Source organism: Acidovorax sp. Q11, assembly GCF_054950075.1.
In genome coordinates, this window is the sequence record NZ_JBUDZG010000027.1 from 1 (window position 1) to 55,629 (window position 55,629).

Sequence of the window (55,629 nt, forward strand, 5' to 3'; positions counted from 1 at the left end):
AACCACCAGTTGCCGCAGTCAGCGCTCAAGAGCAAGACGCCAATGAAGGCCATGAAAGAGTGGCATCAGACGCACCCGCATCTTTTTCACAAGCGGCCATATGATCGTCCGGGATGTGACACCTATGAGTATTTGCGGGTGCCTTCCTACTGCCGGTACACCCCGCCAGAGCCCACCACGGCGATGTCCACATAGTTGGAGCCATGGTGGTTCTGCGCGCTGAACTGGTAGCCGAAGCCGCCCAGGTCCACGGTGCCCAGGCCTTCCATGGCCTGGACCAGGCTGGCCCGCGTGACGCCGGGCCCGGCGGCGCGCAGGCCCTCAATGAGCACGCGTGCGTCCATGTAGCCGGTGTAGCGGTCGTAGTCCACCGGTTTGTCGTAGCGTTTCATCGATGCTTGGAAGTCGCGCGTGAGCGCAATCGTGGGTTTGCTGGGCGAGGGGCCGGTGCGTGCCAAGGCCAGCCCGCGTGCATCGTCGCCCAATGCCTTGAGCACGGCGGTGCCTGCCCCGAGTGACAGGGTGTAGATGGGCACGCCCAGGTGGGCGCGGTTGGCACGCACATAGGCCACCACAGACGGGCCCGCTGCCACCAGTAGCACGGCCTGCGGCTTCAGCGCAGCAAGTGCCTTGGCAGCGTTGTTGGCGTCGTCACCCGAAGAGGCCAGTGCGTGGGACCCGGCCAGTGTCGCGCCCTCGGCGGCTATGGTTTTTTCGACCAAGGGCAGCAGCAGCTTGCCAAAGTCGTTGTTCTCGTAGGCCACGGCGATGCGCGAGGTCTGCACCGCCACGAGGTTGCGCACGATCTTCACAAGCTCATCGGCGTAGCTGGCGCGGGTGGTGAACAGGTAGGGGTGCTGCTGTGCGCGGATGGCGGGGCTGCCGGTGTAGACCGAGATCAGCGGGAGCTTGGCCTGGGCCAGGTAGGGCAGCAGTGCCATGACCTGCGAGGTGCCCGACACGCCGAACAGGGCCAGCACGCCGTCTTTTTCGCTCAGCTGCTTGGCGTTTTCGAGTGTGCGGCGTGGGTCGAAGCCATCGTCCAGCGTCACCAGCCGGATCTTGCGGCCGCCAATCCCGCCTTTGGCGTTGGCGTCCTCAATGGCGGCATCCTGCCCCTCGTGGATGGGAGACAGAAAGGGCGCCATGCCACCGGACAGGGCCGTGGAGCGCCCGATCAGGATATCTGCCTTGCCTGCTGTGGGCTGTGCCATGGCGGGCAGGCTGGCCAGGGCCGCACCGCCTGCCAGCACGAACATCAGGCTGCGGCGGCGTGGCTGGGTGGGGTGTTGGCCGGCGTGCAGAGCAGTGGGGGTGGTCATCGCGCAATGTCTCCTGGTGCGGGCCGCCATGGCCGCGAAGTGGGGCCACGCATCGTAGGAGGGCTGCGGGCTGCGCGCCCACCGGGTTTGTACCCGGGGCGCGTCATGTGAGGGACAAGTTCTTGCCTCCCCTGCGTGGCGGATCGCACTGGTCTGTGCCAGGCGGCGCGGTAGCATGTGCCATCCACCCGACGAGGACTGAGTCATGAATCCGATCCGCTACGCTGCCTGCATCCTGGCGCTGGGCTTTCTGGCACCGGCCTGGGGCGTCAACAAATGCACGGATGCCAACGGCAAGGTGTCGTTCCAGGACGCGCCTTGTGTGGGCGAGGGAGAGAAGATCGACGTGCGGCCTGCCATCCAGGGGGCGACCCCGGTCCGGCCTGCAACCTCTGCGGGCAAGGAGGGCGCATTCGGCGCATCGTGGCAGCGCAAGCAGTACCTGCAGACCCAGGGCATCCCGCAGGCGCGCGCGGCCCTTGCACGCAACCAGCAGGAATGCACAGCACCGCCTGCTGAGGCGACAACCCAGGCGGGCCCTTTGCGGCGCAGCACCCTGCCGTCGGGCAATCAGTTCCCGAAGGACCTTGCAGCGGCTGCCGCCAAGGACAAAGCGGCGTGTGATGCCCGCAGTAATGAGTTGCGTGAGCAGCTGAGGCAGCTGGAAGAGGAACTCAGCGCCTTGTAGGTCACCGGGGGGCAGAGGCTGTTGGTCTCCGTCCTCAGCCCTTCCAGGTGAATGGAAACTTGAACTGCTTCACAAAGCCGTTGGGCACGTAGTCGCCCAGCACGCCATAGTGCTCGGGCCAGAGTTTGGTGCTTTTGACGGCGGTGCCAAACAGGTAGTCCAGAAACGCGAAGTGCGCGGCGTAGTTCTTGTCCAGCGCCTCCTGGTCCTGGCTGTGGTGCCAGTGGTGGAAGTTGGGCGTGACCAGCACGTAGCGCAGCGGCCCCAGACGCACACTCACGTTGGCGTGGTTGAACACGGCCTGGAAGCCCACGATGACGATGTAGGCGTCGATCACTTCCTTGCTGAAGCCCAGCACGTAGACGGGGGCCAGCACCAGGGTGCGGGTGATGAGCAGCTCCAGGATGTGCTGGCGCGATCCCGCCATCCAGTCCATGCTTTTGACGCTGTGGTGCACTGCGTGCAGACGCCACAGCACGGGCACCTCGTGGTAGGCGCGGTGCGTCCAGTACTGCACCAGGTCGGCCACCAGCACGATGAGGAACAGTGCCACCCAGAAGTTCAGGCCTTGCACCCAGCCGCGAATGCCGTCGCTGGCCGCCCAGCCGAAGAACTTGTGCACGATGAGGTTGGTGGCCAGCAGCACAAAACCCACCACCATGTGATTCACGATGAAGTGGTGGAAGTCGGTCTGCCACTCGGCGCGGAAGATGGGCTGGTCCTTGCGCAGCGCAAACAGCTTCTCGATGAAGATGAAGATCAGCGAGCTGCCCAGCAGGTCGAGGATGAACCAGTCGAGACCGATGTAGGGCGTGTTGTCGGGGAAGTTCGGGTCCACCTCCACCTTGTGGCCACCCAGCAATGCCGTGATGGCCACCACAGCAAACGCAAACGTGGCCAGCCAGCGCGCGCGGTTGAACAGGATGTTGACCAGCGAGATGCCGCCCGCAATCGCCATCGCCACCAGCATGATGTTGCGGATCACCGTCACGTCATAGCTTTTGCGCAGCTGCGGCGTGGTCAGGTACTCGGGAAAGTGGAAAGCCAGCACGCCCAGGAAGCACAGGATGGCCAGCGTGAGCGCAATCACGCCCGATATCAGCCCCTTGCCGGTGCGCAGCGCGCCGTGGCTTTCGGTGAATTCGTTGAGTTTTTCTAGTTCGATCATCGGTTCCTCCTGCGCCTGGAGGGCAGGCGCTGCGCGAGTGTAGCGAAGCTGCCACCCGCAGCGGAACGGACTGCATTTGGATGTGCGGCGGTGCGATGGCCTTTTTAAAATCGGAGCATGAACATCCCATCACACCAACTGAGCATGACCGTGCTCATGTCGCCCGACATGGCCAACTTTTCGGGCAACGTGCACGGCGGCGCCATCCTCAAGCTGCTGGACCAGGTGGCGTATTCGTGCGCTAGCCGCTACTCGGGCTGCTACACCGTGACGCTGAGTGTGGACCAGGTGATGTTTTTGCAGCCCATCCATGTGGGCGAGCTGGTGACCTTTCTGGCCAGCGTGAACTACACGGGTAGCTCGTCGATGGAGGTGGGCGTGAAGGTGGTGGCCGAGGAGATTCGCTCGCAGGTGGTGCGGCATGTGAACAGCTGCTTCTTCACCATGGTGGCCGTGGACGAGTCGCGCAAACCCGTGCAGGTGCCGCCACTGTCACCCTCCACCCCCGACGAACGCCGCCGCTGGGATGCGGCCCTGCTGCGCAAATCCTTGCGCAAGGAGCTGGCAGAGCGGTTCCGGCAGGTGCGCGAAACGGCTGGTGGGTAGAGAAAAGAGCCGTGAAACAAAAAGGGCCCCTGCATGGCAGGGGCCCTTGTTCGTTGGGTGATCGTTGGTCAGCGTGCGGCGCAGAAGCCGAATTCTGCCGAGGCTCCGGGTGCAAGCGTCTGGTTCCAGCTCACACCCGACGCGCTCAGGTTGCCACCCGCCTGGGACCAGGTGGCGTTCCACAGGTTGTTGATGGTGCCGCTCACCGGGACGCTGATGGCCCAGTTGCCGGTGGCGTTGCCCATGTTGATGACCTGGACCTGCTGGCAGTAGCCCGAGCCCCAGTCGCTGTTCACCGTCTGCACCACCGAGAAATTGGCAACCGGCGTGGGGGTTGGGGTGGGAGTCGGGGTGGGCGTAGGCGTGGGGGCGGGTGTTGTGGTGCCATCGCCCCAGAGACGTTGCAGCAGTTGCACCTTGTCCGTGCGCACGGTGGTCCAGTCATCGTCCAGGATGCCGCCGGTGTCGCCGCTGTTGGGGTTCCACGACCAGTAGAAGCCGCTGCGCATGCCCTTGGCCACGAGGTAGTCCACCAGCGTGTTCTGCCACAGCACGTCGCGTGCATCGCCCCGGCCGAACTTGCCGCCGAATTCACCCAGCACCACGGCATGGCCCGCCTGCACAAACTGGCCGAAATGCTGTTCCCAGATAGCGGGCATGTTGCTGGGGAAGTCGGATGCGTTGAAGTACGACTGCACATACACGTCCGGCCCGTAGGTGTGCGGTGCCAGCAGCAGCCGGTTGGCCGGGATGTTCAGTGGCGTGCACGCCAGGGGCTCCAGGTTGCCACCCCAGAAATGGGCGCTGTTGCTGGAGCAACTGGGGTTCTCGCCAACGCCCTCCACTGCGATCAGCCAGTGGGGTGCCAGCGGCAGCAGGGCGGCGGCGGCACGCTCGGCCGCCCGGTTCCAGTCGGTGGCGTGGTTACCCGTGCCCCAGGTGGCGGCGCCATGGGGCTCGTTCTTGATGTCAATGCCGATGACGCCAGGGACGCCCGCATAGCGCTGGGCCACAAAGCTCAGATCGCTGATCCATTGCTGCTCGCTGTAGCTGGGGGTGTACCAGAGCTCGCTGATGGTCTGGCAGTCCGGAGTGTGGTGGTCCAGCAGCACGTACATGCCGCGTGCACTCAGTTCGTTGACCACCTTGTCCATGACCTGGATGGCCGAGAGGCCTTGCAGGTCGGTGTTGCGGCCATAGTCGATGCTGCTCGGCGGGGCCGACCCATGCAGTGTGGCGGGGCAAAACGGCAGGCGCACGGCGTTGAAGCCCTGGGCCTGCATCTGCGTGATCATGTCTTTCCAGTTGCGGGCCCACAGGCCATGCACCACATGCGTGTTGGTTTCAAAGCCAAACCAGTTCACGCCGCGCAGCTGGATGGGCTGGCCTGCATCGTTGACGACCTTGCCCGCCTGGATGCCGTAGCTCCAAGCTGCGCTACTGCCTATCAGCAAGCAGCTGGCGAGAGCGAGGTTTTTGCACAGGTTCGTCAGCTTCATGGTGTGTGTCTTTGTGGTCTTCAGGCCAAGGGCGAATAGTCGGTGCGTCTCGGGCCTGTGTGCCGCCAACGCGGTGCATCCCGAAGGATGTCAGAAGGGGCACACGCAGGCTCGTTTCCCGGTCACGCGAATTGTAAAAGCATGTACGCGGGTCTTTGGACAGATTGTGATGTGCAAATAGAGATTGCCTCGGCCGCGAGGGTGGCCGTCAGCCGTTGTTGCCTGCGCGGCTGCGCCCAGCCAGCGACACCGCCTGAAGCGACAGGCCGTCGATCTCGTTGGTGATGCCGGACAGCACATTGGCCACCACTGCAAATTCGCGGCCGTGCTGGCCTGCGCGGGCGGCCATCACCTGGGCGTTGAAGCTGACCACCTTGGCCTCGCGCGCCACGGTCTGGATGGAGGCCACGATGCCTGCAAGTTCCTTCATCAGCGTTTCGGACTGGGCTTTGTTCACCTGGTCAAACGCGGTGGTGGCGGTGTTGAGTGCCTCCAGCACACTGTCGGTGGACTCCACCAGCCGGGCCAGAGCCTCTTCCACGCGTGGGCTCTGGCGCTCGGTCAGGCCGAGCGCGGTGTCCACCTGCTGCGCAAACTGATCGATGGTGGCGCGCACCCCCGATGGGCCCTGGTACACCCGGCGGATGATGTCCGCGCTGGCGGCATCCAGGTGGCGCGGCGTTTCGACCAGGCGTGCCTGGCTGTCGGCAAACAGCGCCAGGGTGCTGCGTGCGGCTTTCAGGTGCAGATCGCTGCCGCGCGCGGCCAACACGGTCTGCAGCACCATGCGCTGGGACAGCATGCGCTGGCGCGCTGCGAGGTTGACCAGCGACATGCCGCTGTCGCGCGGCGCTGTTGCGGGGGCGGAGGGCAGCATGGGCATGCCGGTGGTGCGTGCGGGGGCGGGGAAGGCTGCCATGGTGTTCCTTGTGCTTGTGGCATTCAGATGCTTGCGGTCAAGCAATACCTGGGCCAATGTGGGGTTGCGCAGTGCGGGGGCGATCAGAAAAAAGGCGTGCAGAAGCCCGGCCCAGCGCTGGGTTCAGCGCTGCGTCCGATGAATAGGAGATGGAGGGAGGCGCTGTGCTCAGCCCACGCGCAAGGCCTGGGGCGCCTGCGCTGCATCCTGCGATGCCAATGCCACGCCACGCACCACATCACCCACCACAATCACCGAGGGGCTGGCGAGCCCCTCGCGTGTGATGGTGGTGTGCAGGCGGCCCAACGTGGTGACCGCATGGCGCTGGTGGGGCAGGCTGGCGTGCTGGATCACGGCCACGGGGGTGTCGGCGGGCAGGCCGGTGAGCAGTTCCTGCTCGATGGTGGCAGCGCCACTCACGCCCATGTAGATCACCAGCGTGAGCTTGGCGTCGCGGGCCGTGGCGGCCAGCTGGCGCCAGTCGGTGCCCGCGTCGCCGGGCTTGGCGTGGCCGGTGACAAACACCACGCCGTGGGCATGCTCACGGTGCGTGAGCGGCGCACCCAGCGAGGTCAGGCCCGCCAGGCCCGCCGTGATGCCGTTGATCACGGTGACGGGCACACCCGCTGCGCGCAGGTGCTCCACTTCTTCGCCCCCGCGTCCAAAGATGAACGGATCGCCCCCCTTGAGGCGCACCACGTTTTCGCCCTCGCGCACGGCCATGAGCATGAGTTTTTCGATGAAGGCCTGGGGGGTGCTTTTGCAGCCACCGCGTTTGCCCACGTACACGATGCGGGCCGAGGGGGATGCATGGGCCACGATGGCATCGCTCACCAGGTCATCCACCAGCAGCACGGTGGCCGCCTGGATGGCCTTCAAGGCCTTGATCGTCAGCAGTTCCGGGTCGCCGGGGCCTGCGCCTACCAGGGTGCAGCTGCCGCCAGTGGCCAGGGGGGATGTAGATGCGGGCTGGGTGGTGGGGGGTGTGGGGCGGCTCATGGGGATGTCTCCGAAGCAGTTTGATCAGCCAGCTGCAAGATATGTTCCACCTGCCGCTCGATGGCGGGGGGAATCGGCAGCTCGCCCGCCAGAACGCAGCGCGTGTAGGTGGCCGTAGTGGCCACGTCGATCTCGGCGGGCAGGCCGGGCACCTCGCTGGCGGTGCCGGGCTGCTGTGCGTCCAGCACCGCGTGTGCGCCGCGCACAAAACCGTCGTAGCGCGGCGTGCGGCGCGGGTCGGTGGCAACCTCGCCCTCCAGCCCGCGCGAGAGCAAGGCACTCATGCCCAGCGTGCGGAAGGTGGTTTGCAGCATTTCAAAGTATTCGGGGTGTGTGTAAGCCGTGACGACCACCGAGGCGCCCGCGCAGGGGCTCATCAGCTTGACCACGCTGTGCCCCGGGTTGCGCAGGCCCACCACCTCGCGCACGGCCAGCAGGCGCGCCAGGCCTGCGTGCAGGTGCTGGGTGTGGATGTGGCGCACGGTGCCGTTTGCTACTTTTTCAGGCGCTGTCAGCGCAGGCACATCCAGCGCCAGCAGCACATCCGAAGCCAGAATCCGCCGCGCCTCGGTGCGCATGCCATGCAGCAGCACGGGCAGACCTTCGCGCGCCAGCAGCAGCGCCAGCAGCGGGGTCAGCACCGGCAACTTGCGCGCGCCGTTGTAGCTGGGCAGCACGATGAGCGGGCGATCAGTGGCCGGCAGCAGCGCCAGGCGGCTGTGCGTGGCGTCCAGAAAACCGCACATCTCCTCGGACGTCTCGCCCTTGATGCGCATGGCCAGGCAGAACGCGCCGATCTCCAGGTCGCTCACCTGCCCGTCCAGCACCTGGCCGAACAGGTCGGTGGCCTGCTCGCGCGACAGCGGCTTGGCGCCGCGCGCGCCGCGCCCAATCTCTTTGATGTACTGACTGATGGCCATGGTTCTTGGTGGCGGGACTTGTGAAACAGGGCTTCAGCGTCGTTGTTTCGGCTTGCCGTACAGGCGTACTGTCTGCGCCGAAAGCGCCTAGTTGCAGCCCTGTTGCACAAGTCCTTGTGGGGTTTGTAGGTCTGAGGGCTATTTTCCTGCAAGCAAGAGAACTTTTGGTTATATGGCGGCCTGTGCCATGGGCTTGGACGCCAGCGGCCCCGTGGCCCGCACCATGCGTTTCAGCTCGGGCAGGCACGATCCGCAGTTGGTGCCGCAGCGCAGTTTGCCCTGCAACTGCGCCAGGCGGTCGTCGTCCGTGCCATGGCAGTGCGTCAACTCGGCGGTGATGGCCGCATCCGTCACGTTGAAGCAGGTGCACACCGACTTACCACGCGACTGCACGGCCACGGGCGCCTTGGCGCCGGGCACCAGCAGCAGGCGGCCGTAGGTCTGGGCAGGCAATTCTTCTTGCAGCAGGGTCTTGAGCCAGCCTTCGGCGCTGGTGTCGCCTGCGAGCACGATGCCTTCGAGCGTGGTGCTGTCCCCGTGGCGTGCCAGCCGCGCGGCGCGGCGCTGGCCGCGTTTTTTGTCGGCATAGCGCAGCGTGTCGGCGCCAGCCAGGCCCATCAGGGATTCAATGCGCTCCACAGTGGCGTCGGGCGGTGCCTCGTGCGCGGCGGCGCGCAGCAGCACACCCACGCGCTCACGGCCGGGTTCGCTCAGCGGTGTGTTGTTGCTGAAGGGCACACAGCTAGCAAACGGGAACTGCGCCATCAGCGCGGACAGCGCCTCGCGCGTGGCCTGGGCGCTGTCGGCGGGCAGCCAGGCCATGGCCAGCAGCGTCCAGGGCAGCTCGGCCTTGAGCACCTTGACGGCCGCGTGCTTGAGTTCGGGCTGCTTGGACGTGGGGCAATAGGCCGAGGTGGTGAGCGCGTTCACGCCTGCCAGCCGCTCGCCGGTGGAGGAACACCCGCTCAAAAATTCGCTGCCCCAGTGCATGGCCATGAAGGCCTGCGACAGGCCCACCGTGGTGTCGGCCTGCGCGGGCACCACGATGGTGCCGCGCTTGCTCGTCACATAGACCAGGTCGCCGTTTTTCAGGCCGCGCCGTTCCATGTCCTGTGGGTGCAGCTGCACGCTGGGCTCTGCCACATGGCCGAACAGGCGGCCCAAGGTGCCGGTGCGGGTCATGCCGTGCCACTGGTCGCGCAGGCGGCCCGTGGTCAGGCTGAAGGGGTAGCGCGATTCGCGCTGCTCCGCCGTGGGCTGCCATGCATGCGCGGCAAAACGCGCGCGGCCGTCGGCGGTGGGGAAGATGCCGTCTTCGTACAGGCGGGCCTTGCCGGTGGTGGCGCCCTCGGGCAGCGGCCACTGTTGTGGCCCTTGGGATTCGAGCATGTCCCATGACAGGCCGGTGATGTCCAGGTCGCGCCCGCGGGTGCTTTCGCGGTGTTCGTTCCACACGGTTTCGGCGCCCTGGTCGGCATGGTCGGTGGTGTAGGGGAACAGCGTGGGCTGGCCGGGGCGCAGGCGTGCCTCCAGCTGGTGCGCAAACTGCACCGCAATGGCCCAGTCGTGGCGCGACTCGCCTGGCGCGGGAACGGCAGGGCGCACGCGCGAGATGCGGCGCTCGCTGTTGGTCACGGTGCCGGTCTTTTCGCCCCAGGTGGTGGCGGGCAGCAGCAGGTCGGCATAGGCGCAGGTGGCGGCGGTGGCAAAGGCCTCCTGCACCACCACAAACTCGGCGCGTTGCAGTGCGCGGCGCACCGTGGCCTGGTCGGGCATGCTTTGCGCGGGGTTGGTGCAGGCAATCCACAGGGCTTTGATCTCACCATCGGCGGCGGCCTGGAACATCTCCACGGCCGTCTTGCCTGGCTTACTGGGCACATCGGCCACGCCCCACAATGCGGCCACTTCGGCGCGGTGCTGGGGGTTGGCCAGGTCGCGGTGGGCGCTGAGCAGATTGGCCAGGCCACCCACCTCGCGCCCGCCCATGGCGTTGGGCTGGCCAGTCAGGCTGAACGGTCCTGCGCCGGGCTTGCCGATTTGCGCGGTGGCCAGGTGCAGGTTGATGAGCGCTGCGTTCTTGGCCGTGCCGCTGCTGCTCTGGTTCAGGCCCTGGCAGTACAGGCTCAACGTAGCCTTGGACGTGGCAAACCACTTGGCGGCCGTGGTCAGGTCGGCCACCGAAATGCCACACACCTGGGCCACGCGGTCGGGCGTGGCTTCGCGCACCAGGGCCTTGAGTTCGTCAAAGCCCGTGGTGTGCGCGCCGATGTAGGCGGCGTCGATCCAGCCTTCCCACAGCATGATGTGCAGCATGCCGTTGAACAGCATCACGTCGCTGCCGGGCTGGATGGGCAAAAACAGGTCGGCCATGCCAGCGGTGTCGGTGCGGCGCGGGTCGGCGACGATGACCTTCATGCCGGGGTTGGCGGCGCGTGCGTCTTCGATGCGGCGGAACAGGATGGGGTGCGCCCAGGCCGCGTTGCTGCCCACAATGAACAGGCACTGCGCGTGTTTCACGTCGTCGTAGCAGGCGGGGGGCGCGTCGGCGCCCAGGGTCTGCTTGTAGCCCGCCACCGCGCTGCTCATGCACAGGCGCGAGTTGGTGTCGATGTTGTTGGTGCCGATCAGGCCCTTGGCGAGCTTGTTGAAGACGTAGTAGTCCTCGGTGAGCAGCTGGCCGCTCACGTAAAAGCCCACGGCGTCGGGGCCGTGCTGCTGGATGGTGTGAGCAAACTTCTCGGTGGCCAGGCCCAGGGCCGCGTCCCATGAGATGGCGCGTGGAGCATCGCTGCGTTGCAGACGTTGCTGCGGCTGCAGCAGCCGGGTCTGCAGCGTGATGGGGCTGCTGGCCGTGAGGTGCAGGGTCGAGCCCTTGGTGCACAGGCGGCCGAAGTTGGCAGGGTGGTTCGGGTCGCCGCGCACGCCGGTGATCTGGGGGCCGTTGCTTTCGATGATCACGCCGCAGCCTACGCCGCAGTAGGGGCAGGTGGATTTGGTTTCTTGCATGGCGAGGGGCCTGGAATTGTGATCTTTTTTTGGGGTCTTGCGCGCGGCTATCAAGCGCTGGTTGCTATATTATTTATAGCATCATGGGTTTTGGCTGCCTGCGGTGCGGCCATGGTGGCTCATGCCGTGGCTGTGCGCCGCGCAGGCCCTGCGATGGGGCGGGCGAGGTCGGTGGCCAGCGTGGCCAGTTCGTGGCTGTCCAGGTACACAGCGCCGTTCTCCACCTTCACCGCAAACTTCGGCGTGCAGCCCTCGTCGGGGGCAGATGCCTGCCCGTCGCACAGGCCGATGGTCCAGTTGTGCAGGGGGCAGGCCACCTGCGTGCCAAACACGATGCCTTGCGACAGCGGGCCGCCCTTGTGGGGGCAGCGGTCCAGCAGCGCAAACACGCCGCCCGCGTCGTTGCGGAACACCGCCACGTCCAGCCCTGCGGGGCGCGCCACGCGGCGTGCGCCCAGCACGGGGATGTCGTCCACGCTGCAGATCAGCTTCCAGTCGGGAGTGGGGTGGCTCGTTGTCATGGGGTGTCCTTGGGGATGTTGTTGTGGTGGTGTGGGGCGGACTCGATAGCCGGTTCTCAGGTGCCGAGCGCGGCATACATGCCGGTCACGCGGTCCATGCTGGCCAGCAGGTTTTCGCTGCTCACGAACACTTCGGACACCTGGCGGAAGGTGTTGCTGGCATTGCCCAGGCGCTGCAGGGCCGCGTCGAAGAACACCCACTGGCTGTCGGCCAGCAGCAGCTCCTGGCGGATGCGCACGGTGGCCTGCGGGGCGTTGCGCAGCAGCTCGGTGGCCTTGAGGAATTCGTCGCGCGCCTTGGCGATCTCGGTGGTGGCGCTGGCGGTGTCCACGCCCAGCATGGCCGACAGGCAGAACTTGGCCATGCGCTGGCTCAGCATGCGCTGGCGCCCGGCCACGTTCACCAGATGGCCCACGGGCTTGCCGAGTGCGGCTTCGTACTGCGAGGTGCCCTGGTGGGCCAGGGCTAGCACCTTGGCGTCGGCCTGCAGCAGCGCGGCCACGCCGTCGCGCGAGGGCGTGGTGCCCATCAGCGTGGCCTTGTGGTCGGCCCAGGCGCCTTCCAGCTTCACATAGGTCTCGCGGATGGCAGGCGAGGGCGCAAAGGCCTTCAACTCGCCCAGCTGGCGCTCGAACAGCGCCAGGGACTGTTCCAGCACGGCGCGTGCCGCCGGGGTGTCGGCCTTGTGGGCCAGGGCCAGCCAGGCCTTGCCCATGCGCTGGCTCAGCATGCGCTGGCGGCCGGCCTTGTTGATGGCGTCGTTCAGATCGGCCACCTCGGCCTGGGCCTTGCCCGCAGGCACCAGAAGGCCCAGGGCGCCCCAGGCCGTGGTGTAGCCTGCAGAGGTCAGAAGGGTGCGGCGTTGCATGGGGAGGCTCCTTTCCGATCAGGCGCCCAGGGGCGCAAACTGGCGCGTGTCCACGGCCGCCTTGTCAAATTCGAACCAGGGATCGGGCTCGCCGTCCAGCGCAAACTGCAGCTGCTCCCACAGCGCCTTGCGGCCCGCGTGGTCGTCGAGGATGCGCTTCTTCACGTAGTCCAGCCCCACGCGGTCCACGTAGTGCACGGTGCGCTCCAGGTACCAGCCTTCCTGGCGGTACAGCTCGCAGAACGCGCCGGTGTACTCCAGCACTTCCTCGGCGGTTTTCAGCTTGGTGAAGAAGTGTGCGACTTCGGTCTTGATGCCACCGTTGCCCGCCACATACATCTCCCAGCCGCTGTCCACGCCGATGATGCCCACGTCCTTGATGCCCGCCTCGGCGCAGTTGCGCGGGCAGCCCGACACGGCAAACTTGACCTTGTGTGGGGCGTACATGCGCCACATGGCCTTTTCCAGGTCTTTGCCCATCTGCGTGCTGTCCTGGGTGCCCATGCGGCACCACTCGCTGCCCACGCAGGTCTTCACCGTGCGCAGGGCCTTGGCGTAGGCATGGCCGCTGGGCATGCCGATGTCCTTCCAGACGTTCTGCAGGTCTTCCTTCTTCACGCCCAGCAGGTCGATGCGCTGGCCGCCCGTGACCTTGACGGTGGGGATCTTGTACTTGTCCACCACGTCGGCAATGCGGCGCAGCTCGTCGGCCGTGGTCTCTCCCCCCCACATGCGCGGGATGACGCTGTAGGTGCCGTCTTTTTGGATGTTGGCGTGGCTGCGTTCGTTGATGAAGCGGCTTTGCGGGTCGTCCTTGGCCTCTTTGGGCCAGGTGCTGATGAGGTAGTAGTTGACGGCCGGGCGGCAGGTAGCGCAGCCATTGGGCGTCTTCCATTCCATGAACTTGAACACCTCGGCAATGCTCACCAGCTTGGCTGTACGGATCGCGTCGCGCACGGCCTGGTGGCCGTGGTCGGTGCAGCCGCACATGGGCTTGGTCTTGGGCGTGGCGCTGTAGTCGCCGCCCGCCGTGAACATGATGATCTGCTCCACCAGCCCGGTGCACGAGCCGCAGCTGGCGCTGGCCTTGGTGTGCTTGCGCACCTCGTCGAGCGTGAACAGGCCTTTTTCCTTGATGGCCTTGCAGATCGCGCCTTTGGTCACGCCGTTGCAGCCGCAGACCTCGTCGCTGTCTTGCATGGCAGCCGCCTTGCTCTGGCCCTGGTGGCCGGTGTCGCCCAGGTGCGATTCGCCAAACATGAGCTTGTCGCGCAGGTCGGTCACGCTGCGGCCGTCGCGCAGCAGCTTGAAGTACCAGCTGCCGTCCACCGTGTCGCCATACAGGCAGGCGCCCACCAGCTTGTCGTCCTTGAGCACCAGCTTCTTGTACACACCACCAAAGGGGTCGCTCATCACGATCTCTTCGGTGCCCTCGCCGCCCTGGAAGTCACCGGCCGAGAACAGGTCGATGCCCGTGACCTTGAGCTTGGTGGAAGTCAGTGAGCCCTGGTAGCGGCCGATGCCGAACTCGGCCAGGTGGTTGGCCAGCACCTTGCCCTGCTCGAACAGCGGGGCCACCAGGCCGTAGGCAATGCCCCGGTGCGCCGCGCATTCGCCCACGGCGTAGATGCGGGCGTCGGTGGTGGTCTGCAGCGTGTCGCTCACCACAATGCCGCGGTTCACGTGCAGGCGCATTTTTTCGGCGAGCTGCGTGTTGGGGCGAATGCCCACGGCCATCACCACCAGGTCGGCGGGCACCTGGGTGCCGTCCTTGAACTTCACACTGGCCACGCGGCCGTCGGCGTTGCCTACCAGTTCCTGTGTCTGCGCACCCATGAGGAACTGCATGCCGCGCTCCTGCAGCGACTTCTCCAGCATCTTGCCGGCCACGTCGTCGAGCTGGCGCTCCATGAGCCAGTCGCCCACATGCACCACGGTGACCTGCATGCCGCGCTTCATGAGGCCGTTGGCGGCCTCCAGGCCCAGCAGACCGCCACCGATGACCACGGCATGTTTGTACGTGGCGGCCGCGTCGATCATGGCCTGGGTGTCGGCAATATCGCGGTAGGCCAGCACGCCCTTCAGGTCTTTGCCGGGGATCGGCAGGATGAACGGGTTGGAGCCCGTGGCCATGATCAGGCGGTCGTATTCTGCGGTGATGACGTCGCCGTCCTTGCGGGTGGCACTGACCACGCGGCGCACGCGGTCCACGTCGGTCACGGTGAAGCCGGTGTGCAGCGTGATGTGGTTGTCGGCGTACCACGACCAGTCGTTGAGGATGATCTCGTCGATGGTTTGTTCGCCTGCCAGCACCGGGGACAGCAGAATGCGGTTGTAGTTGGGGTGGGGCTCGGCACCGAACACCGTGATGTCATACAGATCGGGGGCGATCTTGAGCAGCTCTTCCAGCGTGCGCACACCGGCCATGCCGTTTCCCACCATCACCAGTTTGAGCTTTTTCATCATGACTCCATCGGTTCCATCGCCGGGGCGATGCGCAAAACAAAAAAGGCGTCCACACGATGCTGCTCCGAGGTCTCGAAACCGCATGTGGGGACGCCTTCGTCCGTACAACTCCTCCGTGCGCCTTTGCACTGCTGAATTGCGTGGGCCTGCCCGGCCCTTGCCCTTGTTAAGCAATGGCCGTGCCAGATTCCTTGCACTGATCTGGGGTGGGCCCGGGGGGTGTTCCGGGGCGGGGGCCGTCGAAGGCGCAAGTTGGTGTGGACGGCCAGGCCCCGGCGTGCACCACCTTGGGCACAAAACCTGCGTGGAGCTGGTGCATGAGCTTTGAACTGGATGTGGGCCAGGCCTCGCTGGCCGGCCGCAATGAGGTGAACGAGGACTTTGCCGCCCTGGTGGTCGGGCAGGGGCGCGACCGCGAGCGTGGCGCCATTGCCGCCATTGCCGATGGCGTGAGCACGGGCGGCAAGGGCCGAGAGGCCGCCCAGACCACGGTGAGCACCTTGGTGGGCGACTACTTCGCCACCCCCGATACCTGGGACACCACCGTGGCGCTGGACCGCATCCTGAATGCCCATAACGGCTGGCTGGCCTCCATGAACCGGCGCCGCCAGCCTGCCGTGGGCCTGACCACGCTCACGGCGCTGGTGCTGCGCGGCCAGTCGTACACCCTGGCCCATGTGGGCGACACCCGTGCCTACCTGCTGCGCGGCGGGCGTCTGCAGCAGCTCACGGCCGACCATGTGATGGCGCAACGCGATTTTGCGCACCAGCTCACCCGCGCCATGGGGCTTGACGACCATGTGGTGGTGGACTACAGCCAGGGCGAGCTGCACAGCGGCGATCTGTTCGTGCTGCTGTCTGACGGCGTGCATGGCAGCCTGCCCGAGCGCGAGCTGCGGCAGCTGCTGCGCCAGGAGGGCGTGGCGGCGCAGGCGCTCAGCGACGAGCTGGTGCAGGCCGCGCTGCGCCGGGGCAGCAGCGACAACGTGACCGCGCTGGTGGTGCGGGTGCAGGGCGCGCTGGAGGCCACGCTGCAGGACGAGTCCCGCCGCGCGCAGGACCTGCCCGTGCTGCCCCTGCTCAAGGTGGGCGATAAGGTCGATGGCCTGGTGGTCACGGCGCTGGTGGCCGACAGCGGCATCCACCGCATCTACCAGGTGCGCGACCCGGCCACGCAGCGCCTCTATGCGCTCAAGACCCTGCTGCCCACGCGTGCCCACGATGCTGAAGAGCGCGCCACCCTCGCGCACGAGGCCTGGGTGGCGCGGCGCATGCAGTCGGGCCAGGCCGCTGCCCACCTGGCGCGGCTCAACACCTGGCCCGCCGATGACGGGCAAGGCGGACCGGGCGCCAGCGCGTTCTACCTGCTGTACGACTGGCACGCGGGCGAAACCCTGGGCCAGCGCCTGCGCAGCCGCCAGCACCTGGGCGTGACCCAGGCCGTGACCGTGGTGATGCAGGCGGCGCAGGTGCTGGGCTGGCTGCACCGCCAGGGCGTGGTGCACCGCGACATCAAGCCCGACAACCTGCACCTGGGCGACGACGGCGTGCTTCGCGTGCTCGACCTGGGTGTGGCCCTGTCGGGCCGCGAGCCTGAGGCCACGCGCCAGCTGCACGCAGGCACGCCCAGCTACATGAACCCCGAGCAATGGCCGGGCTACGAAAAAAACGGTGACACCGAAGGCCAGTTGCCCGATGCGCGCAGCGACCTGTTTGCGCTGGGCGTCACGCTCTACCAGCTGCTGAGCCAGGGGCGCCTGCCCTATGGCGAGGTGGTGCAGTACCAGCTGGGTCGCTACCACCGCGACCCGCTGGCCCCCAGCCGCCACAACCCCGGCGTGCCCATCTGGCTGGACCAGATTGCCTTGAAGGCCGTGGCACGCAGCCGCGCCCAGCGCTTCGAGACCGCCGAGGAGCTGCTGCTGGCGCTGGAGCGCGGCGCATCCCGCCCCCTGTCAGCCACCGGCCCGCAGCCGCTGATGCAGCGCGACGCCACCGCCCTGTGGAAGATCGCGCTGGCGGTGAGTGTGCTGGTGAATCTGCTGCTGATTTATTGGCTGCTGTTTTTGCCGAGGTAGTGCGGAGGTCGGAGATTGCTACTGAAAATATAGCTTTTTGCGCTTATGCAGAGCGCGGAAGAGCCGATTTTTGTTTGAATTTTCAGGGCGGCATCGACCTGCTTTTTGAATGCGTGCTGGTGGAGCGCCGCGCCGTTCACGCGCTGCGCGCTTACGTGCTCGCGCACGTCCACCTTTTTAGCGAAAGGGCGGGCAATGCTGCGCATTGGCTGGCTGCGCAAGCTCAGGCACTGCGTGCCCGACCGCCCTTTTGCCGGAAGTGTGGCGAGCGCTTGCGCGCTCACCGGCTACGCCGGTCATGCGCTACGCGCACGTCCACCTTTCTCAGCCCATGTCCGCGTCCAGCGGATCTGCATCACCCGCAGCAGTACCAGCATGGCCAGCGCACACACCGCAATGCCCACGAAGCCCCACAGGTAGGTGCCGGTGTACTGGCGCGAGATGCCCATGCCGCTGGGGATCAGGCCGCCGCCCAGGGCGCCGATCTCGCCAATCATCGAACCCGCCACCGCCGTGGTCAGGGGCCAGCGCAGGGGCACCAGCTGGAACAGCGCGCCATTGCCCGCGCCCAGTGCTGCAAAACACACCAGGAACAGCAGCATCGTGATGGGCAGCGAGTTCTCGGCCAGGCCACACAGCACCATGCTCACGGCCGTGATGGCCAGCACGCCGGTGAGCGTGTTCACGCCGCCCCAGTGGTCCGACAGCCAGCCGCCAAACACGCGCAGCGCCGCGCCCAGAAAGGCCGCCAGCATGGTGAGCTGGCCTGCCTGCACCTTGCTCACATGGAACTGGTCGTAAAAATAGCTGGGCAAGAAGGTGGTGAGGCCAATGAAGCCGCCAAAGGTCACGGCATAGATCAGGCTGAATGCCCAGCCGTCTTTTTCAAACAGGCAGGCGATGTGTTCGCGGAAGCTCGAATGGGCCGGCAGGTCCGAGGGCTCCTTGGCATACACCGCCATCACGATGGCGGGCACGGCAACGCTCAGCGCGGCAAAGCCGTACACAGCCTGCCAGCCGAACTTCTGGGCCAGCGCCGGGGCCAGCAGGGCGGCCACGGCCGTGCCCACGTTGCCAGCGCCCACGATGCCCATGGCCAGGCCCTTGTAGCGGGGCGGGAACGAGCCCGAGCCCAGTGACAGCGCCACGCCAAAGCTGGCCCCGGCCACGCCCAGCAGGATGCCCATGGCCAGCAGGTCGCCGTAGTCGTGCACAAAAAGGTAGCCATAGCCCATGGCCACAAAAATGCCCGCCATCTCGACCAGCGTAGCGTTCTTGCGCCCGATGTACTGCGCCAGGATGCCCAGCGGAAAGCGCATGAGCGCACCGGCAAAGATGGGGATGGAGAGCATCATGCCCATCTGCGTGGGTGTGAGCTGGAAGCTGTCGCGGATGAACGGTGCCATGGCACCGTTGATCACCCAGACAGCGCACGAGAAACCGAAGTAGAGGAAAGACGACCAGAGCGTGGGGGCATGGCCGGACTTGAGGAACTCGCGGAATTGAAGCATGGCGATCGTGCACAAAAGGGCTGAAGGACTTCCTCAGCCGGGGCAAAAAACAAAAAAGGCGCCTGCATGGATCGCGCAGGCCTTGCAGCCCGTTTGCATTCCATGAAGACGCCATCGTCCTGTTCGCCCAATCCGCCATTGCACCGGGCTGACACACGGCCAGCGTTGACCGCACCAATCTGCAAGCAATGCCTGTGCCAGCATGGGTGCGTTGAGGGTTTGCGCAAATAATGGCCGTTACCGCGCGTCCATATTCGATTAATTGCTATAAAAAAATGAGCGTTTGATCGAGGGGTTGCCACGCTTTGGGGCAGGGCGCTGGAGGTGCGCACTCTTTTGGTGAAAACGCAGTGCGTGGCTATTTAATTGTTGCGGAAAAAATTTTTCGCCATAGGATGAACCCGGCTTTTCCGATGCTTTTTTCAGTTCAGGTTTTTTCTGGGTTGATAAGGTTTTTCACAAGGAGGGGTTTCATGCGCGTCAATCTGCCCGTCAGCACGCACGAATACGCGCTTCCCAGAGGCCAGACTCTGGTGTCCACCACCGATCTCAAAGGCCGCATCCTGTACTGCAACCCGATGTTCATCGAGGTCAGCGGCTACGAAAAAGAAGAACTCCTGGGCCAGCCCCACAACATGATCCGGCACCCGGACATGCCCGAAGAGGCCTTCCGCGACATGTGGGAGACCATCGCCAAGGGCATCCCCTGGTCGGCAGCGGTCAAGAACCGGCGCAAGGACGGCTCCTTCTACTGGGTGATGGCCAACGTCACGCCGCTGATGCAGGGCGACCAGCCCACGGGCTACATGTCGGTGCGCACCGAGGCCACGCGCGAGCAGATCCAGGGGGCAGACGCGCTGTACAAGCAGATGCAGTCCGAGAAGCAGGCGGGCACGTTGGTGCACCGGCTGTCGGCAGGCCAGCTGGTCAAAGAAACCCTGTGGGGCCGCGTGGGCCGGGCGCTCGCGCTGGGCCCTATGGGCAAGATGATGGTGTGCACTTTGCTGTTGGTGGTGGCCTCGTGGTGTGCCGCCTTGCTGGGGGGGCATGCGCTGTCGCTGGCCTCGGGGGCTGCGTGGCTGGGCGTGGTGGTGCTTGCACTGGGCATGGCGGTCTACCTGCACCAGGTCACGGTGGCGCCCCTGTCCCAGATGCTGGTGTGGGCCAACCGCATGGCGGCGGGTGACCTCACGCAGAAGATATTGGCATCGCGCGGCGACACCGTGGGCCAGCTGCAAAAAGCACTGGCGCAGCTCAACGTGAACCTGCTGTCCATCGTGCGCGATGCCCGCCAGGAGAGCGAGCACATGCAGGTCTCGACCCGGGAGATTGCCCGGGGCAACCACGACCTGTCGTCCCGCACCGAGGCGCAGGCCAGCAACCTGCAGCAGACGGCGGCATCAATGGAAGAGATCACCGGCACCGTCAAGCAGACCGCCGAATCCGCCCGCCAGGCCACCGTGCTGGCCACGCAGGCCACCCAGGTCACCCAGGTCACCGAGCGCAGCAGCAGCGCGGTCGATGGCGTGGCCGACACCATGAAGCAGATCCAGGCAGCGTCCGGCCGCATCAGCGAGATCACGCAGCTCATCGACTCGATCGCCTTCCAGACCAACATCCTGGCGCTGAACGCGGCGGTGGAGGCGGCCCGTGCGGGCGAGCAGGGGCGCGGCTTTGCCGTGGTGGCGTCGGAGGTGCGCAGCCTGTCGCACCGCACGCAGTCGGCCGCCAAGGAGATCCGCCAGCTCATCGACGACTCCGCCAACAAGGTGAGCGAAGGCCACGAGAAGACCGACGCCGCGCAGAAGACGATGGCTGAGTCGTTGGAGCTGGTGCGCCGCGTGAACACGCTGATCGGCGAGATCCACAGTGCGTCGAACGAGCAGCTCAGCGGCATCTCGCAGGTCAACTCGGCCGTGGCGCAACTCGACACCATCACGCAGCAGAATGCGGCGCTGGTCGAGGAAAACGCCGCCTCGGCCATGCAGCTCAATGGCCAGGCGCAGACCATGACCGAAACCGTGCAGGTGTTCCGCATCGATGCTTCGGCCCCGTCGCAGACACGGGATGCGGTGGCGCTGCGCAAGGAGATGAAGGGCGGCAAGGGCGCATCGTCATCCAGCCGTGCGTTGGCGGCCGTGTGACGTGGTCGCGCAGACCGGAGCCGGTGGATAGCAATCCAGAGGGCCGCACTGCAGAGCCGCTAGAATGTGCTGACTCCATCCGACTTCATCAAAAGACGTCTGCTGCCATGAACAATGCCCTGCGGTACGCGGGTGCAGCCTTCGCGCTGGGCTTGCTGTTGGTGGGTTTGATTGCCTTGCTGCACAACCTTACAGGCGAACGCTCGGAGTCTTTCGCCGTTCCCTGCTTGCTGATGGCCCTCGGTTTGGGGAGTGGCGCGTTGGTGTGGCACTTTCCTGGCTTTGGCGGCAGCGGCGATTGCGGCGCGGAAGATTTTGCCAACAGTGGAGAGATGCGGGGTGCCGACTCGGAAGCAGCGTGAGGAGCCATGGCCAGCACCGATGTGCCGGACCGGGCAAACAACTTGGCGGCGAGCAGCGCGCTCTCAGGTGCTGCTTCTGATGGTCAGCTCAAACCCCAGATCCACCGAGTTGTGCGCAGGCACTTCGCCGCGCATCAGCGCCAGCAGCATGCGCGCGCTGGCCTTGCCCACGGCGGAGCGGGGCGTGCGCACGGTGGTCAGCGGGGGCAGCATCTGGTCGCTGCCCGCCAGGTCGTTGAAGCCCGCAATCGCCACCTGGCCGGGCACCGACAGGCCCAGGCGCTGCGCGGCCAGCAGGCCGCCCTGGGCCAGGTCGTCATTGCAGAAGAACACGGCATCCACGCCGGGGCGGGTGCGAAGCAGCTCCTCCAGCAGTTCACCGCCCAGGCGCATGGACGAAGGCTGGGGGCTGAGCAATTCCAGCCGGGGGTCGTAGCGGCCCGCCTCGCGCAGGCAACGGCGGTAGCCTTCTGCGCGCTGCATGGTGCGCGGGTCGAGCTGCGCGGCCACAAAGGCCACGTTTTGATAGCCGCGCGCCAGCAGGTGGGCCGTCATGCTGTGGCCCGCGTCCTGCTGCGAGAACCCCACGCAGAACACGCCGGGGGCCGGGGTCATTTCCATCAGGTGCACACAAGGCACACCGCTGGCAGCAATCAGCTGGCGCGCGGCTTCGGTGCGGTCAAAGCCGGTGACCAGCAGGCCCGCCGGGCGGTGGGCGAGGTAGGTGCGCAGCAGTTGTTCTTCTTCCTGCGGGTCGTAGTGCGTCACGCCGATCAGGGCCTGGTAGCCCTCGGGGAACAGCGTGCGGTGCACGGATTCGAGCACGTCCACAAACAGCGCATTGGACAGCAGGGGCACCAGCACCGGCACCTGCACGCTGCGCTGCGAGGCCAGTGCGCGCGCGGCGGGGTCGGGCACATAACCCAGTTGCTGGGCCGCATCCTTGACCCGTTGCACCAGCTCTTGCGCCACGCCGCGCTCGCCACGCAGGGCGCGGGACGCCGTGATGGGGCTGACGCCCGCCGCCTTGGCCACGTCGCTCAGCGTGATGCGACCGCTGGAGCGGCGCCGGGTCTCGGATTTGTTCAAGGGTTAACCCTCATGGGGATGGGTAATGATCTGGTTAGGATAGCGCTGTCCAAACGCCCGGGCAAGACGGCCAGTGTCTTTTTTGGCAAGTTGGCTGGATCAGCACCTGTATTTTGGAGGCATCTGCAGAGATGCATTTTTTTGGATTCATTGGATAGCGCTACCAATATGAGTTTTACGCCGTCATCGGTTTATCTGGTCGTCATGGGAGTGGCCGGTTGTGGCAAGTCCAGCCTGGGGGCCGCGCTGGCCCAGGCAGAAGGCCTGCCCCTGATTGAAGGGGACGACCACCACAGCCCCACCAGCCGCGAAAAAATGCGCCAGGGCATTGCCCTTACCGACGCTGACCGCGAGGGCTGGCTATCCACACTGGGGCAGTTGCTGCAGGCCCAGCCACAGGGCGTGGTGCTGACCTGCTCGGCGCTCAAGAAAGCGTACCGCGACCGCCTGCGCAGCGCCTGCCCTGGGTTGCGTTTCGCCTTTCTGGAGATCGACCGAGTGCATGCAGGCCAGCGCGTGGCGGCCCGTGCCGATACCCATTTCTTCTCCAGCGTGCTGGTAGACAGCCAGTTCGCCACGCTGGAGTCGCCCGTAGGCGAGGCGGGCGTGCTGCGCCTGGATGCGCTGCTAGACCTGCCCACCCTGCAGCAACAGGCATCCAGCTGGCTGGCAACGGAGGAGGTCGCATGAGTTCCCCCGCACAACACGCAACGCCACAGAGTCGCTTTGCCCGGGTCTCCCAGGTATTGATGGCCAGCTGCCTGGGCGTGATGGCCGTGGCCGTGTTCATCAACGTGGTGCTGCGCTATGGCTTCGGCAGCGGCGTGGCCGCGAGCGAAGAGCTGTCGCGCCTCTTGTTTGTCTGGATGGTGTTCATTGGCGCCGCAGCGGCCTACCCCGCAGGTGAGCACATGGCCTTCACTAGCCTGGCGGGCCTGCTGGCCAAGCGCCCTGTGGCGTTTGCTGCGCTGACGGCGGTGATCCGGCTGCTGGTGATTGCCGCCTGCGCCATGCTGGCCTGGGGCGCCTGGCAGCAAGTGGTGGTGGGCATGGGCAGCCGCTCGGTGGTCATGGCCTACCCGGCGGCGCTATTGCCGCTGCCGGCCTTTTTGTGCGCGGTGGCCATCGGTGTGATGGCGACCATCGAATTGATTCAACGCAAGCCCTTGGACCTGGGCCACGGCGCGGAGGTGGAGTGATGCTGGGACTGACGCCTGAAGCCATGGCCTTTGTGGTCTTTTCGCTGGGCATGCTGGTGCTGATGGGCACAGGCATGAACATGGGCCTGGCCCTCGTGCTCACGGGCGCTGGCATGGCCTGGGTGCTCGACTTCTGGGATGCACAGTTGCTGGCCCAGAACCTGGTGGCTGGTGTGGACAGCTTCCCGCTGCTGGCCGTGCCGTTTTTCATCCTGGCGGGCGAGCTGATGAACACGGGCGGCATCAGCCGCCGCATCATCGACATGGCCCAGGCCTGGGTGGGGCATATCCGGGGCGGTCTGGGCTACGTGGCCATTGGCGCGGCCGTGCTCATGGCCAGCATGAGTGGCTCGGCGCTGGCTGACACGGCAGCTCTCGCCACCATCCTCTTGCCCATGATGCGCCAGCAGGGCTACCCCATGAACACCTCGGCGGGGCTGATCGCTTCGGGCGGCATCATCGCGCCCATCATTCCGCCGTCCATGCCGTTCGTGATCTACGGCGTGACGACCAACACCTCGATCTCTGCGCTGTTTGTGTCGGGCATCGTGCCGGGGCTGATGATGGGGGTGGGGCTCATCTTTGCCTGGCGGTGGGTGCTGCGCGACCTGGACCTGCCAAAGGGCGAGCCCTTGCCCGTCAAGGCCCGCCTGCACGCCACGGCCCGCGCCTTCTGGGCCATGCTGATGCCCCTCATCATCATCGGCGGCATGAAGACCGGCGTGTTCACGCCCACCGAGGCCGCCGTAGTGGCCGCGTTCTATGCGCTGGTGGTGGCGCTGTTCATCCACCGCGAGATGAAGGTGGCCGACATCTACGGCGTGCTGGTGCGCGCGGCCAAGACGACCTCCATCGTGATGTTCCTGTGTGCTGGTGCCCAGGTGGCCAGCTACATGATCACGCTGGCCGACCTGCCCAACGTGCTGACCAACTGGCTGGGCCCGCTGGTGGAGAACCCGCGCCTGTTGATGGCCGTGATGATGATCGTGCTGGTGCTCATCGGCACGGCGCTGGACCTCACGCCCACCATCCTGATCTTTGCGCCCGTGATGCTGCCCATCGCCGTCAAGGCGGGGATCGACCCGGTGTACTTCGGCCTGATGTTTGTGCTCAACGGCGCCATCGGCCTCATCACGCCGCCCGTGGGCACCGTGCTCAACGTGGTGGCTGGGGTGGGGCGCATCTCGATGCACAGCGTGATTAAGGGGGTGAACCCTTTCCTTTTTACCTACGTGCTGATCCTTGCCTTGCTGGTCGTGTTTCCCCAGATCGTGACTGCACCTGTGGTGTGGCTGCGCTGATTTGCCTGCACTCTTTTTCCTTTCCCCCTCGCCAATGGAGACAACCATGAAAACTTTCCGCCGTACCCTGCTCGCCGCCCTGTCGGTGGCTGCCATCACCTGTTCGTTCCAGGCCGTTGCCCAGGACTTCAAGCCGCGCATCATTCGGTTTGGCTATGGCCTCAATGAGGTGTCCAACCAGGGCCGTGCCACCAAGCTGTTTGCCGAAGAGGTCGAAAAAGCCTCGGGCGGCAAGATGAAGGTGCGCGCCATCGGTGCTGCCGCACTCGGCTCGGATGTGCAAATGCAGCAGGCGCTGATCGGTGGCGCGCAGGAAATGATGGTGGGCTCCACCGCCACGCTGGTCGGTATCACCAAGGAGATGGCGATCTGGGACACGCCTTTCCTGTTCAACAACGCCAAGGAGGCCGACGTGGTGCTGGACGGCCCCGTGGGCCAGAAGGTGATGGACAAGCTGCAGGAAAAAGGCCTGGTGGGCCTGGTGTACTGGGAGAACGGTTTCCGCAACCTCACCAACAGCAAGCGCCCGGTCAATATGCTGGAAGACATGGACGGCATCAAGCTGCGCGTGATGCAGAACAACGTGTTCCTCGACAGCTTCAAGACCCTGGGCGCCAACGCGGTGCCGCTGCCGTTCTCGGAACTCTTCACCGCCCTCGAAACCAAGACGGTGGACGGCCAGGAGAACCCCTACAACACCATCCTGTCGAGCAAGTTCTATGAGGTGCAGAAGTATCTCACGGTGACGAACCACGTCTACAGCCCCTGGATCGTGCTGGTGAGCAAGAAGTACTGGGATGGCCTGTCGAAGGCTGAGCAGAAGGTGCTGCTCGACGCCGCCAAGAAGAGCCGCGACTTCGAGCGCCAGGACACGCGTGCCGAAGCCGACAAGGCACTGGCCGACCTGAAGGCCAAGGGCATGCAGGTCAACGAACTGCCCGCCGCTGAAGCCAACCGCATGCGCGAAAAGCTCAGTGCCGTGAACGCCAGCATTGCGGCCAATGTGGGTGAAAGCCTGTGGAAGGACGTGCAGGGCGCAGTGGCGCAGGCACGCGCAGCGAAGTAAGCCTTCTGGGTGGGGCGCTGGCTGTCGCAGCGCCTTTGCTGACCTCAAGATAAAAAGGCCGAGGCCCCAAAAGGGGCCTCGGCCTTTTTTTGCATTTGCAACTGCCTGCCCGCGCCGCCTTGCAGCGCGGGCCGGACGGATTACAGGGAGCCGATTTCGCCGGACGAGATCTTGCCGGTGCGCAGGGCGTCTGCGGCTTGGGCGTTCACGGCGCTGCGGTCGGCCGTGGAGGTGTAGACCAGGGCGCGCGAACCGACGGGAATGGCACCACTGGTCTGGGGCACGGCCGAGGCTTCGGCTTGCACTTCAGCGCGGGTGCGGTTGGTGTCGAACTTGGTGGCGAATTGCGAAGCATCGGCTTCGTCAGCCTGGGCACCAAAAGAAGCGAAAGCAGCGACAGCGGCGATGGACAGGAAACGTGCGGTCTTGTTCATGGTGAAACTCCGATGAAATTCAAAAAAGAGGGATGTACTGGGCAATACGAAACAGGAAGGGCGGTGGATTCAGCGAATCAGGCGCTGAAGAATCAACCACGCTCACCGTAAGAAATCTGGCCGGTGCGCACGGCGTCAGCAGCCTGGGCACGCACAGCAGCGCGGTCGGCGGTGCTCTTGTAGGTCACCACACGCGAACCAGCGGGTTCGATGCTACGGGTCTGGGCCACGGTGGCGGCTTCGGCGGCCACTTCGGCGCGGGTGCGGTTGGTTTCGAACTTCGTGGCGAACTGCGAAGCATCGGCTTCGTCAGCGTGGGCACCAAAGGAGGCGAAAGCAGCGACAGCGGCGATGGAGAGGAAACGTGCGGTGTTGTTCATGATGGATAAGTCCTTTAAAAAAGCGTCTCAAAAAAACCAGGAGGAAAACAAAACAAAAACTGCTTCAACCCTGGGTTCGGTGAGTCGCCTTGCGGGTTCGGCTCATCGATGGGTTGAACTGTACGCCGATGGTGTTCACGGAAAAACCATTGGGTCGCGAATTAACTGTTCCAGTATTGGAAACAATCCGGGTGCTTGTTTCCTGTGCGGCCACATGGCCGGTGGGGGCGCAAGCGATGGGCGCGGGGGCCAGGAAAGTGGGCGGTGGATCCTTTCGAACTGCGTTGAACATGGGCTGTATCGTGCCCAGCCCGCGCCTTTGCGTCGTCTCGTCACCGTTTCGGTTCTTTTCAGTTTGTTTCGCGTTCCGCCGAATGCAACAGTGGCGAAACATATGCATCGCCGCTGCGACACGGGGGCAAAAAGCGTGGCAAATCGGGCTTGCGCGGGTTGCGCGCGCGGGGCTTATGGGCTGAAATAACTCTCAGCCTGTTTCTGTTCTCACGAGGGAGGTTTCCATGACCAGCGTTGCCAAGATTCTTCAATCCAAACCCGATACCACTGTGCACACCATTGCCCCCACGGCCCTGGTGTTTGATGCCCTCAAGCTCATGGCCGACAAGGGCATTGGGGCCCTGCTGGTGACCGAGGGCGAGGCCATTGCGGGCATCTTCACGGAGCGGGATTACGCCCGCAAGATCGCCCTCATGGGACGCACCTCGTCCGTCACGCAGGTGCGGGATGTGATGACCTCTGCCGTGCGTTTTGTGCGCCCCGACCAGACCAGCGAGCAGTGCATGCAGATCATGAGCACCGGCCGCCTGCGCCACCTGCCCGTGGTGGACAACGGCAAGCTCGTGGGCATGATCTCCATCGGTGACTTGGTCAAGGACATCATCTCCGAGCAGAAATTCATCATCGAGCAGCTGGAGCACTACATCACTGGAACTCACTAAGTGGCAACCCCCTGAGGCGCTGTGCGCCTTCCCCCTTCTCGAATGGCTGCGCCATTCGAGAAGGGGGACGCACCCGGCGCGGCGGGGCGGCCCTTGCGCGGGGGCACTGGCTTGGGGCGTGCGCGTTCTGCGGGCGGCTACCTTTGGCGCAACGTTGAAAAAAGGGCCCTGACGAGATCTGGTCAGGGCCCTTTTGTTCTGGGTGTCCGGGTCGCGGCCGACCCAGACGCTCAAGCGGCTTTTTCGACGTGCCCCTGGCGGGTGTAGAGGAAGTCGATCACTGCCTTGCGGTAGTGCACGTACTGCGGGTCTTCGGCCAGTTCCACGCGTTTGCGGGGGCGGGGCAGGTCTACGGTCAGCACTTCGCCAATGGTGGCAGCGGGGCCGTTGGTCATCATCACGATCTTGTCGGACAGCAGCACGGCTTCGTCCACGTCGTGGGTCACCATGACGACGGTGCTCTGCGTGCGCGCCACGATTTCCAGCAACTCGTCCTGCAGCTTGGCGCGGGTCAGGGCGTCCAGCGCGCCAAAGGGTTCGTCCATCAGCAGCACCTGGGGTTCCATGGAGAGCGCCCGGGCAATGCCCACGCGCTGCTTCATGCCGCCCGAGATCTCGCCAGGGCGTTTTTGACCTGCCGGCGTGAGGCCCACCAGCGCCAGTGCGGCATCGGTGCGGGCCTTGAGCTGGGCCTTGGTTTCCTTGGCGCCAAACACGCGCTCCACGGCCAGGTAGATGTTGTCAAAGCAGGTGAGCCAGGGCAGCAGCGAGTGGTTCTGGAACACCACGGCGCGCTCCGGCCCGGGGCCCTTGATCTCCTTGTTGGCGCACAGCAGCGCGCCGTTGGTGGGGGTGGTGAGGCCCGCGATCAGGTTCAAGAGCGTGGACTTGCCGCAGCCCGAGTGCCCGATCAGCGCCACGAACTCGCCCTTGGCAATCGTCAGGTTGATGTCGCGCAGCGCGGGGAACAGGCCCTTGGCCGTCTTGAAGGTCTGTTCGACGCCGTGGACTTCGATGAACTTGGTGGTGAGAGATGCATGCATGAGGAGCTCCTGGTTTTTTCGAGGACCACCGTGGAACCGGCTTTGCCGGGCCACTGGTGGTGCCCCCTTGAGGGGGTGACGCGCCGCAGGCGCGGCTCAGGGGTGGGTCAAGTTTTGACCTCTTCAAAGGTAAATGCAGTGGCCAGCTTGATGAGCGCAAACTCCAGCACCAGCCCGACGATGCCGATCACGAAGATCGCGATGATGATGTTCTTGACGTTGAGGTTGTTCCACTCGTCCCACACCCAGAAGCCGATGCCCACGCCGCCGGTCAGCATCTCTGCCGCCACGATCACCAGCCATGCGGTGCCCACGGCCAGGCGCACGCCGGTCAACATGTAGGGCAGCACGGCGGGGAAGAGGATCTTGGTGGCGATCTTCCATTCGCTCAGGTTCAGCACGCGGGCCACGTTCATGTAGTCCTGCGGCACGCGCTGCACGCCCACGGCGGTGTTGATGATCATGGGCCAGATGGAGCAGATGAAGATGGTCCAGATGGCTGCCGGGTTGGCTCCCTTGAAGACCAGCAGGCCAATGGGCAGCCAGGCCAGTGGCGACACCGGCCGCAGCAGGCTGATGAGCGGGTTGAACATGCGCGACAGGAAGTTGAAGCGCCCGATCACGAAGCCCGCAGGGATGCCCACCAGCGCCGCCATGCCAAAGCCGATGGCCACGCGCTCCAGCGACATCAGCACGTTCCAGCCCACGCCCTGGTCGTTGGGGCCGTTGCGGTAGAACGGGTTGCTGAAAATGTCCAGCGCCTGTTTCCAGGTCTCCACGGGGCTGGGAATGCTGCCGCCCGTGGTGGTGGACACCACCGCCCACAGTCCGATGAGCAGGCCCAGGCCACACAGCGGTGGCAGCACCGCCAGCCAGAAGCTGCGTGAGAGTGCAGCCCAGTCGCGTGCAGCAGGTGCCGCAGGCGCTGTGGCGCCGGGCGCGGTCGTTGCCTTGGGTGCGGGCGCAGGATTCAAGGTTTTTTGGGCTCTTGCGCCTGCTGGCAAAGCGTTTGTAGCTACATTATTCATAGCATTCTGTGCCACCCCGGCGGGGGCGGCATCCAGGGGGGAGTGAAAAACGGCACTGACCATGGTGTTTCTCCTGTGAATCCTTTGAAGAGGCCGGGTGTGCAGGTTGGGCGGGTGGGGCGCCCGATCAGGCTTTGATCTTGAAGCTGTCGGCGTACTTGGCGGGGTCTTTGCCGTCCCACACCACACCGTCCACCAGCTTGTGGCTGCGCATGTCGCTCTTGGGCAGCGGGGTCTTCGATGCGGTGGCGGCCTGCTTGTAGACGTCGATGCGGTTCACGGCCTTGGCCACGTTCAGGTAGTCGGGGTGGTCCTTCACCAGGCCCCAGCGCTTGTGCTGGGTGAGGAACCACATGCCGTCCGTGAGGTAGGGGAAGTTCACCGTGCCTTCGTTGAAGAACTTCATGTGGTTGGGGTCGTCCCAGGTCTTGCCCATGCCGTCCTGGTAGCGGCCCAGGATGCGCTGGTTGATGGCGTCCACGCCGGTGTTCACATAGGCCTTGCCGGCAATGGTCTCGGCCATCTTGTTCTTGTTGGCCAGGCCATCGTCGATCCACTTGCTGGCTTCGAGGATGGCGGCCGTCACGGCGCGGGCCGTGTTGGGGTACTTCTGCACAAATTCGGAGGTGGTGCCCAGCACCTTTTCGGGGTGGTCCTTCCAGATGTCCTGCGTGGTGGTGGCGGTCACCCCGATGCCATCCATGATGGCGCGGTGGTTCCAGGGCTCGCCCACGCAGAAGCCATCCATGTTGCCCACGCGCATGTTGGCCACCATCTGGGGTGGCGGCACGGTGATGACCTTGGCGTCCTTCATGGGGTTGATGCCATGTGCGGCCAGCCAGTAGTAGAGCCACATGGCGTGGGTGCCCGTGGGGAAGGTCTGGGCAAAGGTGTATTCGCGCTTCTCGCTGGCCATGAGCTTGGCCAGGCCTGCGCCGTTGACGGCGCCTTTTTCGGCGAGCTTTTTCGACAGCGTGATGGCCTGGCCGTTGTGGTTCAGGTTCATCAGCACGGCCATGTCCTTCTTGGGGCCGGCCAGGCCCAGGTGCACGCCGTAGACCAGGCCATACAGCACGTGGGCAAAGTCGAGTTCACCATTCACCAGCTTGTCGCGCACACCGGCCCACGATGCTTCCTTGGTGGGGATGATGGTCACGCCGTACTTCTTGTCGATGCCGAGCACCGAGGCCATCACCACGCTGGCGCAGTCGGTCAGCGGGATGAAGCCGATCTTCACTTCCTTCTTCTCGGGGGCGTCCGAGCCCTGGGCATGCACCAGGGCGCGCAGGGCGGGGCTCACGCCCACGGCGCCCACGGTAGCTGCCTGCAGCACGGTGCGGCGGTTGAGGCTGGTTTTCAACAGATCGGTCATGGGGCGGTTCCTCGGTGCGTTAGAAAACAAAAAAGGCGTCCTCCCCTGGCCGGGTTGCATGCGCAAACGGGCTCGGAGAGGGACGCCTTTGTCCATGGCAAAGCCCATTGGGGGGCCTTGTGTCAGCACTGGCCCGCCATTGGGCCGGTGCTGTCAGGGTGGGACCTTCTTTGGTCTTGCCAGGGTTAATGCAAGCAGCGTGCCAGCCTGTTTTGCGCCAGTTTGGCGCCGCCATTACTATGCTTTTGATAGCTGCTTGGGCAAGATGGACAGGCGCAAACGGCCTTTTTTTGCTTGAAATGGCCAGGGCTGGTGCATGCGGGCCGGGCTGCACTGCGTTTGTGCGGCGCACCATGTGGGAGACCTCGGTTGAACTGGGCGCGGCCCAGGCGAGGGATGCAAGCCAAGGTCCGCCCCGCAGCGAGGGCATCGTCCCCCTTCTCTCGAATCGCGCCAGCGATTCGAGAGAAGGGGGAAGGCGCGCAGCGCCTCAGGGGGATGCCACTAGCCCAGCAAGTCCATCACGTCCAGCATGCGCTGCGCCACATCCACGAGCTTGAGGCCCTTGTCCATGGCCGTCTTGCGCAGCTTTTCGTAGGCGGCCTGTTCGGTCAGGCCCTGGCGCTGCATCAGCAGGCCCTTGGCACGGTCGATGGTCTTACGGTCTTTCAGTTCGGTCTTGGCGTCGGCCAGTTCGGCGCGCAGGGCCTGTTCGTGCTGAAACCGCGCCATGGCCACGTCCAGAATGGGGCGGATGCGCTGGGGCGCCAAGCCCGCCACGATGTAGGCCGACACGCCCGCCGCCACCGCGTCCTTCACGTGCGAGGTGTCCTCGTCGTTGGTGAACATCACGATGGGGCGGCGCTCGTCGCGCGTGGCCATCACCACATGTTCGAGCGCGTCGCGGGCCTCGCTTTCGGCGTCCACGATGATCAGGTCGGGCTGCAGCTGGGCGATGCGCTCGCTCAGGAACACATCGGCGGGCAGCGTGGCCACCAAGTTGAAGTTGTTTTCCAGCAACCCGATGCGCAGCGCACGCGACCGCTCCGCCTGCAGGACGGCGTGTTCGTCGTGTGGGTCGGCGATCGCCAGATCCGGGGCGACCACCACGATGCGCAAGGCCTCATTCATAGACCCGAGCATAAGCAATTTTCACGCCGTATTTGGGTGCGCCGAAGCGGTGCATGGGGGCCATCGGCGCTGGCATGAGGGCGGTCAGGGCAGGGCGGGAGCCCTTAATCAGCCCCCAAAAAAGCAGCGGCACCCCCTTGCGGGGCCTGAAAGTTGCTAATAAAGGATGCTGCGGGAGGGCATACCCGATAGCGCCTCCGGGTGGCCTCGCATATACATCCGGTCACTTCGACATTCAGATATGGAGTTTTTTGCATGAACAAGCACTTCAACCGGCGCCGCTTCTCGGCCAGCCTGGCCCTGACCGCAGTGGCGACTGCCGCACTCCTGACCGGATGCGGCAAGGTGCCGGACACCATCAAAATTGGTGTGGCGCAACCCCTGAGCGGCCCGCTGGGCGCGCTGGGACAGGACCTGCTCAACGGCGTGACCCTGGCGGTGGATGAACTCAACAAGTCCGGCTACACGGTGGACGGCAAGCGCGTGACGCTGGAGGTGGTGTCGGTGGACGACAAGGCCGACGCCGCCACCGGCAAGGCCGTGGCCCAGCAGCTGGTGGATGCCGGTGTGGTGGCCGTGATCGGGCACCTGAACTCGGGCGTGAGCATCGAGACCGCGCCCATCTACGCCGCCAAGGACATCGCGCAGATCGCCATCTCCACCAACCCCAAATTCACCCAGCTGGGCTTTTCCACCACCTTCCGCATGGTGGGCAACGACACCCTGCAGGCCCGCGCCATCGGCTCGTTTGCCGCCACCCAGCTGGGCGCCGCACGCTATGCCGCGCTGGACGACGGCACCCCCTACGGCAAGGGCCTGGCCGACGGCGCCGCCGAGCAGCTCAAGGTCGAGAAGAAAGAAGTGGTGGTGCGCAAATCGTTCGACGACAAGACCGTGGCGTTTGACGAACTGGCAGGCGAACTCAAGGCCGCCAAGGTGGACGTGATCGTCTCCACCCTCAACGACTTCCAGGCCCTGGCCCTGCTCGAAGCACTGCGTAAGGTGGACCACACCAAGGTCAGCCTGCTGGGCGGCGACACCATCAAGACCACCGACATGACCAAGGGCGGCGGCATCGTGCAGGGCATCTACGCCACTTCGCCCGTGCTGGAAGCCAAGGAGTTCTCCACCGGCAAGCCCTTCCTGGAGAAATACATCGCCGCCTACAAAAAGCCCCCGGCCTACGGCGGCCACTACAGCTACGACAGCACCTACGTCCTCTCGGCCGCCATCCAGAAAGCCAAGTCGGCCGCCCCCAAGGACATCACCAAGGCCATGCACAGCATCAACGGCTACGCGCCCGTGATCGGCACCATGACCTGGGACGACAAGGGCGAGCAGCGCTACGGCGCCGTGGGTGTGTATGAACTGCGCGCCGGGGCGTGGGAACTGCGCATGCGGTCGGACCGCTGGTAGGCAAGCCGCCGGGTCGTCGGGCCCCCTCAATCCGCGCAACCCCTGCTGGTGACTGCCCGCAGGGGTTTTTCCATCCGGCCCTGCATGGAGCCGGGTTTTACACTCGGGGCATGAGTTTGTTGATCCTGGGTATTGAATCTTCGTGCGACGAAACCGGCGTGGCATTGGTCCGTTCCACGGGCATTGCCGTGCCTATCCTGCTGTCCCATGCGCTGCACAGCCAGATCGAGATGCACCAGGCCTATGGCGGCGTGGTGCCCGAGCTGGCCAGCCGTGACCACATCCGACGTGTGCTGCCGCTGGCCAAAGAGGTGCTCGCCGAGTCCGGCCAGACGCTGGCCGATGTGGATGTGGTGGCCTACACGCGCGGGCCGGGCCTGGCGGGTGCGCTGCTGGTGGGTGCGGGCGTGGCTTGTGCGCTGGGTGCGGCGCTGAACAAGCCGGTGCTGGGCGTGCACCACCTCGAAGGGCACCTGCTGTCACCCTTCCTTAGCGCCGACCCGCCTGAATTCCCTTTTGTGGCCCTGCTCGTCTCTGGCGGCCACACCCAGCTGATGCGTGTGGATGGCGTGGGCCGCTACGAGATCCTGGGCGAGACCATTGACGATGCGGCTGGCGAGGCGTTCGACAAGTCCGCCAAGCTCATGGGCCTGGGCTACCCGGGTGGTCCTGCGCTGTCGCGCCTGGCCGAGCAGGGCAGCGCCACGGCCTTCAAGCTGCCCCGGCCTCTGCTGCACAGCGGCGATCTGGATTTTTCCTTTGCGGGCCTCAAGACGGCGGTGCTCACGCAAGCCAAGAAGCTGGGTGACGAGCTGGAAGCGCGCAAGGCTGATCTGGCCGCCAGCACCGAGGCAGCGATTGTGGATGTGCTGGTGAAGAAGACGCTGACCGCGCTCAAGCAGACAGGCCTGAAACGTGTGGTGGTCGCCGGTGGCGTGGGGGCCAACCGGCACCTGCGTGCGCAGCTCAACGCGGCCTGCGCGGCCGCCAAGGTGCGCGTGCACTACCCCGAGCTGCACCTGTGCACCGACAACGGCGCCATGATCGCCATGGCTGCAGCCATGCGGTTGCAGGCGGGGCAACAGCAGGCCAACGCCGACTATGCGTTTGACGTGAAGCCGCGCTGGCCGCTGGATGCGATCACAGTTTGATGTTCTAGTGAAAATGGCCGCCAGCGCTTGTCCAGAAAGCGCCAGCAGCTATCTTTTTTGAGGTTCAGAAGGGGTAGTGGCGGGGGGTGGTCTGCACCGTGATCCAGCGCAGTTCGGTGAACTCACGCACCCCGGCCATGCCGCCAAAGCGGCCGTAACCCGAACTTTTCACGCCGCCAAACGGCATCTGGCCTTCGTCATGCACCGTGGGGCCGTTGACGTGGCAAATGCCCGACTCGATGCGCGCCGCCACATTCCAGGCCTTGGCTACATCGCGGCTGAACACGGCGGATGACAGGCCGAACTCGTTGTCGTTGGCACAGGCAATGGCTTCCTCGACACCGTTGACGCGCACCACGGGCTTGACGGGGCCGAACGATTCTTCGCGGTAGATGTCCATCTCGGCCGTCACATGGTCGAGCACCGTGGCCTGCATCAGCGTGCTGTCGCTCTTGCCGCCGCAGACCAGCGTGGCGCCCTTGGCCAGTGCGTCGTCGATGAGGGCGTTGCAGCGGTGCACGGTGGCCATGTCCACCACCGATCCCAGCACCACCGGGCCCTTGCGTGGGTCGCCCAGGGGCAGGGATTGGGCACGCGCGCCGAGCTTCGCCACGAACGCGTCGGCCACGGCGTTGTCCACGATGATGCGTTCGGTGGACATGCAGATCTGGCCCGAGTTGGCGAATGCGCCAAACACGGTGCCTGCCACGGCAGCATCGATGTCCGCGTCATCCAGTACCAGCAGCGGGGCCTTGCCGCCCAGCTCCAGCACCACGGGCTTGAGGTACTTGGCGCAGGTCTGCGCGATGATGCGGCCCACCTTGGTGGAGCCGGTGAAGTTGATGCGGCGCACTGCCGGGTGGGCCACGATGGCCTCGACGACGGCGCCTGCGTCGGCGGGTGCGTTGGTCACAAAGTTCACTACACCGGGAGGCAAACCGGCCTCCTGCAGCGCCTCGATGATGAGGCCATGCGTGGCGGGGCACAGCTCCGAGCCTTTGAGGATGACCGTGTTGCCGCACGCCAGCGGCGTGGCAATGGCGCGCACGCCCAGGATGACGGGGGCGTTCCAGGGTGCAATGCCCAGCACCACACCCGCTGCCTGGCGCACGCCCATGGCCAGGCTGCCGGGCACGTCGGACGGAATCACTTCGCCTGCAATCTGCGTGGTCAGGGCGGCGGCTTCTTGCAGCAGGCCTGCGGCCAGGTGCACGTTGAAGCCGGCCCACATGCCCGAGGCGCCGGTCTCGGCCGCCATGGCCACCGCAAAGTCGGCCGTGCGGACCTCCAGCGCCTGTGCCGCCTTGAGCAGCAGCGCGCGGCGCGCGTTGGGGCCCAGGGCCGACCAGGCCGGGAAGGCCTTGGCGGCTGCGTCGGCAGCGGCCTTGGCGTCGGCCACGCTGGCAGCGGGTGCCGTGGTGGCGACCGAACCGTCGAGCGGGTTGCGACGCTCAAACGTGGCGCCGCCGATGGCTTGCACGCGCTCGCCGTTGATCAACATGGCAATGGCAGTCATGGATGAAAGCTTCTGAAAAAGAACAGATGAAAAAAGGGGGGGAAGGTATTCAGGCCACGCCCAGGTAGGCCTGGCGGACCACGTCGGACTGCAGCAAGGTCGATGCCTCGCCCGAGGCCATGATGCGCCCGCGCTCCAGCACATAGCCGCGCTGCGCAATCTGCAGCGCCTTGCGCACGTTCTGCTCCACCATAAGCACGGTGACGCCCTGTGCGGCGATGCGCTGCACGATGGCCAGCAGCTCATCGACCATGCGCGGCGCCAGGCCCAGCGAGGGCTCGTCCAGCATCAACAGGCGCGGGCCGCTCATCATGGCGCGGGCCACGGCCACCATCTGCTGCTCGCCGCCGCTCATGGTGCCGGCGAGCTGTGTGGCGCGTTCCTTGAGGCGGGGAAAGTCTTCAAACGCCTGGTGCAACCGCTCGGCGCGCACGCGTGACGGCACCAGCCAGCCGCCCAGCTCCAGGTTCTCGGTCACCGTCATTTGCGGAAACAGCTGGCGTCCCTCGGCCACCAGCGCCAGGCCGCGTTGCACGCAGGCCGTGGCGTTCATCGCAGGCACGGCCTGGCCATCGAGCGTCACCGCGCCTTGGCGCGGCAGCAGGCCTGCCAGGGCCTTGAGCAGCGTGGTCTTGCCCGCGCCGTTGGGGCCCACGATGACGGTGATGCCGGGCGCGGCTTCCAGTGCCAGGTCTTGCAGCACCTGAAAGCCGTGGTAGCCCGTGGTCAGGTTCTGCACTTGCAGGTGTGCGCCGGTCATGCTGTGGCTCCTTGTTTGCTGTGTTCTGCGCGCTGGGTCATCTCGTCCCCCAGATAGGCCTCGATCACCTGCGGGTCGCGCACCACCTCGGCGGGTGTGCCGTCGGCAATCTTGCGGCCCTGATGCAGCACCAGCACGCGCTCTACGTACTTGAGCAGGGTGGTGACTGCGTGCTCGATCCAGACCACCGTCAGCCCCCAGTCATCGCGCAGGCGGCGGATGCGCTGGGCCATGGCATCGACCTCCGCTTCTGTCAGGCCTGCAGCCACCTCGTCGAGCAGCAGCAGGCGCGGGCGTGTGCCCAGGGCCATGCCGATCTCCAGCAGGCGCTGCTGCGACGGCGTCACATCGGCGGCAGGGCGGTCGGCCAGGTGCGCCAGGCCCAGCATGGCCAGGATCTCGCCCTCGCTGCGCAGGCCCTCGGGCCCCTGGCGGTGCCGGCCTGCGAACTGCATGCCAAAGCGCACGTTGTCGCGTACCGTCATGTCAGGGAACACGCGCGGCGTCTGGAAGGTGCGCGCAATGCCGTGGGCCGCATAGTGGTGCGGGCCCTTGCCGGTGAGGTTGTCGGCACCACAGTGCAGCGTGCCCGATGTGGGCGGCTGCACGCCCGAGATGGCGTTGAAGAATGTGGTCTTGCCCGCACCGTTGGGGCCGATGATGCCGATCAGCTCACCCGTGTGCAGCGTGGCGCTCACGCCATCCACGGCAGTCAGGCCGCCAAAGCGCACGGTCACGCTGTCAATGGTCAAAAGTGCGTCAGCCATGGTGCGCCTCCGCAGCAGGCTTGCGCCGTTGCCACAGCGTGGCCAGGCCATTGGGCAAGTACATCACGCACAGAATCAGCAGCAGGCCCAACACCATCATGTAGCCGTAAGGCAGCTGCAGGCGCAGGGTTTCGGCCAGCAGGCTGAACACGATGGCCGCCAGGATGGGGCCGCCAATGCTGGTCGCGCCGCCAATCAACGCGATCAACACCGTCTGGAAGCCGATGAAGGGGCTGAACACAGCTGCGGGCTCGATGTAGGTCCAGCGCACGGCCATGGCCGCGCCCACGGCGCCTGCAAAGGCGGCGGTGATGCCAAAGCCTGCGATCTTGGCCAGGCGCGTGTCCACGCCCAGCGTCTGGGCGCGCTGCTCGTCGGCGCCGATGCCTGCCAGTGCGAGGCCAAAGCGGCTGCGCTGGATGGCAATGGCGGTGGCAATGGCCGCCGCCGCGATCAGCAGCACCGTGAGGTACACCGTCTCGTTGCTGGGCACCACCGTGAGCACGCGGCCCACGGTGCCCGACACCTGTTTTTCGACAAAGGTCACCGCGTGGCGGATCAGCTCGGTCATGCCGAAGGTGAGCACTGCAAAGTAGGTGCCGCGCAGGTGCAGCACGGCAGCGCCCATCACGACCGCCACGATGGAGGCAATCAACGCACCGGACACGATCACCAGCGGCCACGGCAGTACGGTCAGCAGCGTGGCGCTGGTGTACGCACCAATGCCGAAGAAGGCCGACGTGGCCAGCGACAGGTAGCGGGTGGCGCCGCAGAACAGCGACCAGCTGGTGGCCAGCGCGATGTACATCAGGCAGCTGAGCAGCACCGAGGTGGCGAACTCTGACACCAGCCAGGGCAGGGTGGCGACCACGGCCACCCCCGCTGCCAGTGCGAGCCAGGGCTTGTTGGAATGGAGGAGTTTCATTTCTTGCTAAACAAACCGTTGGGGCGCCAGATCAGCACGCCGATGAACACTGCATAGCTCAGCAGCATCTTGAGAGACGGGCTGCTGAAGTGCATACCCAAAGCCTCGACCACGCCGAGCAGCAGGCCACCGGCCAGACTGCCCGCCAGGCTGCCAAAGCCGCCCAGCGTGATGACGATCAGCGCCGTCACGGTGTAGGGCTCACCCATCGACGGAGAAATCTCGTAGGTCATCGACAGCAGCGCTCCCGCTACGCCCGACAGGCCGAGGCCGATGCCGAACATCATCGGGTGCAGGCGCCGGGTGTTGATGCCCACCAACTGCGCGCCCGTGGGCGACTGCATCAGTGCCCGCACCGCCTTGCCCAGCAGCGTGAGCTTGAGCAGCGCGATCAGCGCGGCCGACAGCGCCAGTGCCACGCCAAACAGCACCAGCTTGTTTTCAGTGAAGCGCATGCCCGCAATCTGCACCGGGTCGGCCAGGTACTCGTACCCACGCAGGTCACCACCCCAGATCAGGAGCGCGGTGTTCTGCACCAGGAACATGAGGCCAAATCCCACCATCAGGCTGCGCGCCTCGAACACGTCCACATTGGGTGCGCGGGCGGCCAGGCGCTTGAAGCACAGCGCATGCACCACCACGCCCAGCGCAAACAGCGCGATGAAAGCCAGCGGCATGAGCAGCAGCGGCGAGATGCCCCACAGGGTATGCGCGGACCAGGTGAGGAAGGCGCCCAGCATCAGGAACTCGCCATGCGAGATGTTCATGATGCGCATCAGCCCGTACTGCAGGTTCAGGCCCATGGCCACCAGCGCATAGATGCCGCCTGTAATGAGGCCACTGGCGACCAGTTCGGCCCAGGAAGTCAGAGACACTTTGTTATTTCCAGGCTGGTTTCGCGGTGTTCAACTGTGCGGTGGCACGGTCCTTGGGCCACACGACTTCGAAGTCGCTGCCCTGCCACTGGCTCACCGTGCCGGGGATGGACGCGTTCTCGCTGCCCTGGAAGCGGATGCCGCCCAGGATGGTCTTGAACTCGTTCTTGGCGATGTGTTCGCGCAGGGCCTTGCGGTCCAGGCCCGCCTTCTCCACGGCCTGCTGCAGGATCTGCAGGCCTGCCCACGCGTGGCCGCTGGCCCAGCGGTCGGGCTCCTTGTTGAACTTCTTCACGTGGGCGTCGAAGTAGGCCTTGGCCTCGGGGCTGGTCTTCACGCTCCACGAGCCCATGCCGATCACGCCCTCGGTGTTGGCCTGCATCACGTTCTTGTAGAGCTGGAAGGCCGTGCCCACCGAAGCGTAGAAGAACTTGGGGTTCAGCCCCACCTCGCGCGCCTGGCGGCTGGCCAGGATGGTGTCGGGCGGGTAGGTGATGCCGATGAAGGCGTCGGGGTTCTGGTCCTTGATGCCGCGCAGCACGGGCGCCAGGTCCTTCACGCCCAGCGGGTAGCTCTTGCGCTCCAGCACCTGGATGCTGGTCTTCTTGAGGGCATTGTTCAGCGCGGCGAAGTTCTCCAGGCCAAACAGGTCGTCCATGTAGACGATGGCAATGGTCTTGACGTTGTTGGCCACCAGCATGTCCACCAGCGCACCCATCATCTTGTCGGGCTGCTGCAGCAGCGAGAAGAAGTAGGGCAGGTTCATGTCGATCAGCTTGCGCGACAGCGCCGTGGGCGCCAGCAGCGGGTAGCCGAAGCGGTTGGCCAGCGGCGCGATGGCGAAGTTGGCGCCCGAACCCCAGGGCGGCAGGATCAGATCAACCTTGTCGCTGCCCATGAGCTTTTCGTAGGTGCGCACGCAGGTCTCGGTCTCGCTGCGGTCGTCGTAGCCTATGAGTTCGATGGGGCGCTTGGTGCCCTTCACGCTCAGGCCACCCGCTGCGTTCACCTGTTCGGCCCACAGCAGGTAGTTGGGCTCCTGGCTGACCTGGGCACCGGCCGCCCAGGGGCCCGTGCGGGCAATGGCATAACCGATGCGCACGGGTGCCGCGCTGCTGCCCTGGGCCCACAGCTGCGGTGCCACGGCCAGGGTGCCGACCGTGGCGGCGGCGCCCTTGATCCACTGGCGCTTGGAGGGTTGGTGTACTGTCATTGTGTGTCTCCTCGGATGGGGCCTGCGTGGTGCACGCCGTGCCGGGAATCGTAGGCAGACGCGCTCATGCGCGCTGCGCTCAGCGTGCACAAAACGCTTGCCTCAGCGTGCAGACGGCAGCGGGTTTACCCGGATTTCCCTCGGTGGCACGGGGTAACGGGGCGTCCGATAATTCAGCCGCATAACCATCAGGCTTGCGCAACCCGCACTGGAGACACCATGGCCCATCCCCTGACCGAGGTATCCACCGACGCCGTGCCTGCGCGCGACCGCCTGCACCTGTGGGGCGATGCGGTGTGGCGCCTGATTGGCGGGCTGGAGTCCGACGCGTTTGGTGACGATGCCTTTGCAGGCCACATCACCTCGGGCCAGGCGGGCTATGTGAACCTGTGCCAGTTGGACGTGAGCCGCCACCGCGTGGTGCGCACCCCCAGCCTCATCCGGGGCAGCGACCGGGCCTATATCAAGGTGGTGGCCCAGCTCGAAGGGCGCGCGTGCTTTGAGCAGAACGGTCGCCAGGTATGGTTGTCGCCGGGGGAGTGGAGCGTGTACGACACCACACGCGCCTATGCCGTGAGCAACCCCGAGGCCGTGCGCCAGATGGTGCTGATGATCCCCAAGGAACAACTGCCCGAGCGCAAGCTCAAGCTCGATGACCTGATGGTGCAGCGGTTCTCGGGCACCAGTGGCGTGTCGCGGCTGGCCTGGGACACCATGCGCGCTGCGTTTGCCGAGCTGCCCACCATGTCCGAAGCTGCCGCCGATGGCGTGGCCGATGTGATCACGCACCTGGTGCAGCTGTCGCTGCTGGAGCGCAACGGGCAGCAAAGCCTGCTGTCGCAGCGCGAGGCCCTGCGCGACCGCATCAGCCAGTACATCGACCGGCACCTGGGCGACCCCGACCTCACCATCGACCGCATGGCCCAGGCGCTCAACTGCAGCAAGCGGCACCTGTACAACGCGGTGGCTGATGACGAGGAAACCCTGGCCGCCATGATCCAGCGCCGCCGCCTGGAGGCCTGCCTGCGCGACCTGCGCCACCCGGCGCATGCACAGCGCTCGGTCACTGACATTGCGCTGTCCTGGGGCTTTAGCAACAGCGCGCATTTCAGCCGCGCGTTCCGCTCGCATGTGGGGTGCAGCCCCAGCGAATACCGGGCCCGCGCGTTGGCGCCGGTGGTGCTGTTGCGGGACGAATCGCGGCTCGCGCACTGAGCGGCACCCCGGCCCCTTGCGTGTGGGGCCGTCTGCGCGGCAAAGCACGCTCACCCGTTCTACGCATGCGCATACGCATGCATCGGCATGCAGTGGCGTGACCGTTGCCTTGCATCAATTCTTTACGCGGGCTTGACCCAGTGGGTACGTTGTGGGCGCAATGGCTGCTCACAATGGGGTTTTCCCCTGCGTAGCCCTTGCCCATGCGTTTTCTCCCACTGGCCTTTCCCGGCACACCCACTGCCCGCGCAGCGCGACCTTTGCGTGCCGTGCCGTGGAGGCAAACGGCCTTGTTGTTGTGCGTGCTGGCCACCGCCGGGTGCGCCAGCCTGGCACCCACGGATCGCGCATTGCCCGCAGTGGCCGTTCCCCCGGCCTGGTCTGCGGGGGGCAACGGCACAGCGCAAGGGGCTACGGCTACGTCCCTGGCCCAGTGGTGGCAGCGGTTTGACGATGCTGTACTCACCTCGCTGGTCGAGCAAGCCTTGCGCGCCAACACCAGCGTGCGCACCGCCCAGGCCGCGCTGCAGCAGGCGCGTGCGCAGGTGGATGTGCAATCGGCTGGCCTGCTGCCCAGCGTGGGTGCATCGGCTTCGGCGCAACGCAGCCGGGCCAGCAACAGCACGGGCAACACCTTCCAGGCCGGTTTTGATGCGAGCTGGGAGCCCGATGTGTTTGGCCGCCTGAGCAGCGGCGTGAGCGCCAGCGAGGCCGATGCCCGCGCGGCAGAGGCCAGCCTGGCCGACGTTCAGGTATCGCTGGCCGCCGAGGTGGCCGTCAACTACATCGAGCTGCGCGGGCTGCAGCAGCGCCTGGCCATTGCGCGCAGCAACCTGGCCAGCCAGCAGGAGACCTTGCAGATCACGCAGTGGCGCCTGCAGGCCGGGCTCACTACCTCGCTCGTCACCGAGCAGGCCCGTGCAGCGGCCGAGCAGACCGCCGCGCAGATTCCCAGCCTGGAAGCCAGTCTGGCTCAGTCGCGCTACAGCCTGGCCGTGCTGACAGGCCAGGTGCCCGGCGCGCTCGACGCAACCTTGGCCACCGGTGCGCCCGTGCCGCAGCCCACCGCAGAACTGGCGCTGGCAATCCCGGCCGAGACGCTGCGCCAACGCCCCGATGTGCGTGCGGCGGAGCAGCGCATTGCAGCCGCCCTGGCGCGTGTTTCGCAGGCCGATGCGGCGCGCTACCCCAGCTTCTCCCTCGGTGGCTCGCTGGGCCTGCGTGCCCTCACGCTGGGTGCGCTGTCGGGCGGCGGTGCGGTGACCAGTGCCTTGCTGGGCAGCGTGTCCATCCCGCTGCTGGATGGCGGCGCCGCCCGCGCCCAGGTGCGCGTGCAGTCCGCAGCGCTGGAGCAGGCCCGTGTGGCCTACGAAGCTGCCATGCTCACGGCCCTGCAGGATGTGGAGAACGCGCTGGTGGCCTTGCGTGGCGATCGTGAAAAGCTGGAGCGACTGGTGGCCGCCGCAGACGCCGCTCGCAACGCCGCGCTGCTGGCGCAGCAGCGCTACAGCAGCGGATTGATTGACTTTCAGGCGGTACTGGAGACCCAGCGCACGCTGCTGTCCACGCAAGAGAGCGTGGCCACCACCACCGCTGCCGTCGCGGCAGACCATGTGCGCCTTTACAAGGCGCTGGGCGGCGGCTGGAAGACATGAAGCACCCCCCTGAGTCGCTGCGCGCCTTCCCCCCGCTCTCGCATTGCTGCGCAATGCGGGCTGGGGGACGCAGCCCTCACTGCGGGGCGGCCCTTGCCCGGCTGCCTGCACTTTGGCCGCGCCAGTTTCATGCGCTGTGAGTAACTGATTTGATCTTATGACTGATAAACCTTCCTCTCCCCCGTCCAGCCTCGAAGCACTCCTGGGTGCCGACCGTCCGCGCCGCTGGTGGCAGCGCACTACCGTGTGGCTGGGGGGGGCAGCGCTCGTGGTGGTGGGCGGTGGCTTGTATGCCTGGCAGTCGCGCCAGAGCGCCAGCACTGCACCCACCTATGTCACCGAAGAGCTGCGCCGGGGCAACCTCACGCTCACCGTGTCTGCCAATGGCACGCTGCAGCCCACACGCTCGGTCACCATTGGCAGCGAGCTGTCGGGTACCGTGCGCAAGGTGCTGGTGGATGTGAACGACAAGGTCAAGAAGGGGCAACTGCTGGTAGAACTGGACACCGCCAAGCTCGAATCGCAGGTGCTGCGCTCGCGCGCCTCGCTGGCGTCGGCGCAGGCCCGCCTGGCCCAGGCCGTGGCCACCACCAAGGAGGCCATTGCCAACTTTGGCCGGCTCGAAGACGTGGCCCGCCTGTCCGGCGGCAAGGTGCCCTCGGCCTCCGAGCTGGACGCAGGCCGCGCCACGCTGGACCGCGCCCGCGCCGATGAAACCAGCGCCCGCGCCACGGTAGAGGATGCACGTGCCGCGCTGTCCACCGACGAGACCAATCTGTCCAAGGCCTCCATCCGCTCGCCCATCGACGGCGTGGTGCTGACCCGCACGGTGGAGCCTGGCAATGCGGTGGCCGCTTCGCTGCAGGCCGTGACGCTGTTCACCGTGGCCGAAGACCTCACGCGGCTGCGGCTGGATGTGAGTGTGGACGAAGCCGATGTGGGTTCGGTCACGGTGGGTCAGGACGCGAGCTTTACGGTCAGTGCCTATCCCTCGCGCCGCTACCCGGCCCAGGTCACGCGGGTGTCGTTTGGCTCCACCAAGACGGACAACGTGGTGACCTACATCACCTGGCTGGAGGTGAACAACGGCGACATGAGCCTGCGCCCCGGCATGACGGCGGCGGCCACCATCACTTCCACTGAACGCAAGGATGTGCTGCTGGTGCCCAACACGGCGCTGCGCTTCACGCCCGCTCAGGCCGCAGGGGCCGATGCGAAGCCCGGGGCGGGTGGCGCCAAGCCCGGCGCATCGGGCAGCGGCAGTGGTGGCGGCATCATGTCGCAGCTCATGCCGGGCATGCCACGGTCTGGCTCGGGCCCACGCAAGCCGGGTGCGGGGGGCGAGGCAGGCGATGGCGCGGGCAAGACGCGGCAGGTGTGGGTGCTGCAGGACGGCGCTGCCAAGCCCATCGATGTGCAGGTGGGCATCAGCGATGGCCGCCATACCGAGGTCACGGGCGAGGGCCTCACGCCCTGCATGGCCGTGATCACCGACCAGCGCGCGGCAGGGGCCAAGCCATGAGCGTGGCGGGCGACACCCCCATCATCCGCCTGCGTGGCGTGACCAAGGTCTATGGCGAAGGGGCGCTGGCCTTTCAGGCGCTCAAGGGCGTTCATCTCGACATTGCGCAGGGCGACTTTGTGGCCATCATGGGCCCCAGCGGCTCGGGCAAGTCCACGGCCATGAACACACTGGGCTGCCTGGACCGGCCCACCACGGGCGAATACCTGTTCAAGGGCGTGCATGTGGAGTCACTCTCGCGCGACGAGCGGGCACGGCTGCGGCGGCGCTACTTTGGTTTTGTGTTCCAGGGCTTCAACCTGCTGGCGCGCACCTCGGCGCAAGAGAACGTGGAGCTGCCCCTGCTGTACCGGGGCGAGTCGGCCACCGCGCGCCACGCTGCGGCCGCGCGCGCTGGAGGCCGTGGGCCTCAAGGGCTGGGAACACCACACGCCCGCCGAGCTGTCGGGCGGGCAGCAGCAGCGCGTGGCCATTGCGCGCGCCATCGTCACCGAGCCCGATGTGCTGCTGGCCGACGAGCCCACCGGCAACCTTGACACCCAGCGCAGTGTCGAGATCATGGAACTGCTGTGGCGCCTGAACGCCGACCACGGCATCACCGTGCTGATGGTCACGCACGAGCCCGACATGGCGCAGTACGCGCGGCGCATCGTGCGGTTTGTCGATGGCGTGGTGGACAGCGATGCGGCCAACCTACACCCCAAGGGCCTGGACGCTGATGTGGCATCGGCCCAGCTGGCGGTAGCCGGTTCGGATGCGGGAGGCCACTGATGTTGCTCAACACCCTGCTGCTGGCGCTGCGCTCCATTCGGCGCAATCTCATGCGCTCCTTCCTCACCATCCTGGGCATCGTGATCGGCGTGAGCGCGGTGATCACCATGGTCACGCTGGGCAATGGCGCCACGCTGGCCATCCAGAACCAGATCTCGGGCCTGGGCACCAACCTGCTGCAGGTGCGCCCCGGCCAGCGCATGGGGCCTGGCGGCGGCACGGGCGCCCCGGCCTTCAAGGACACCGATGCCGACATGATCGCGCAGCAGATCGGCGGCATCCTGGCCGTGGCGCCCGAGGCGCGCGCCGCCGCCACGGCGGTGGTGGGTGGGCGCAACTGGACGACCAGCGTGATCGGCAGCACCAACGCCTGGCTGGAGACCGGCAACTGGACGGTGCGCACGGGCCGCGTCTTTACCGACGCCGAATTGCGCGCGGGTGCCGCCGTGTGCCTGATCGGCGAGACCGTGCGGCGCGAGCTGTTTGGCACCGCCGATGCCGTGGGTGGCCAGCTGCGCGTGAAGGCGTTTTCGTGCGAGGTGGTGGGCGTGCTGGCGTCCAAGGGGCAGGGTGCGTTTGGCAACGACCAGGACGACACCGTGCTGGTACCGCTGCGCACGCTGCAGCGCCGAGTGACGGGCAACACGCGGGTGAACACGCTGCTGGTGTCGATGAAGGACGGCAGCGACCCCGAGCGGGTGAAGGCCAGCCTCACGCAACTGCTGCGCGAGCTGCGCAAGCTGTCGGACTCGGACGAAGACAACTTCAACGTGCTCGACACCAAGCAGCTGGCCGACACGCTCTCGGGCACCACCAAGGTGCTGACCACACTGCTGGGCGCGGTGGCTGCCGTGAGCCTGCTGGTGGGCGGCATCGGCATCATGAACATCATGCTGGTGAGCGTGACCGAGCGCACGCGCGAGATCGGCCTGCGCCTGGCCATCGGCGCACTGGAGCGCGAGGTGCTGCTGCAGTTCCTGATCGAGGCCGTGGTGCTGGCCGCGCTGGGCGGGCTCATCGGCATCGTTCTGGCCACGGGTGCGTCGCTCGCGCTGTCGGGGCTGATGGGCGTGCCCTACCTCTTCAACCCCGGCGTGAACCTGCTGTCGTTTGTGTTCTCGGCCGGAATCGGCGTGGTGTTTGGCTACTTTCCGGCACGGCGCGCGGCGCGCATGGACCCCATCGACGCGCTGCGGCACGAGTGAGTAGCGGGTGCATGCACAGCGGCCCGTTTTATGAATAAAAAGTGCCCGTACCGCCTGCGGTACGGGCACTTTTAGCTATCAATTCAGTAGTTTTTAATGAATGGTGAGCGTGGTGGCCTTGCTGGCGGGCTCCAGCTTGGCCAGGGTCAGCGTCAGCACGCCGTTTTCCAGCTTGGCGCTGCTGTTGGCGGCATCAATGTCTGCCGCCAGTTCCCAGGCGCGCTGCACCTGGCGCGGGGCACCTGCCACACTCTGCAGGTGCACTACATTGCCTTCGATGCTGATTTGCAGCTGCTCGCGGGCCAGGCCCGGCACGTCCAGTTGCAGCGTGGTCGCCTTGTCGTCCTGCGTCACGGTGCAGCCTGCTGAACGGGCTGCAGCGGGCTCTGCCAGCGTGCCCATCAGAAAACGCTGCAGCGCGAGATCGGCAGAACGGGGGGCCTGGGAGTAGGCGGCGCGGCGGATCACAGGGGCGAAGATCATGGGTAACTCCTATAAACTGCGCGGCTCTCGACGTGGTCGCCGCATGCCAAGGAGTTGTGTACGCCCGCGTCGCTTTTCAAGGGAAAAAGTGGCATGAATAAATTGCAAGCCGTGGGCTTGAAATCGGGCGCAGCAGCATTACGTCACACCGTTTGGGCCGCTGCCGTGGCGTTGGCGGGTGCCATGGCCCCCGTGTCAGGCAGCTGGGCGCAGGCCCCGGCGCCAGCCGCTGCTGCGGCCCAGGCCAAGCCCGTCAAGGTGGCGCTTATCGAAAGCCTGTCGGGTGCGTTCTCCAACACCGGCGAGGCGGTGTACCGCAATGTGTACTGGGCCATGGAGCGCGTGAATGCGCGCGGTGGCGTGCAGCTGCCCGCCAGCAGCGGTGGCCCCCGCCCGCTGGCCCTGGAGCGCTACGACAGCAAGGGCCAGAACGAAGAGGCGCTCTCGGCCTTGCGCGCTGCCATCGACGATGGCGCGCAGATCATCCTGCAGGGTAATTCCTCGGCCACGGCGGCGGTGCTGATCGAGGCCATCAACAAGCACAACGAGCGCGAGCCGAACAAGCGCGTGCTGTTCCTCAATTACTCGGCGGTGGACCCCATCCTCACCAACGAGAAATGCAGCTTCTGGCACTTTCGCTTCGACGCCCATGCCGATATGCGCATGGCCGCGCTGATGGACGTGATGCGCGAGGATAAAAGCCTCAAGAGCGTGTACCTCATTGGCCAGGACTACAGCTTCGGCCAGGCCGTGCTGCGCGAAGCCAAGAAGCAGCTGGCCGCGCAGCGCCCCGATGTGGCCCTGGTGGGCGAAGAGCTGCATCCCATCGGCCGTATCAAGGACTTCGCGCCCTACGCCGTGAAGATCAAGACCAGCGGCGCGCAGGCTGTGGTCACCGGCAACTGGGGCAATGACCTGACCTTGCTGGTGAAGGCGGCGCGCGAGGTGGGCTACGAAGGCAGCTTCTACACCTTCTACGGCAATGCACTCGGCGCGCCCGCCGCCATCGGCGACGCGGGCATCGGCAAGGTGGTGGCCGTGGCCGACTGGCTGCCCAATGTGCCGGGCGCGCAGAGCGAGGCGTTCTACCAGTCCTTCCGCACCCGCTTCCCCAAGCCGCAGGACGACTACGTGCACATGCGCATGCAGCTCATGATCGAGGCGCTGGCCCAGTCCATCGAGCGTGCGGGCAGCACCGATACCGTGGCCATCGCTCGGCAAATGGAGAACGCCAATGTGCAGCTCTCCGGCCAGGGCGGCACCATGCGCGCGGCCGACCACCAGTTCCAGCAGGCGCTGGTGGTGGGCGTGATGGACAAGAAGGGCGCGCCGGGTGTGAAGTTCGACGTGGAAGGCTCGGGCTACGGCTTCCGCGTGGTGCGGCAGATCCCTGCGGCCAAGGCGCAGCAGCCGCACAGCTGCACCATGGCGAGGTTCTAAACCCACCTGAGTCGCCTTCGGCGCCTTCCCCCGAGGGGGCGCACCCATGGCCTGGCAAAGCCAGTTCCACGGTGGCTCTGGCGGGGCCTGTGCCCATGCACGGAGCGCGCGCCAGGGGGAAGTGCAGAGCCTCGCGAGTATGTGCGGTGCTGCCCTGCGCAGCGCGCGCCGCATATCGATATAAAAAGTTAGCGCAACCGGTGCAGGCCTCCGGGCCACAGAATTTGTCGCATTGATCACTCATGCGCAAATTGCTGCTCCCACCGTGTCCTACGCCCTTTCCCTGCTCGACAAAAGTCCCATCCCCGAAGGGGCCACGGCGGCCGAGGCGCTGCAACGCACCGTAGCGCTGGCCCAGCGCGCAGAACAACTGGGCTATCGCCGCGTTTGGGTGGCCGAGCACCATGGCAACCCGGGCCTGGCCGGATCGGCCCCCGAAGTATTGGTGGCGCACTTGCTGGCGCGCACTTCGCGCATCCGCATCGGATCTGGCGGCGTGATGCTGCAGCACTACAGCCCGTTCAAGGTGGCCGAGGTCTTCAAGGTGCTGGCGTCGCTCGCGCCGGGCCGGGTGGACCTGGGCGTGGGCAAGGCCCCTGGTGGCTTGCCGCTGTCCACCCGGGCGCTGCAGGCACTGCACGACAAGTCCCCGGCTTCAGGCTTCGATGTGCGCTTTGCGGAGCTGGACGCCTTCCTGCACAACACGCTGGACCCGGAGCATGCGCTGGCCGGTGCCATCGCCTTCCCCAGCCCGCCTAGCCTGCCCGAGCGCCATCTGCTCGGCGGCAGCCCCGACAGCGCCGCGCTGGCCGCGCGCCATGGCTGGCACTTTACCTACGCGGGCCATTTCAATGGCGACCCGGTGAACATCGAGCGCACGGTGCGTGTGTACCGCGAGGCTTCGGGGCGTTCTCCATCGCTGGCGCTGTATGCCCTGGTGGCCCCCACGCAGGCGCAGGCTGAAAGCCTGGTGGGTGCTTTGTGTGTGTTCAAGCTGCACCTCTCCACGGGGCAAAGCGTCAACCTGCCCAGTGCCCAGGCCGCAGCGGAGTTTGCGCGCCAAGCTGGCGTGGCGGACTACCGGCTGGAGGAGACCCGCCCCCATGTGATTGCGGGCTCGCCCGAGCATGTGCGCGAACAGCTTGATGCGCTCAGCGAGCGCTACGGCATTGAGGAGTTTGTGATCGATACGCCCATCACGGGTTTTGCCGAGCGGCGGGCCTCGGTCGAGCTGCTGGCCAGCGCCTACGCCACGGCCGAAGCCTGAGCTAGCCCCCCCACATCCCCTGGAAAAAAAACCATGAGCCACCACCACAACAACAAGTCCCCCATCCGCTTTGGCGTCATGCTGCACGGTGCGGGGGGGCACATGAATTCGTGGAAACACCCTGCAGGCCCGGCGGACGCGAGCGTCAACCTGGGCTTCTACATCGAGACCACGAAGAAGGCCGAAGCCAACGGCATTGCCTTCGCCTTCGTGGCCGACGGGTTGTTCATCAACGAGAAGTCCATCCCGCACTTCCTGAACCGTTTCGAGCCCATCTCCATCCTGTCGGCGCTGGCCGTGGCGACGTCCAAGATCGGCCTGGCGGGCACCATCTCCACCTCATACAGCGAGCCCTTCACCGTCGCTCGGCAGTTCGCATCGCTGGACCTCATCAGCCAGGGGCGCGCAGGCTGGAACGTGGTGACCACGCCGCTGGAGGGCACGGCCACCAACTACAGCCGCAACCACCCCGACCATGCGCTGCGCTACGAGATCGCCGACGAATACCTCCAGGTGACGCAGGGCCTGTGAGACAGCTGGGACGACGATGCCTTGGTGCGCAACCGCGAGACCGGCCAGTTCTTCGAACGTGACAAGCTGCACACGCTGAACCACAAGGGGCGTTTCTTCCAGGTGGCGGGGCCGCTGAACATCGGCCGCTCCCCCCAGGGCCAGCCGGTGATCTTCCAGGCGGGCTCTTCGGACGCGGGCATTGGCCTGGCGGGCAAGTACGCCGATGCGGTGTTCACCCATTCGCCCTCCATCGAAGAGACCCGCAGTTTTCTGCGCAAGGTCAAGGCCAGTGCCGTGGTGCACGGCCGCCAGGCCGACGACGTGAAAATTTTCCCGGGCATCGGGCCCGTGGTTGGGGCCACGCAGGAAGAGGCCGAGGCCAAGTACCAGGCCATCCGCGAGCTGCTCACGGTCGAGGAAGCGCTGGCCTACCTGGGCCGCTACTTCGACCACCACGACTTCAGCCAGTACCCGCTCGATGAGCCCTTCCCGGACCTGGGCGAGATCGGCCGCAACAGCTTTCGCTCCACCACCGACCGCATCAAGGCCGATGCGAAGGCGCGTGGCCTGACCCTGCGCCAGGTGGCGCTGGAGGCCGCCACACCGCGTTCGCAGTTCGTGGGCACCGGCGAGCGTGTGGCCGACGAGATCATTCGCTGGGTGGACGAAGGCGCGGCCGATGGCTTCATCCTGGGCTTCCCGGTGCTGTCGCAGGGGCTGGATGACTTCATCACCCACGTGATCCCCGTGCTGGAGGCGCGGGGACGCTACCAGCGCACGCTGCCGGGCCACACCCTGCGCGACCACATTGGGTTGCCACGCAAGGCCAGCCGCTACGCGCAAGCCGATGCAGGTGCTGCACCGGCGCCAGCCCGGAAGGTGGCGTGATGGGAGCTGCGTTGCCCGCCGCGCCGAAGCAGGACGTAGAACGTGTGGAGGCAGGCATTGCCGCCTTCATCCACGAGTTCAAGGCATTGCGCCGCGACCTGCATCAGCATCCCGAGCTGTCGTTCCAGGAGCACCGGACCTCGGCCATTGTGGCTGAGCGCCTGGCGTCCTGGGGCTATTCCGTCACCACCGGCATTGCGGGCACCGGGGTTGTGGGCACGCTGCGCCGGGGGCAGGGCAACAAGGCCCTGGGCATCCGCGCCGACATGGACGCACTGCCCATCACCGAGGCCACCGGCCTGCCCTATGCCAGCTGCAACGCCGGGGTGATGCACGCCTGCGGGCATGACGGTCACACCACGGTGCTGCTGGCGGCTGCGCGTTTTCTGGCGGAGTCGGGCCGCTTTGACGGCACGCTGAACCTGATCTTCCAGCCCGCCGAGGAGCATGGTGGCGGTGCCAACCGCATGATCGGCGAGGGCCTGTTCGAGCGCTTCCCGTGCGACGCCGTGTTCGGGTTGCACAACTGGCCCTGTGTGGGCGAGGGGCACTTTGGCTGCGTGACCGGCCCGGCCATGGCCTCGGTGGACCAGATCACCATCACCGTGCGCGGCAAGGGTGGCCACGGCGCCGCACCGCACGAGACGGTGGACCCGGTGGTGGCCAGCGCCCACATCATCACCGCGCTGCAGACGGTGGTGTCGCGCAACGTGGACCCGCTGGACATGGGCGTGGTCACGGTGGGCTCCGTCCACGGCGGCAATGCGCCCAACGTGGTGCCCGAGAGCGTGGAACTCAAGCTCACTGCGCGCGCCTTCAAGCCCGAGGTGCGCGAGATCCTCAAACAGCGCATTCCCGCCATTGCCCGCGCGCAGGCCGAGAGTTTTGGCGCGACCGCCGAGGTGGTGTACGTGCCGGGCTACCCCGCCGTGCTGAACCACGAAGCCGAGACGGAACTGGCGCGCAGTGTGGCGCGGGACACCTTTGGCGATGCACGCGTCGATGCGGGTTTTCGCCCGCGCACGGCCAGCGAGGACTTCGCTTTCATGCTGCTCAAGCGACCTGGCAGCTATGTGTTCGTGGGCAATGGCGATGGGGCGTCGCTGCACAGCCCGTACTACGACTTCAACGACGCCATCCTCGCGCCCTCGGCCACCTACTGGGTGCGGCTGGCCGAGCGGTTCTTGGCCTGACCTCGCCTCTCAAGAAAGCCTGCCTATGAGCGACAGATTCATCTACACCACGCCTTTGGACCCGCTGGCCCGGCCCCTGATCGACGAGCTTTCGCACGAGTACGAGAGCCGCTATGGCGAGTTCTACCAGCAGGACGGCGGCCCGCGCGAAATGGACAAATACGCGCCCGAGCTGTTCTCGCCCGCGCAAGGCGGCAACTTCGTGCTCCTGCTGCGCGATGGGCAGGCCATTGGCGGCGGCGCCTTCAAGCGCCATGACGACCCCGATACGGCCGAGCTCAAACGCGTGTGGACCCACTCGGCCCATCGCCGCCAGGGCCTGGCGGGCCACGTGCTGCAGGAGCTGGAGGCCCAGGCGCTGCGCCAGGGCTACGCGCGGCTGTACCTCACCACCGGCTTTCGCCAGCCCGAGGCCGTGGGGCTGTACCTGCGCCACGGCTACACCGCGCTGTTCGATACCTCGCTGCCGCACGAGACCTACCGGCACCTGCCGTTCGAGAAATGGCTGCGGGTGGCTGCGCTGGCCCGCGCTGCCTGATTCCGCCCTTCGTCAATCGATCAATCCCAAGAGTTTCGACCATGTCCACATCCACCACCCTGGACGCAGCTTCAGGTCTGCCGCGAGGCACCGTGAACCCCGTTGCGCCCGTTGTTGGCAGCCACGCGCACATCACTTCCCCCGCTATGCTGTCGCCCGCGCCCGCCAAGGGCGACTACTCGCACTACCGGGTCGTGCCCGCGCGGCACCGGGCGCGGGCCGTGGGCACCGTGTTTGCCGCTGTTGTCATTGCGCTGGTGCTGTACTCGGTGCTTACCAACCCGCGCTGGGGCTGGGGCGTGTTCGGCGAGTATTTCTTCTCGGAGCCTGTGTTGGTGGGCCTGGGCCGCACCCTGCTGCTCACGGCGCTGGGAGCCTTGTTCGGCTTCACCTTGGGCACGGCGCTGGCGCTGGCCCGCGTGTCGCGCTCACCACTGCTCGCGGGACTGTCGTGGACTTTCATCTGGATCTTCCGGTCCATCCCGGTCATCGTTCTGCTGCTCATCATCAACAACCTGGGCTATCTGTACGAGACCGTCAGCGTGGGGTTGCCGTTCACCGACTGGACGTTTTTCTCGTACCCCACCACGCAGCTCATCAGCCCCTTCGTGGCGGCGCTGATCGGCCTCACGCTCAACCAGGCGGCCTTCGCGTCGGAGATCGTGCGCGGCGGCATCCTGTCGGTGGACCAGGGGCAGCTTGAAGCGGCGGCCGCACTGGGCCTGCCGCGCCGTCGGCAGGCGTTTCGCATCGTGCTGCCCCAGGCCATGCGGTCCATTTTGCCGGCGGGCTTCAACGACATCATCGGGCTGGCCAAGGGCACGTCCAACGTGTACATCCTGGCCTTGCCCGAGCTGTTCTACACCATCCAGATCATCTACCGCCGCAACCTGGAGGTGATACCGCTGCTGATGGTGGCGACCGTGTGGTACCTGGTGATCCTCACGGTGCTGTCGCTGCTGCAGTACTACATCGAGCGGCATTTCTCCAAGGGCGCGTTGCGCAGCCCGCCGCCCTCCATCTTCAGCGCTGTCGCGGCCTGGCTGTGGCCCGCGCGGCGGGCCATTGTGGCGGTGGAGCCTGTGGTGCCGGCTGCGCCTGCGCCTGCGGCCGTTCCCCGCTGGACAGGCGCACTCAACCGCGGCGGCGAGGTCACCATCCACGGCGTGTCCAAACGCTATGGTGCGCTGGAGGTCCTGAAGGACGTCACGCTGACCGTGTTGCCCGGCAGCGTGACGGTGATCCTCGGCCCATCGGGCTCGGGCAAGTCCACGCTGCTGCGCTCCATCAACCACCTGGAGCGCGTGGACGGCGGTTTCATCGCCATCGACGGCGAGCTCATCGGCTACCGCCAGGACGCCGACACGCTCTACGAGCTGGGCGAAAAAGACATCCTCAAGCGCCGTGTGGACGTGGGCATGGTGTTCCAGAACTTCAACCTGTTCCCGCACCTCACGGTGCTGGAGAACATCGTCGAAGCGCCGGTCACCGTGCGCAAGCTGGCGCGTGCAGAGGCTGAGGCCCTGGGGCTGGAGCTGCTGGCCCGCGTGGGCCTGTCGGACAAGGCGCACAGCTACCCCCGACAGCTCTCGGGCGGACAGCAGCAGCGCGTGGCGATCGCGCGGGCGCTGGCGCTCAAGCCCAAGGTCCTGCTGTTCGACGAGCCCACCTCGGCCCTTGACCCCGAGCTGGTGGGCGAAGTGCTCGATGTCATCAAGGAGCTGGCGCGCACCGGCACCACGCTGGTCATCGTGACGCATGAGATCGGCTTCGCCCGCGAAGTGGCCGACACCGTGGTGTTCATGGAGCAAGGCCGGGTGGTGGAAACCGGCACGCCCTCCAAGGTATTCAGCCAGCCCGACCACCCGCGCACGGCGGCCTTCCTGGCCAAGGTGCTCTAGACCTCGCACGCGTGCCGTTGTTGCAGGCCTGTGCCCAGGCCTGGCGGCAGCGTGGGCGACGCAGTTCTTTCTTCTCAACCATCCCGACAACCTTTTTTCATCCCGGAGCCCATCCATGACCCTTCTGAACAAGACCCTGGCCGCCCTCGCGCTGGCCGCTGCCTCCATTGCCGCCCTCGCGCCCATCCATGCGTCCGCGCAGGCCATCGACCTGAGCCCTGAGCAGCCAGGGCGCCCCCGCTCGCAAAAGGTGGACGAAGCGATCAAGCTCGTCGCCAAGGACTTCAAGTTCGCCAAGGAGGGTGTGCTCACCGTGGGCACCACCACGGGGCGCCTGC

Annotated in this window: 49 protein-coding genes and 3 pseudogenes (1 of these 52 only partly in view); 26 read left to right on the forward strand and 26 right to left on the reverse strand. The window is 66.0% G+C overall.

All coding sequences use genetic code 11. The features are described from left to right. Positions 1-195, forward strand: a pseudogene (locus ACYZGB_RS17885) (hypothetical protein); the annotation flags it as partial. On the opposite strand, the gene ACYZGB_RS17890 reads toward ACYZGB_RS17885, so the two are convergent. Next, positions 147-1,322 carry an ABC transporter substrate-binding protein gene (locus ACYZGB_RS17890; protein WP_462390226.1) on the reverse strand — a complete coding sequence of 392 codons (1,176 nt, stop codon included), beginning with the start codon at positions 1,320-1,322 and terminating at the stop codon, positions 147-149. The pseudogene ACYZGB_RS17885 and the gene ACYZGB_RS17890 sit on opposite strands and share 49 nt — an antisense overlap. A gap of 205 nt (positions 1,323-1,527) precedes the next feature. On the opposite strand from ACYZGB_RS17890, the gene ACYZGB_RS17895 reads away from it, so the two are divergent. After that, the gene (locus ACYZGB_RS17895; RefSeq protein ID WP_462390227.1) at positions 1,528-2,010 is read left to right on the forward strand and encodes a DUF4124 domain-containing protein; all 483 of its coding nucleotides are present in this window, start codon (positions 1,528-1,530) and stop codon (positions 2,008-2,010) included. 34 nt (positions 2,011-2,044) lie between these two features. On the opposite strand, the gene ACYZGB_RS17900 is transcribed toward ACYZGB_RS17895, so the two are convergent. Beyond that, the gene (locus ACYZGB_RS17900) at positions 2,045-3,178 is read right to left on the reverse strand and encodes a sterol desaturase family protein (RefSeq protein WP_462390229.1); all 1,134 of its coding nucleotides are present in this window, start codon (positions 3,176-3,178) and stop codon (positions 2,045-2,047) included. Positions 3,179-3,295: 117 nt separating this feature from the next. Here ACYZGB_RS17900 and ACYZGB_RS17905 point away from each other — a divergent pair, with 117 nt between their 5' ends. Beyond that, positions 3,296-3,784: an acyl-CoA thioesterase gene (locus ACYZGB_RS17905; RefSeq protein WP_063462915.1), complete on the forward strand. Its 489-nt coding sequence runs from the start codon at positions 3,296-3,298 to the stop codon at positions 3,782-3,784. Between the two features lie 68 nt (positions 3,785-3,852). Here ACYZGB_RS17905 and ACYZGB_RS17910 read toward each other — a convergent pair whose 3' ends face one another. The 8 genes from ACYZGB_RS17910 to nirB all read right to left on the reverse strand — a co-directional run bounded on the left by ACYZGB_RS17910 (position 3,853) and on the right by nirB (position 14,980). Further along, complete coding sequence (locus tag ACYZGB_RS17910) at positions 3,853-5,283, reverse strand: cellulase family glycosylhydrolase (RefSeq protein WP_462390231.1); 1,431 nt, start codon at positions 5,281-5,283, stop codon at positions 3,853-3,855. Between the two features lie 208 nt (positions 5,284-5,491). Then, the gene (locus ACYZGB_RS17915) at positions 5,492-6,202 is read right to left on the reverse strand and encodes a methyl-accepting chemotaxis protein (RefSeq protein WP_462390233.1); all 711 of its coding nucleotides are present in this window, start codon (positions 6,200-6,202) and stop codon (positions 5,492-5,494) included. Between the two features lie 168 nt (positions 6,203-6,370). After that, positions 6,371-7,201, reverse strand: coding sequence for a uroporphyrinogen-III C-methyltransferase (gene cobA, locus ACYZGB_RS17920; protein ID WP_462390235.1), 831 nt, complete (start codon positions 7,199-7,201; stop codon positions 6,371-6,373). Further along, positions 7,198-8,121 (reverse strand): DNA-binding protein YbiB, encoded by a 924-nt coding sequence (ybiB, locus tag ACYZGB_RS17925; RefSeq protein WP_462390237.1) that lies wholly within the window; start codon positions 8,119-8,121, stop codon positions 7,198-7,200. Before ybiB ends, cobA begins: the two co-directional genes overlap by 4 nt. Positions 8,122-8,289: 168 nt before the next feature. Further along, positions 8,290-11,127, reverse strand: coding sequence for a nitrate reductase (locus ACYZGB_RS17930; RefSeq protein WP_462390239.1), 2,838 nt, complete (start codon positions 11,125-11,127; stop codon positions 8,290-8,292). Between the two features lie 119 nt (positions 11,128-11,246). Further along, positions 11,247-11,648, reverse strand: coding sequence for a nitrite reductase small subunit NirD (gene nirD / locus ACYZGB_RS17935; protein WP_462390241.1), 402 nt, complete (start codon positions 11,646-11,648; stop codon positions 11,247-11,249). Positions 11,649-11,704: 56 nt separating this feature from the next. Beyond that, entirely contained in the window at positions 11,705-12,517 is an 813-nt protein-coding gene (locus ACYZGB_RS17940; RefSeq protein ID WP_462390243.1) for a type IV pili methyl-accepting chemotaxis transducer N-terminal domain-containing protein, read from the reverse strand. An 18-nt stretch (positions 12,518-12,535) separates the two neighbouring features. Beyond that, positions 12,536-14,980 (reverse strand): nitrite reductase large subunit NirB, encoded by a 2,445-nt coding sequence (nirB, locus tag ACYZGB_RS17945; protein ID WP_462390245.1) that lies wholly within the window; start codon positions 14,978-14,980, stop codon positions 12,536-12,538. Between the two features lie 320 nt (positions 14,981-15,300). On the opposite strand from nirB, the gene ACYZGB_RS17950 reads away from it, so the two are divergent. Next, positions 15,301-17,061 carry a protein kinase domain-containing protein gene (locus ACYZGB_RS17950; RefSeq protein ID WP_462390247.1) on the forward strand — a complete coding sequence of 587 codons (1,761 nt, stop codon included), beginning with the start codon at positions 15,301-15,303 and terminating at the stop codon, positions 17,059-17,061. Here ACYZGB_RS17950 and ACYZGB_RS17955 read toward each other — a convergent pair. Then, positions 17,034-17,267: a hypothetical protein gene (locus tag ACYZGB_RS17955; protein ID WP_462390248.1), complete on the reverse strand. Its 234-nt coding sequence runs from the start codon at positions 17,265-17,267 to the stop codon at positions 17,034-17,036. The two genes, ACYZGB_RS17950 and ACYZGB_RS17955, sit on opposite strands and share 28 nt — an antisense overlap. 90 nt (positions 17,268-17,357) lie before the next feature. Continuing rightward, positions 17,358-18,572, reverse strand: coding sequence for an MFS transporter (locus tag ACYZGB_RS17960; protein ID WP_462390250.1), 1,215 nt, complete (start codon positions 18,570-18,572; stop codon positions 17,358-17,360). Positions 18,573-19,045: 473 nt separating this feature from the next. On the opposite strand from ACYZGB_RS17960, the gene ACYZGB_RS17965 reads away from it, so the two are divergent. Both ACYZGB_RS17965 and ACYZGB_RS17970 read left to right on the forward strand, forming a co-directional pair. Beyond that, positions 19,046-20,716 (forward strand): methyl-accepting chemotaxis protein, encoded by a 1,671-nt coding sequence (locus ACYZGB_RS17965; protein WP_462390251.1) that lies wholly within the window; start codon positions 19,046-19,048, stop codon positions 20,714-20,716. Positions 20,717-20,823: 107 nt separating this feature from the next. Next, positions 20,824-21,078 (forward strand): hypothetical protein, encoded by a 255-nt coding sequence (locus ACYZGB_RS17970; protein ID WP_462390253.1) that lies wholly within the window; start codon positions 20,824-20,826, stop codon positions 21,076-21,078. Positions 21,079-21,141: 63 nt separating this feature from the next. On the opposite strand, the gene gntR is transcribed toward ACYZGB_RS17970, so the two are convergent. Beyond that, positions 21,142-22,167, reverse strand: coding sequence for an HTH-type transcriptional regulator GntR (gntR, locus tag ACYZGB_RS17975; protein ID WP_462390254.1), 1,026 nt, complete (start codon positions 22,165-22,167; stop codon positions 21,142-21,144). Between the two features lie 204 nt (positions 22,168-22,371). Between gntR and ACYZGB_RS17980 the strand changes: the two genes are divergently transcribed. Genes ACYZGB_RS17980 through ACYZGB_RS17995 form a run of 4 tightly spaced genes read left to right on the forward strand, consistent with a single transcriptional unit; the run spans position 22,372 to position 25,733 of the window. Next, positions 22,372-22,857: a gluconokinase gene (locus tag ACYZGB_RS17980; RefSeq protein ID WP_462390283.1), complete on the forward strand. Its 486-nt coding sequence runs from the start codon at positions 22,372-22,374 to the stop codon at positions 22,855-22,857. Next, positions 22,854-23,366 carry a TRAP transporter small permease gene (locus ACYZGB_RS17985; protein ID WP_462390256.1) on the forward strand — a complete coding sequence of 171 codons (513 nt, stop codon included), beginning with the start codon at positions 22,854-22,856 and terminating at the stop codon, positions 23,364-23,366. The genes ACYZGB_RS17980 and ACYZGB_RS17985 overlap by 4 nt, the downstream gene beginning before the upstream one ends. Before the next feature lie 23 nt (positions 23,367-23,389). Further along, a complete protein-coding gene (locus tag ACYZGB_RS17990) occupies positions 23,390-24,667 on the forward strand; it encodes a TRAP transporter large permease (protein WP_462390284.1) in 1,278 nt (425 codons plus the stop codon). Positions 24,668-24,713: 46 nt separating this feature from the next. After that, positions 24,714-25,733 carry a TRAP transporter substrate-binding protein gene (locus ACYZGB_RS17995; RefSeq protein WP_462390257.1) on the forward strand — a complete coding sequence of 340 codons (1,020 nt, stop codon included), beginning with the start codon at positions 24,714-24,716 and terminating at the stop codon, positions 25,731-25,733. Between the two features lie 140 nt (positions 25,734-25,873). Here the strand turns inward: ACYZGB_RS17995 and ACYZGB_RS18000 are convergent, their stop codons facing one another. Continuing rightward, entirely contained in the window at positions 25,874-26,167 is a 294-nt protein-coding gene (locus ACYZGB_RS18000) for a DUF4148 domain-containing protein (protein WP_108617669.1), read from the reverse strand. Between the two features lie 92 nt (positions 26,168-26,259). Continuing rightward, positions 26,260-26,547, reverse strand: coding sequence for a DUF4148 domain-containing protein (locus ACYZGB_RS18005; protein WP_462388874.1), 288 nt, complete (start codon positions 26,545-26,547; stop codon positions 26,260-26,262). Between ACYZGB_RS18005 and ACYZGB_RS18010 the strand changes: the two genes are divergently transcribed. Together ACYZGB_RS18010 and ACYZGB_RS18015 are read left to right on the forward strand one after the other, a co-directional pair. Beyond that, on the forward strand, positions 26,546-27,028 hold the full coding sequence (locus ACYZGB_RS18010; RefSeq protein ID WP_462390259.1) for a hypothetical protein: 483 nt from the start codon (positions 26,546-26,548) through the stop codon (positions 27,026-27,028). The two genes, ACYZGB_RS18005 and ACYZGB_RS18010, sit on opposite strands and share 2 nt — an antisense overlap. A gap of 37 nt (positions 27,029-27,065) precedes the next feature. Continuing rightward, positions 27,066-27,503, forward strand: a complete 438-nt coding sequence (locus tag ACYZGB_RS18015; RefSeq protein WP_063462898.1) for a CBS domain-containing protein — start codon at positions 27,066-27,068, stop codon at positions 27,501-27,503. 230 nt (positions 27,504-27,733) lie between these two features. On the opposite strand, the gene ACYZGB_RS18020 is transcribed toward ACYZGB_RS18015, so the two are convergent. The 4 genes from ACYZGB_RS18020 to ACYZGB_RS18035 all read right to left on the reverse strand — a co-directional run bounded on the left by ACYZGB_RS18020 (position 27,734) and on the right by ACYZGB_RS18035 (position 32,077). After that, positions 27,734-28,546 carry an ABC transporter ATP-binding protein gene (locus ACYZGB_RS18020; protein ID WP_462390260.1) on the reverse strand — a complete coding sequence of 271 codons (813 nt, stop codon included), beginning with the start codon at positions 28,544-28,546 and terminating at the stop codon, positions 27,734-27,736. 107 nt (positions 28,547-28,653) lie between these two features. After that, positions 28,654-29,637, reverse strand: coding sequence for a nitrate ABC transporter permease (gene ntrB / locus ACYZGB_RS18025; protein ID WP_462390261.1), 984 nt, complete (start codon positions 29,635-29,637; stop codon positions 28,654-28,656). Positions 29,638-29,701: 64 nt separating this feature from the next. Beyond that, positions 29,702-30,946: a CmpA/NrtA family ABC transporter substrate-binding protein gene (locus ACYZGB_RS18030; protein WP_462390262.1), complete on the reverse strand. Its 1,245-nt coding sequence runs from the start codon at positions 30,944-30,946 to the stop codon at positions 29,702-29,704. A gap of 504 nt (positions 30,947-31,450) precedes the next feature. Beyond that, positions 31,451-32,077 carry an ANTAR domain-containing response regulator gene (locus tag ACYZGB_RS18035; protein ID WP_063462895.1) on the reverse strand — a complete coding sequence of 209 codons (627 nt, stop codon included), beginning with the start codon at positions 32,075-32,077 and terminating at the stop codon, positions 31,451-31,453. 255 nt (positions 32,078-32,332) lie between these two features. Here ACYZGB_RS18035 and ACYZGB_RS18040 point away from each other — a divergent pair, with 255 nt between their 5' ends. Then, complete coding sequence (locus ACYZGB_RS18040; protein WP_462390263.1) at positions 32,333-33,493, forward strand: branched-chain amino acid ABC transporter substrate-binding protein; 1,161 nt, start codon at positions 32,333-32,335, stop codon at positions 33,491-33,493. Between the two features lie 110 nt (positions 33,494-33,603). Further along, the gene (gene tsaD, locus ACYZGB_RS18045) at positions 33,604-34,644 is read left to right on the forward strand and encodes a tRNA (adenosine(37)-N6)-threonylcarbamoyltransferase complex transferase subunit TsaD (protein WP_462390264.1); all 1,041 of its coding nucleotides are present in this window, start codon (positions 33,604-33,606) and stop codon (positions 34,642-34,644) included. Between the two features lie 64 nt (positions 34,645-34,708). Here the strand turns inward: tsaD and ACYZGB_RS18050 are convergent, their stop codons facing one another. From ACYZGB_RS18050 to ACYZGB_RS18075, 6 genes are read right to left on the reverse strand one after another with little or no spacing between them, the layout of a single operon-like run. Continuing rightward, the gene (locus ACYZGB_RS18050; RefSeq protein ID WP_462390265.1) at positions 34,709-36,160 is read right to left on the reverse strand and encodes an aldehyde dehydrogenase; all 1,452 of its coding nucleotides are present in this window, start codon (positions 36,158-36,160) and stop codon (positions 34,709-34,711) included. A 49-nt stretch (positions 36,161-36,209) separates the two neighbouring features. After that, the gene (locus ACYZGB_RS18055) at positions 36,210-36,920 is read right to left on the reverse strand and encodes an ABC transporter ATP-binding protein (protein WP_462390266.1); all 711 of its coding nucleotides are present in this window, start codon (positions 36,918-36,920) and stop codon (positions 36,210-36,212) included. Beyond that, positions 36,917-37,687: an ABC transporter ATP-binding protein gene (locus ACYZGB_RS18060; protein WP_462390267.1), complete on the reverse strand. Its 771-nt coding sequence runs from the start codon at positions 37,685-37,687 to the stop codon at positions 36,917-36,919. The genes ACYZGB_RS18055 and ACYZGB_RS18060 overlap by 4 nt, the downstream gene beginning before the upstream one ends. Continuing rightward, positions 37,680-38,612 carry a branched-chain amino acid ABC transporter permease gene (locus ACYZGB_RS18065; RefSeq protein WP_462390268.1) on the reverse strand — a complete coding sequence of 311 codons (933 nt, stop codon included), beginning with the start codon at positions 38,610-38,612 and terminating at the stop codon, positions 37,680-37,682. The genes ACYZGB_RS18060 and ACYZGB_RS18065 overlap by 8 nt, the downstream gene beginning before the upstream one ends. Further along, positions 38,609-39,487, reverse strand: coding sequence for a branched-chain amino acid ABC transporter permease (locus ACYZGB_RS18070; protein ID WP_108498983.1), 879 nt, complete (start codon positions 39,485-39,487; stop codon positions 38,609-38,611). Before ACYZGB_RS18070 ends, ACYZGB_RS18065 begins: the two co-directional genes overlap by 4 nt. Before the next feature lie 4 nt (positions 39,488-39,491). Then, positions 39,492-40,700, reverse strand: a complete 1,209-nt coding sequence (locus ACYZGB_RS18075; RefSeq protein ID WP_462390269.1) for an amino acid ABC transporter substrate-binding protein — start codon at positions 40,698-40,700, stop codon at positions 39,492-39,494. Positions 40,701-40,919: 219 nt separating this feature from the next. Here ACYZGB_RS18075 and ACYZGB_RS18080 point away from each other — a divergent pair, with 219 nt between their 5' ends. From ACYZGB_RS18080 to ACYZGB_RS18100, 5 genes and pseudogenes are all read left to right on the forward strand, one after another. Continuing rightward, positions 40,920-41,915 (forward strand): AraC-like ligand-binding domain-containing protein, encoded by a 996-nt coding sequence (locus tag ACYZGB_RS18080; RefSeq protein ID WP_462390270.1) that lies wholly within the window; start codon positions 40,920-40,922, stop codon positions 41,913-41,915. Positions 41,916-42,217: 302 nt separating this feature from the next. Continuing rightward, positions 42,218-43,570 (forward strand): efflux transporter outer membrane subunit, encoded by a 1,353-nt coding sequence (locus tag ACYZGB_RS18085; RefSeq protein WP_462390285.1) that lies wholly within the window; start codon positions 42,218-42,220, stop codon positions 43,568-43,570. Between the two features lie 157 nt (positions 43,571-43,727). Then, positions 43,728-45,092: an efflux RND transporter periplasmic adaptor subunit gene (locus ACYZGB_RS18090; RefSeq protein WP_462390271.1), complete on the forward strand. Its 1,365-nt coding sequence runs from the start codon at positions 43,728-43,730 to the stop codon at positions 45,090-45,092. After that, a pseudogene (locus ACYZGB_RS18095) lies at positions 45,089-45,863 on the forward strand (ABC transporter ATP-binding protein). Before ACYZGB_RS18090 ends, ACYZGB_RS18095 begins: the two are co-directional and overlap by 4 nt. Beyond that, positions 45,863-47,068 carry an ABC transporter permease gene (locus tag ACYZGB_RS18100; RefSeq protein ID WP_116747602.1) on the forward strand — a complete coding sequence of 402 codons (1,206 nt, stop codon included), beginning with the start codon at positions 45,863-45,865 and terminating at the stop codon, positions 47,066-47,068. The pseudogene ACYZGB_RS18095 and the gene ACYZGB_RS18100 overlap by 1 nt, the downstream one beginning before the upstream one ends. 93 nt (positions 47,069-47,161) lie before the next feature. Here ACYZGB_RS18100 and ACYZGB_RS18105 read toward each other — a convergent pair whose 3' ends face one another. After that, complete coding sequence (locus ACYZGB_RS18105) at positions 47,162-47,551, reverse strand: Hsp20/alpha crystallin family protein (protein WP_462390272.1); 390 nt, start codon at positions 47,549-47,551, stop codon at positions 47,162-47,164. Positions 47,552-47,644: 93 nt separating this feature from the next. On the opposite strand from ACYZGB_RS18105, the gene ACYZGB_RS18110 reads away from it, so the two are divergent. The 7 genes and pseudogenes from ACYZGB_RS18110 to ACYZGB_RS18140 form a co-directional block, all read left to right on the forward strand. Next, a complete protein-coding gene (locus ACYZGB_RS18110) occupies positions 47,645-48,991 on the forward strand; it encodes a branched-chain amino acid ABC transporter substrate-binding protein (protein ID WP_462390273.1) in 1,347 nt (448 codons plus the stop codon). A 265-nt stretch (positions 48,992-49,256) separates the two neighbouring features. Beyond that, positions 49,257-50,258, forward strand: a complete 1,002-nt coding sequence (locus ACYZGB_RS18115) for an LLM class flavin-dependent oxidoreductase (protein WP_462390274.1) — start codon at positions 49,257-49,259, stop codon at positions 50,256-50,258. Positions 50,259-50,291: 33 nt separating this feature from the next. Beyond that, positions 50,292-51,659, forward strand: a pseudogene (locus tag ACYZGB_RS18120) (LLM class flavin-dependent oxidoreductase). Next, entirely contained in the window at positions 51,659-52,852 is a 1,194-nt protein-coding gene (locus tag ACYZGB_RS18125; RefSeq protein WP_462390275.1) for a M20 aminoacylase family protein, read from the forward strand. The pseudogene ACYZGB_RS18120 and the gene ACYZGB_RS18125 overlap by 1 nt, the downstream one beginning before the upstream one ends. A 25-nt stretch (positions 52,853-52,877) precedes the next feature. Beyond that, positions 52,878-53,390: a GNAT family N-acetyltransferase gene (locus ACYZGB_RS18130; RefSeq protein WP_462390276.1), complete on the forward strand. Its 513-nt coding sequence runs from the start codon at positions 52,878-52,880 to the stop codon at positions 53,388-53,390. Positions 53,391-53,536: 146 nt separating this feature from the next. Then, positions 53,537-55,291 (forward strand): amino acid ABC transporter permease/ATP-binding protein, encoded by a 1,755-nt coding sequence (locus tag ACYZGB_RS18135; protein WP_462390286.1) that lies wholly within the window; start codon positions 53,537-53,539, stop codon positions 55,289-55,291. A 115-nt stretch (positions 55,292-55,406) separates the two neighbouring features. After that, positions 55,407-55,629 carry the 5' end (the start) of an ABC transporter substrate-binding protein gene (locus ACYZGB_RS18140; RefSeq protein ID WP_462390277.1) on the forward strand. It continues 713 nt past the right edge of the window, so only the first 223 of its 936 coding nucleotides appear in the window; it begins with the start codon at positions 55,407-55,409; its stop codon lies beyond the right edge, outside the window.

Coding starts and splice junctions, on each gene's coding strand:
- ACYZGB_RS17890 (WP_462390226.1), bottom strand. CDS start 1,322: ATGACCACCCCCACTGCTCTGCACGCCGGCCAACACCCCACCCAGCCA.
- ACYZGB_RS17895 (WP_462390227.1), top strand. CDS start 1,528: ATGAATCCGATCCGCTACGCTGCCTGCATCCTGGCGCTGGGCTTTCTG.
- ACYZGB_RS17900 (WP_462390229.1), bottom strand. CDS start 3,178: ATGATCGAACTAGAAAAACTCAACGAATTCACCGAAAGCCACGGCGCG.
- ACYZGB_RS17905 (WP_063462915.1), top strand. CDS start 3,296: ATGAACATCCCATCACACCAACTGAGCATGACCGTGCTCATGTCGCCC.
- ACYZGB_RS17910 (WP_462390231.1), bottom strand. CDS start 5,283: ATGAAGCTGACGAACCTGTGCAAAAACCTCGCTCTCGCCAGCTGCTTG.
- ACYZGB_RS17915 (WP_462390233.1), bottom strand. CDS start 6,202: ATGGCAGCCTTCCCCGCCCCCGCACGCACCACCGGCATGCCCATGCTG.
- cobA (WP_462390235.1), bottom strand. CDS start 7,201: ATGAGCCGCCCCACACCCCCCACCACCCAGCCCGCATCTACATCCCCC.
- ybiB (WP_462390237.1), bottom strand. CDS start 8,121: ATGGCCATCAGTCAGTACATCAAAGAGATTGGGCGCGGCGCGCGCGGC.
- ACYZGB_RS17930 (WP_462390239.1), bottom strand. CDS start 11,127: ATGCAAGAAACCAAATCCACCTGCCCCTACTGCGGCGTAGGCTGCGGC.
- nirD (WP_462390241.1), bottom strand. CDS start 11,648: ATGACAACGAGCCACCCCACTCCCGACTGGAAGCTGATCTGCAGCGTG.
- ACYZGB_RS17940 (WP_462390243.1), bottom strand. CDS start 12,517: ATGCAACGCCGCACCCTTCTGACCTCTGCAGGCTACACCACGGCCTGG.
- nirB (WP_462390245.1), bottom strand. CDS start 14,980: ATGAAAAAGCTCAAACTGGTGATGGTGGGAAACGGCATGGCCGGTGTG.
- ACYZGB_RS17950 (WP_462390247.1), top strand. CDS start 15,301: ATGAGCTTTGAACTGGATGTGGGCCAGGCCTCGCTGGCCGGCCGCAAT.
- ACYZGB_RS17955 (WP_462390248.1), bottom strand. CDS start 17,267: ATGCGCAGCATTGCCCGCCCTTTCGCTAAAAAGGTGGACGTGCGCGAG.
- ACYZGB_RS17960 (WP_462390250.1), bottom strand. CDS start 18,572: ATGCTTCAATTCCGCGAGTTCCTCAAGTCCGGCCATGCCCCCACGCTC.
- ACYZGB_RS17965 (WP_462390251.1), top strand. CDS start 19,046: ATGCGCGTCAATCTGCCCGTCAGCACGCACGAATACGCGCTTCCCAGA.
- ACYZGB_RS17970 (WP_462390253.1), top strand. CDS start 20,824: ATGAACAATGCCCTGCGGTACGCGGGTGCAGCCTTCGCGCTGGGCTTG.
- ACYZGB_RS17980 (WP_462390283.1), top strand. CDS start 22,372: ATGGGAGTGGCCGGTTGTGGCAAGTCCAGCCTGGGGGCCGCGCTGGCC.
- ACYZGB_RS17985 (WP_462390256.1), top strand. CDS start 22,854: ATGAGTTCCCCCGCACAACACGCAACGCCACAGAGTCGCTTTGCCCGG.
- ACYZGB_RS17990 (WP_462390284.1), top strand. CDS start 23,390: ATGGCCTTTGTGGTCTTTTCGCTGGGCATGCTGGTGCTGATGGGCACA.
- ACYZGB_RS17995 (WP_462390257.1), top strand. CDS start 24,714: ATGAAAACTTTCCGCCGTACCCTGCTCGCCGCCCTGTCGGTGGCTGCC.
- ACYZGB_RS18000 (WP_108617669.1), bottom strand. CDS start 26,167: ATGAACAAGACCGCACGTTTCCTGTCCATCGCCGCTGTCGCTGCTTTC.
- ACYZGB_RS18010 (WP_462390259.1), top strand. CDS start 26,546: ATGATGGATAAGTCCTTTAAAAAAGCGTCTCAAAAAAACCAGGAGGAA.
- ACYZGB_RS18005 (WP_462388874.1), bottom strand. CDS start 26,547: ATGAACAACACCGCACGTTTCCTCTCCATCGCCGCTGTCGCTGCTTTC.
- ACYZGB_RS18015 (WP_063462898.1), top strand. CDS start 27,066: ATGACCAGCGTTGCCAAGATTCTTCAATCCAAACCCGATACCACTGTG.
- ACYZGB_RS18020 (WP_462390260.1), bottom strand. CDS start 28,546: ATGCATGCATCTCTCACCACCAAGTTCATCGAAGTCCACGGCGTCGAA.
- ntrB (WP_462390261.1), bottom strand. CDS start 29,637: ATGGTCAGTGCCGTTTTTCACTCCCCCCTGGATGCCGCCCCCGCCGGG.
- ACYZGB_RS18030 (WP_462390262.1), bottom strand. CDS start 30,946: ATGACCGATCTGTTGAAAACCAGCCTCAACCGCCGCACCGTGCTGCAG.
- ACYZGB_RS18035 (WP_063462895.1), bottom strand. CDS start 32,077: ATGAATGAGGCCTTGCGCATCGTGGTGGTCGCCCCGGATCTGGCGATC.
- ACYZGB_RS18040 (WP_462390263.1), top strand. CDS start 32,333: ATGAACAAGCACTTCAACCGGCGCCGCTTCTCGGCCAGCCTGGCCCTG.
- tsaD (WP_462390264.1), top strand. CDS start 33,604: ATGAGTTTGTTGATCCTGGGTATTGAATCTTCGTGCGACGAAACCGGC.
- ACYZGB_RS18050 (WP_462390265.1), bottom strand. CDS start 36,160: ATGACTGCCATTGCCATGTTGATCAACGGCGAGCGCGTGCAAGCCATC.
- ACYZGB_RS18055 (WP_462390266.1), bottom strand. CDS start 36,920: ATGACCGGCGCACACCTGCAAGTGCAGAACCTGACCACGGGCTACCAC.
- ACYZGB_RS18060 (WP_462390267.1), bottom strand. CDS start 37,687: ATGGCTGACGCACTTTTGACCATTGACAGCGTGACCGTGCGCTTTGGC.
- ACYZGB_RS18065 (WP_462390268.1), bottom strand. CDS start 38,612: ATGAAACTCCTCCATTCCAACAAGCCCTGGCTCGCACTGGCAGCGGGG.
- ACYZGB_RS18075 (WP_462390269.1), bottom strand. CDS start 40,700: ATGACAGTACACCAACCCTCCAAGCGCCAGTGGATCAAGGGCGCCGCC.
- ACYZGB_RS18080 (WP_462390270.1), top strand. CDS start 40,920: ATGGCCCATCCCCTGACCGAGGTATCCACCGACGCCGTGCCTGCGCGC.
- ACYZGB_RS18090 (WP_462390271.1), top strand. CDS start 43,728: ATGACTGATAAACCTTCCTCTCCCCCGTCCAGCCTCGAAGCACTCCTG.
- ACYZGB_RS18100 (WP_116747602.1), top strand. CDS start 45,863: ATGTTGCTCAACACCCTGCTGCTGGCGCTGCGCTCCATTCGGCGCAAT.
- ACYZGB_RS18105 (WP_462390272.1), bottom strand. CDS start 47,551: ATGATCTTCGCCCCTGTGATCCGCCGCGCCGCCTACTCCCAGGCCCCC.
- ACYZGB_RS18110 (WP_462390273.1), top strand. CDS start 47,645: ATGAATAAATTGCAAGCCGTGGGCTTGAAATCGGGCGCAGCAGCATTA.
- ACYZGB_RS18125 (WP_462390275.1), top strand. CDS start 51,659: ATGGGAGCTGCGTTGCCCGCCGCGCCGAAGCAGGACGTAGAACGTGTG.
- ACYZGB_RS18130 (WP_462390276.1), top strand. CDS start 52,878: ATGAGCGACAGATTCATCTACACCACGCCTTTGGACCCGCTGGCCCGG.
- ACYZGB_RS18135 (WP_462390286.1), top strand. CDS start 53,537: ATGCTGTCGCCCGCGCCCGCCAAGGGCGACTACTCGCACTACCGGGTC.